The organism is Sphingomonas sp. BK036 (assembly GCF_004216825.1).
Classification (GTDB): Bacteria; Pseudomonadota; Alphaproteobacteria; order Sphingomonadales; family Sphingomonadaceae; genus Sphingomonas.
Window position 1 is genome coordinate 227,489 of sequence record NZ_SGXR01000006.1, and the last position, 57,103, is coordinate 284,591.

The following is a 57,103-nucleotide window of genomic DNA, read 5'->3' on the forward strand; positions in this document are numbered from 1 at the left end:
ATCTCGCCACTCGTCACGATCACCCGGTCGCCGAGCTTCACCTGCCCGAAGATCAGCTTGGCAAACGCGGTCGGCACGCCGACGCAGCCATGCGTCGCATATTTCCCGTCCATCAGCGCGCTGCCATGGATCGAGACGCCGTCGTTGGTCAGCCGCAGCATGTACGGCATCGGCGCGCCGTACAGGTTCGACACGTGATGCGCGTCCTTCTGCGTAATCGTGAACACGCCCAGCGGCGTCGGCTTCTCGTCCGCGCCATAGATCACCGCCGCCGTCCCGATCTCATAGCCCGCCCGAAAGATCGACAGCGTCTGCGCGACGAGGTCGACGGTGATCACGATCGGTCCCTCGGGCACGCCTTCGGTATCCCAGTAATAGGCCCCGTGGCGCAGCGGCTCGGGCACATCCAACACGCGCTTGACGACATAGCCGTCGGCAGGGGCCGCGACGTCGACCGGCGCAGGCTTCGGCGGCAGCGCGCGCACGGGTGCCGCGACCTGCGCCCTGGCAGCGCGTACCGGCGCCTCCGCGGCGCGCACCGTCACCGGCGACCCCGACAGGGCCAGTCCGCCGATCAGCACCGCACTGCTCGCCAGCACGGCAAAGGCGATCGCTCGCATCGTCATGGTCCTGCGCATCCCGCCTTCTATCCCTTATTCGTAAACGAAGCCCCGCGTCGCAGCTATACCGTGGGTTAACAGCCCGTTCCGACCCGGTTCAGGCCGAATCGCCTAAACTCTGAAACACGGTCGGACACTTATGCGTTTGTCCCAAGCGGACCGGGCGTAACTAGTAACGGAGTTCGAAAAAATGAACGGGTTTTTGAAGAAGGCAGGCTTGGGCGTTGCACTCGCGGCAACGGTGCTGACGGCGGCAGTGCCGGCGGATGCGCAGCGCTGGGGTCGCGGTTATGGCCGTGGCTATGGCGGCGGCTGGCACGGCCATCGTGGTGGCGGCAACGCGGCCGGTGCGGCGGTGCTGGGGGGTATCCTTGGCCTCGGCGTCGGCGCGGCAATCGCCAGCAGCAACAACCGCAACCGCTATTATGATCGCGGCTACTATAATGGCGGCTATTACGCCCCGCCGGCGGTGAACTATTACGCGCCGCCCGTGCGCACCTATTACCGCGAGGATTATCGTCCGCGGTGCTGGAACGAGTGGCGGGTCGATCCCTATTATGGCGATCGCGTCGCGGTACAGGTCTGCAGCTGACCCTCTGCAGAACGATAGACCGGCGTCGGGAGCAATCCCGGCGCCGCTTTTTTGTGGCGCGTCCCCGCCGGTTGCCGCTAGATGCGCGACCATGACCGACACGCCCAACACGCCCGAGACCGATACGCCGACCACCGCAGCGGGCGACACGCCCCCGGACCGCCTGTCGATCAATCACCGCAGCCCGTTCTTCAAGCAGGAGCTGCTCGAGCGCGGCATCGGCATCCGCTTCAAGGACGGCATCCGCCACGACGTCGAGGAATATTGCATCTCGGAAGGCTGGATCCGGGTCGCGCTCGGCAAGAAGGTCGATCGCAACGGCAACCCGCTGACGCTGAAGCTGGTCGGCCCGGTCGAGGCCTGGTTCGAGCGCCCCGCGGCAAGCGACGCCGACGAGGGCTGAGCCTGAAGAGTTCGGCGCTTAGCCCCCGAACTACCTGTTTCCCCGCGAAGGCGGGGACCCAGACTGGTCTCCCGCCCTCGCGGGAGACCACGCGCGCGCGGACAGCACCTGAAATACGGCGGCGGGCCGCTCGCCCAGACCCGTCACCCCAGCGAAAGCTGGGGTATCCCCGTTGGCTGGCATCGCGACTTGAACCGCGAGATCCCAGCGTTCGCTCGGATGACGGATGGGGCCGGGCGAAACCTATCCCGTCATCTTGGGCTCGACCCAGGATCCAGAGTTACTCACGCCACCGTCCGTAACTCTGGATCCTGACTTTCGTCAGGATGACGGAGCGCAGTTCAAGCCGCCACGCCCTCCAGGGCCTCGCTAGCCTCGAGCCACTTCGCCTCGCTCGCCTCGAGCTTGGCATTCACCTCGGCGCGACGCTTGCTGAGATCCCCCATCGACATCCGCGAAAACCGCGGCTCCGCGGTCGCCGGATCGACCATCGCGCGGTCGATCGCGTTGCGCTCCTTGGTGAACTTGGCGGTCTGCTCCTCGACCTCGCGCAGCGTCTTGCGCAGCGCCGCGTCGTTGCTCTTGGCCTCCGCCGCGGCCTTCTTGCCCGCCTTCTTGTCGGCCTTCGACGCCGCATCGCCCTTGCCGCCATCGCCCTTCAGGACGAACGCGATATAATCGTCGAGGCTGCCGTCGAATTCCTTCGCCGTCCCGTCGTCGACCAGCACCAGCCGGTCGGCGGTCAGCTCGAGCATGTGGCGGTCATGGCTGACCAGCACGACGGCGCCGGTATAGGCGTTGAGCGCCTGCACCAGTGCCTCGCGCGCATCGACGTCCAAATGGTTCGTCGGCTCATCGAGGATCAACAGATGCGGCGCATCGCGCGTGATCAGCGCGAGCGCCAGCCGTGCACGCTCGCCGCCGGAAAGCTTGCCGACCCGAGTCGTCGCCTTATCGCCCGAAAACCCGAACCGCCCGAGCTGCGCGCGCACGGCCGCCGGCGTCGCGCCCTTCATCAGGTGCGACATATGCTCGATCGGCGAGTCGGTCGGATCGAGTTCCTCGACCTGATACTGGGTGAAATACCCCACCTTCATCTTGCCCGACGACGCCATCTCGCCGTCCATCGGGGTCAGCTGTGCCGCCAGCAGCCGCGCGAGCGTGGTCTTGCCGTTGCCGTTGCGCCCGAGCAGCGCGACCCGGTCGTCGGGATCGAGCCGCATGTTGAGCCGCTTCAGGATCGGCACGTCGGCATAACCCACCGTCGCCATGTCGAGCGTGATCAACGGAGGGCGCAGCTCGGTCGGGTTGGGGAAACCGAACGACAGCGTCGGATCGTTGTAGCTCTCGGCAATCGGCTGCATCTTCGACAGCATCTTCTGGCGCGACTGCGCCTGCTTGGCGGTCGAGGCGCGCGCGCTGTTCTTGGCGATATATTCCTGCAGCTTCTCGCGCTGCACCGCCTGGTTGGCGCGCGCCGCCTCGATCTGCGCGAGCCGCTCGGCGCGCTGGCGCTCGAACGCGTCATAGCCGCCGGGATACAGCGTGATCTTGCCGCCCTGCAGATGCAGGATGTGATCGACGACGTTGTTGAGGAAATCGCGCTCATGGCTGACGACGACGATCGTCGCCTTGTAGCCCTTCAGGAAGTCCTCGAGCCACATCACCGCTTCGAGATCGAGATGGTTCGACGGTTCGTCGAGCAGCAGCAGGTCGGGCTGCGAGAACAGCAACGCGGCGAGCGCCACGCGCATCTTCCAGCCACCCGAGAAGCTGTCGAGCGTCCGCGCCTGCATGTCCTCGTCGAACCCGAGGCCGAGCAGGATCTGCGCGGCGCGCGCGGGCGCGGTGTAGGCGTCGATCGCGATCAGCCGCTCGTACACGTCGCCCAGCCGATCGGGATCCTCGCTCGTCTCGCTCTCGATCATCAGCGCGGCGCGCTCGAGATCGGCTTCGAGCACGGTTTCGAACGGCGTCTTCACGCCGTGCGGCGCTTCCTGTGCGAGGTAACCGATGCGCGCGCCCTTGGGCATGTCGGCCGAGCCGTCATCGGGTTCGAGCTGGCCTGCGATCACGCGCACCATCGTCGACTTGCCCGCGCCGTTGCGCCCGATCAGCCCGACGCGGCTGCCCGGCGGCAACGCGGCGGTGGCGCCATCGAGGATAACGCGTCCGCCCAGGCGCACCGTGATATTGTTCAGGTTCAGCATGGCGCTGCCGTTAGCAGATGCAGCATGGTTTTGCGAGAGTGGGGAAGGGGCCGCCGATCGAGCCGCGACCGATCAACCGAAAGCCCCCGTTCCCCCGCGAAGGCGGGGGCCCAGGATCACGAACGCCACCGTCCGAGACCCTGGCCCCCCGCCTCCGCGGGGGAACAAAAAGGGGCGGCTGCCATCACTGTCCCACACCCCGCACCCCGCACTCCGCACCACCCCGGCGAAGGCCGGGGTCCAGTTGGAAAGGTCGTCGTAACGGAGCACCGCCCACCGTCAGCACCATCCCCCAACTGGACCCCGGCCTCCGCCGGGGTGGTGGCGGTAGCAGGACGGCAAATCCCTAAAGCTCCCTCCCCTTCAGGGGAGGGTCGGGGTGGGGCACAGCCCCAGGCGAACCGTCCGCGGGCATGCCCCACCCCAGCCCTCCCCTGAAGGGGAGGGAGCGTGTCAGCTTTCGTCCGAAACGATCGCGTCACCCGCTCCGCTGCCGGGCCCCGCAGGCACGCTCGTCCCGACGTGAACCCGAACACCGGATACCAGCCGCGTCTGCGCTAACGTGGCACCCGCAACCGCCGCACCCGAACGCGGCAACCCCCGGTGCACGGTGACGCCGTGCGGCGAGTCGGCCGACTCCACGCCGGGGTCCGTGGCGTCCCGATTGCCGTAGTGCACGGCAACCCCCGCCACCGACGGCACCTCCGACGGCACCACCGTCGTCTCGGCGCTCGCTGTCGCATAGCGCTCAAAGGGGACGCCCGGCTCCACCCCCGCATAGGCCTGCCGGAACGTCAGCGCCCGCTCCAGCGCGCCCTGCCAGCGATAGAAGACATGCGCCCCGACCGTCCTGATCCGCGCGAGACTGGAGGCCCACCATGGCAGGATGCTCGTGGTATGAAACGAGGTCGCCGCCCCGACCGGCGCATACACGCTCCCGCCCAGCGCTGCCGCCGCGATCGCCCGCGCTCTTTCCCAGGCGCCCGGCTCCCGCACCCGCGCCATCGATCCGTCGCAGGTGAAGCTGAACTGGCACCCCGTCCGCCGCTCCGCGCCCTGATAGACGACGCCGCACACGCTGTTCGGGAAGGCGCGGTCGCGCACGCGGTTGAGCACGACCTGCGCAACAGCGCGCTGGCCGTCCTCCGACTGCGATCGCGCCTCGTAATAGACCGCCGCAGTCAGGCAGTCGGCCGCCCGGCTCGCATCGTCGCCCGAGCGCGCGGTGAGAAAGGGCGGGGCCACGAACGGTGCCGCGGCGGCGAGCGTCGCATCGGGTGCGGTGGCCGCGATCTTCGCCGAGATGTCGTCGGGCACATGCAACGCCATCCGCCCCAGCAACGCGCGCGCGTTGCGCTCGGGCTGGACACGCGCGATCGCCGCAGGCCGGTCGGCCGGCACGCACGACGTCGCCATCACCAAAGCGGGCAGGCTGATCAGCGCATGCGGATAAAGGCCGAAACCCGAAATCTTCATCCGCCCGCTCTAGGCGCGCGGGTTTAGGGACTGGTTAACGAGGGCGCGCCAGGAGGAGAGCCCCCCCCGTCATCCCGACGAAAGTCGGGACGTCGATCGCCATGGACGGACTGGGAAGGGTGCGCTCCCGACGCTCAGCCCGATCCCCCACCGTCCGTCATCCTGACGAAAGTCAGGATCCAGAGTAACGGGCGCCGCCTTCAATGGCTCTGGATCCTGACTTTCGTCAGGATGACGGGACGTGGGGGCTAGGTCACGCGCCCAACGTCAAATCAGTGAACGAACCGCGCCACCACGTCGCGATACGACCGCGACACCTTCACGCTCGCCCCCGAATTGAGCACCAGGAAGCACTCGCCATTCGTATGCGGCTTCACCTGCTTCACCAGGTCGAGGTTGACGATCGTCGAGCGATGCACGCGCTGGAACCGGCGCGGGTCGAGCCGCTTCTCCAGGTCCTTCATCGTCTCGCGCAGGATCAGCGTATTGTCGCCAGTATAGATGCACATGTAATCGCCCGCCGCATCGATCCGCTCGATCGTGTCGACGTCGACGCGGAAGATCTGCCCGCGATCCTTGATGTTGATGAGCTTCTCGAACCGGTTCGCGGACACCGCATCGCCGTCGGGCATGTCGGCCGCCGCATCGGGCGCCACGTCGGCGAGCACTTCGCGCAACCGATCGACCTCCTCGACGCCGCGCTTCTCGCTCAGCCGCTGGCGGACGCGCTCGATCGTGTCGGCAAGCCGCGATTCCTCGACCGGCTTCATCAGGTAATCGACCGCCTGCGCCTCGAACGCGCGCAAAGCGTGGTCCGAATAGGCGGTGACGAACACGAACAGCGGCGGCTCGACCTCCATCAAGCCCTGCACGACCGAGAAGCCGTCGAACCCCGGCATCTGGATATCGAGGAAGACGAGGTCGGGCTTGTGCGTCTTGATCGCACGAATCGCCTCGCGGCCGTTCGAGCATTTTTCGATGATCTCGACGTCTTCATGCGCCTGGAGGCGGAGCTCGAGCCCCTGGATAGCCAGCGGTTCGTCGTCGACGAGAATGGTACGGATGGTCATGCGGCCTCTCTGTTCACGTCTTCAAGCTGATACGGAATCTCGATCTCGACCGAGAAGCCGCCAGCGGGCGTGGAGCGGGTTTCGAAACGGTGGTCGGGGCCATATGCCTGAGCCAACCTGTCTCTAATATTAGCGAGCCCCACGCCTGTGGAATGGCTTGACCCGATCCGGCCCTCGATCAAGCCCGGACCGGTATCGGATACGGCGATCTGCACGCGTTCCCCGGCGAGCCGCACTTCGACATGGATATCGGCGCCCTCTTCCTGCGGCGTGACGGCATATTTGATCGCGTTCTCGACGAGCGGTTGCAGCAGCAGCGACGGCAGCCGCGCGCGTTCGGCGCGCGGATCGATGTCGAATTTGGGCCGCATCCGGTCCTCGAAGCGCATCTTCTCGATCTCGAGATACAGCTTCAGCTGGTCCACCTCCTGCGCGACGGTGACGTGCGCGGTCGGCTCGTTCGCCAGCGTATAGCGCAGGAACGACGACAACCGGCTGAGCATCGCGTTCGCCCGCTCGGTCTGTTTGAGCAGCACCAAGGTCGAGATCGAGTTCAGCGTGTTGAACAGGAAATGCGGGTTGAGCTGATAGCGCAGCATCGCCAGCTGCGCCGACGACGCCTGGTTCTCCAGATGCTCCATCTGGTCGATCTGCTGCTCGACGATCAGGTAGAAGTTGATCCCGAAATACAGCGCCGACCAGCCGAACAGCACGGTGAACGTCACATACACCGACCCCAGCAACCGCGTGAGCGTCACCCCCGGCGTCGACGTCGCGATGAACGAGAAGGTGAACGCGTCGAGCACCGCGTACAGGAACGTCGCCGCGGCCAGCGTCGCGATCGTCAGGAAGATCCCGACCAGCCGGTTCATTCGCCGATACTGCCCGTACATCGTCGAGAGCAGCAGCGTGATGCAATAGCCGACGATCGCCTCGACGATCACCGGGATCACCCCGTCGAGCGACAGCCCGTTTGAGATCGACACCACGCCGCGCAGCAGCAGATAGCCACTCCAGCCGACCGCCTGCAGGATCCAGAACGCCCGCGCCTTGTTCTCGAAGAACGGCCGCGCGGTGAAGGGCAGGCGCCGGGCCGAAGTCAGGGCAGACGCGCCCGGCGAAGTAGAGGGAGTAGCCATTATGGCCTGCGCTCTTACACGCCGGCACCAGACCACGCAAAAGCTGACGGATGCGGACGCGGCGGCGCCCCAAACGAAAAGGGCCGCCGCTCCCTTGCAGGAACGGCGGCCCGGTTCGACCGATAAGGTCTGGCGTAGCTTAGAACGTGAAGCGTGCGCCGATACGGATCGAGTAGAGCGACTGGTTCACATACACCTGGTCAGGCTGCGGCGAGAAGGTCGTGCTGCCGCCGACCGGCGAGTAGCGATACTGTGCGCAAGCCTGTCCGGCGTTGGTCGCCACTGCACCATAATTGCCACCGGCCGGATTGGCGGAGCCCGGTGCTACGCCCGTCGGTACCACGGCCTGCAAGCACTGCACGCGGACCACCGGGGTGTTGTACGGGAACACGTATTCGCGCTGCTGGCCCCAGTTCTTGTTCAGGAAGTTCGTGAAGTTCTCGATGTCCGCGAACAGCGTGACGCGCGAGCCGCCGACGAAAGTCGGAATTTCCTGCGCGACGTGAAGGTCGAGACGCGTGAACCACTTGGAGTTGAAGCCGTTGCGCGGCGCGGTCTTGCCACGATACTTGCCCAGCCCCGACGAGTCGATGAACGCGTTGACCGCATCGCGGACCGCCGCGCTGCTGTACGACACCTTCGCGTCGTCGAGCGTCGGCACGTACATCAGGTAGCGGTTGCCACCCGTGCCGGAGTTCGAGCTGACACCCGTGGTGCCGAACACCGACGCGCGGCCGCTGCCGTTATTGCCGAAGTCCTGGAACGTGTAGCTGAACGGATGACCGATGCGCGATTCGCCGAACAGCGCGAACGTGGTCTTATAGTCCCCGAAGAAGGCATGATCGTAGTTCACGCCGTACTTGAAGAAGTACTTAACCTGGTCGTTCGAGATGCCATAGGCCACGTTGTTCGGATCGACGAACGCACCGTTCGAATAGTTCGACCCTGCGGTCGACGAGGTGGCCGGCGCTGCGTCCTTGACGTCCTGATAGGTGAAGCTGCCGTTGATGCTCAGCCCCGAATCCCATGCCTTCTCAAGGCGTGCGACGGCGATGTACGCGCGGCCCTTGTTGGTGTTGGTCAGCAGGATGTCGGTGTTGGTGTTGGTGCTCGTCGCACCGCCATCGATCAGGTTCTGGTAGCGCTGGCGGCCGTCCGGGGTCAGCGAACCGGCGATCGGCACCGAACGGATGTCGGTGAAATACACCTGGTCGCGAACCTTCGAGTACAGAAGGTCGGCACCGAACACCCAATCGTCGCCGAGCGGGCCAAGGTTCGCGGTGTACTCGCCCGTCAGCGTGGCGCGCCACTGCGACGGGATCTTGAAGTTCGGGTCGAGTGCGTTGACCGTCGCGTTGGCCGGCGCGGAACCGCTGGTCAGGAACGTGTTGGCCGCGGTCGGCACCGACGTCCCGGTGACGCCGGTCAGCAGCGCCGCCCCGGTTGCCGCCTGCGTCGCAGCCGGAGTGCCGGCCGGGAAGCCGTTGAACCCGGTCAGGGTGCGGCTGACGCTGAACGAGTTGGTCAGGACGCCCGTGTTCGAGAAGCTGTTCGACACATAGACGTCGGGGGTGCCGCCGCCGAAGACGCCGCCGCCGCCGCGGATGCTGATACGCTGTGCAGGCTTCCAGTCGAAGCCGGCACGCGGCTGGAACAGGCCGAACCCGGAGATGTTCGCGCTGTTGTTGTTGATGTTGATGCGCTGGCCGTTGACGATCGCGCCGTTCGCATAGCGGCTGGCGAATGCAGCGCTGAGCGGCGGATTGTCGTCCATCGCATACAGGTCGTAGCGTGCACCGAAGCTGACGTTCAGCGTCGGCGTCACCTTCCACGAGTCCATCACGCCGAACGTGTAGCTCTGGTAGCCGAACTGCGCCGCGGCAGCATTGGGATCGAGTGCCGACAGCCCGTTATTGCCCACGATCGCGTTGCCGTATGCAAACGACCCCGCATTGCGGTTCTGCAGGTCGGCGATCGAGTCGAAATAATAGCTGCCCGCGCTGTTCTGCAGGAACGAGTTGAAGATCGAGACGCTCGAGACCTCGGTGAAGACGCGAACGTCATGGTCGTTCATGGTCAGGCGTGCCTGGACCAGGCCGCCCCATGTCTCGGTGCGCAATTCGTTGGTCTGGCGCGAGCTGTCCGGGCCGAACGACACGGTCCCGGCGTTGTTCTCGCAAGCGGTCGGCGAGACGGTCAGCCCTGCCGCCGCGACCGTGGCCGTCGGGTTGGTGCAGACGCGGAACTGCGCGAAGCCGCGGCCGAGCAACGGATCCTGGATACGCTTGTAGTTCTTGTAGAAGCCGCGAACTTCGGTCGAGAAGCTGTCCGACCATTCCGAGTTCAGCTGTGCGACGCCCGTGTGCAGGCGGTTGCCCTGGATATAGGCGTTGGACGCCAGGCCAAGCCCGGTCGGTGCCGTCGGGAAGGTGTTCTGCAGCTGGTTGATCGCGTCGTTCGCGTAGGTGTAGGTCAGCGACAGACGCTGCCGATCGGTGATGTTCGCATCGATCTTGGCGACGACGCGGTCGTCCTTGTCGCCGAGGTCACGCAGCACGCCGCCGGTGTTGTAGCCATAGACCGAGTTGGCGATGGCGCTGATCTGGTCGACCTGCGACTGGGTGATGCCCGGAATGCTGGTGCCGGCATTGTTGTCGGTCGGACCCTCGGCGATCGGACGGCCGCCGCGCAGGCGCTCGCCCGCGACCATGAAGAACAGCTTGTCCTTGATGATCGGGCCGGACAGCTCTGCGCCGTAGTTCTCGGTCTTGAAGTTGGGGACGCTGACGCGCAGGTCCTTGGTCTTCTTGCCGACGAACTCGTCGCGCGACTGCGAATAGAAGCCGGTGCCGTGGAATTCGTTGGTGCCCGACTTCAGCACGATGTTGATCGCGCCGCCCTGGAAATTGCCCTGGCGGACGTCATAGGGTGCAACCTGCGCCTGGAACTGGCCGATCGCATCGAGCGGGATCGGCGAACGGCGGCTGGGAAGGCCGTCGCTGTTCAGACCGAAATTGTCGCTGACCGACACACCGTCGACGGTGAAGCGGTTATAGCGCGCATTCTGGCCGGCGAACGAGACCGAACGGCCGCCCGAGGGACTGTCGTCGAGACGCGCGAACGGATCGCGACGCTCGAGATCGCGGATGTCGCGGTTGACCGAGGCGATGTTGGCGATCTCGCGGGCGTTGAGGACGGTCGTCGGCCCCTGCGAGATCGAGCGCGCATTGGGCAGGCTCGCGGCGGTCACGACGATCTCGTCAGCGCCGCCGGCGACATCGGCGGCCAGCTCGACGGGCAGGTCGAATGCCTGCGCGACGGTGATGTTGACGTCGGTGACCTGCTTGCTGCCATAGCCGGCTGCAGCGACGGAGACGGTGTAGGGGCCGCCTGGGCGAAGGCCGTTGACGTTGAACGTGCCCGACCCGTCGGTGGTTGCGGTCGAACGCGAACCCGTCGCCGAGCTCGTGATCTCGACCGTCGCGCCGTTGATCGGCGCGCCGTCGGCGGTCACGGTGCCGCGGATCGACGAGGTCGTCTCCTGTGCGGATGCCGCCATCGGAGCGACGAGCGCAACGACTGCCACACCCAGGAAAAGGTTGTTCCGCATCAGTAATTACCCCTTGTTGAGCCTGCGGCCCTGAATTTCGCGACTTCATGTCGTGTTAATCCGGCCCTGCACCGGGAATATTTCGGATATGTGACATTGGCGAGTCGGGAAGTGTCACAGACACACTCGGTCGTGTTGCGTTGCAAAATAGCAACGCAATTGGACCCATCTGCCGGGGCCGGGAACCAACGCCGCCATGAGGCGTGCGCTCGGCGTCAGCCCGCGGCGGCGACGATCTCCGCCCATTCGGCCTCGGTGATCACGCGGATGCCGAGCTCGGTGGCTTTCTTCAGCTTCGAGCCTGCGCCCGGTCCGGCGATGACCAGCCCGGTCTTGCTCGACACCGACGCCGCGACTCGCGCGCCCAGCGCTTCCGCCTGCGCCTTGGCCTCGTCGCGGCTGAGCGTCTCCAGGCTGCCGGTGAAGACGAGGATCTGCCCGGTCACCGGCGACTCGCGAGTCTCGTGCACGACGTCGGCGGGCTTCACCTCGCGCAACAGGTCGAACACGACCCGGCGGTTGTGCGGCTCGGCGCAGAAACCGATAAGCGCGCTCGCCACCTCGGGGCCGATCCCCGCAGTCTCGATTGCGCCCACCAGCAGCTTGTCGCGGCGGAGCACGAACTTCCGCTCGGGTTCGCCGATGACGGGTTCGATCTGCGAACGCAGGAAGACCGCGTGCCGCAGCACGCTGCCGAGTGCCTTGGCTGACACATAGCGTCGCGCAAGGTCGCGTGCGGTAATCTCGCCGACGTGGCGGATGCCGAGCGAGAACAGGAACCGGTCGAGCGGGATCGTCCGCTTGGTCTCGATCGCCGCGATGACCTTCGCCGCCCAGACTCGCCCGTCCTTCTTGCGCGCGGCGAGCTGCTCCTCGGTCAGCCGGAAGATATCGGCAGGCGATTCGATCAGCCCGTCGCGGAAGAACGCCTCGATCAGCGTCTGGCCGAGCCCGCCGATGTCGAACGCATGACGCGACGCGAAGTGGATCAGCCGCTCGACCCGCTGCGCCGGGCAGATCAGCCCGCCGGTGCAGCGATAGACGACCTCGCCCTCCTCGCGCTCTGCGGCGGACCCGCATTCGGGGCAGCTATGCGGGAAGACATACGCGTCGCGCTCCGCATCGGGCGTCAGATTCTCGACGATCTGCGGGATCACGTCGCCGGCGCGCTGCACCAGCACGCGGTCGCCCGGCCGCACGCCGAGTCGCTCGATCTCGTCGGCATTGTGCAGTGTCGCGTTGGTCACGACGACGCCGCCGACGGTGACGGGCGACAGCCGCGCGACCGGGGTCATTGCGCCGGTCCGCCCGACCTGGATGTCGATCCGCTCGAGCAGAGTCTGCGCGCGCTCGGCCGGAAACTTGTGCGCGATCGCCCAGCGCGGCGCCTTCGCGACCTGACCCAGCCGCGCCTGCCAGTCGAGCCGGTCGACCTTGTAGACCACGCCGTCGATGTCGAACGGCAGGTCGGCGCGCTCGGCTTCGATTTTTCGGTACACGTCGAGCGCCGCGGCCGTCCCCTCGACTCGCGCGAACCCGTCGGCGATCGGAAAGCCCCAGCCGCGCAGCGTGTCGACCACCTCGGCCTGCGTCTCACCCGGCACGACGCTCGCCTCGCCCCAGCCATGCGCGAGGAAGCGTAGCGTCCGGCTCGCGGTCACGCCTGCATCCTTCTGACGCAGCGATCCGGCAGCGGCGTTGCGCGGATTGGCGAACTGCCGCGCGTCCTTGCCCGTCTCCTCGGCCTCGGCGAGCAGGCGCGCGTTCAAGGCGGCGAAGTCGTCCTTCGCCATATACACCTCGCCGCGAACCTCGAAGACCGAAGGAATGCCCTCGCTCTCGTGTTCCCCCGCGAAGGCGGGGGCCCAGTCTGGGCCCCCGCCTTCGCGGGGGAACAAGGTCTGGGGAATGTCAGCAATGGTTCTCACATTGGCCGTCACGTCCTCGCCGACCTGCCCGTCACCCCGCGTCAGCGCCTGCACCAGCCGCCCCTCTTCATACCGCAGCGAACACGACAGCCCGTCGATCTTCGGCTCCGCGGTCAGCGCCACCGGCGCGTCGTCCGCCAGCTTCAGGAACCGGCGCACGCGCGCGACGAACTCCTCGACCTCCTCGTCCGCAAACGCATTGTCGAGGCTCATCATCGCCTTGGCATGCGCGACCTTCGCGAGATGCCCGGCAGGCGCCGCGCCCACCGTCCGGCTCGGCGAATCGGCGCGTACCGCCGCCGGAAACGCCGTCTCGATCGCCGCATTGCGCCGCACCAGCGCGTCATAGTCGGCATCGCTGATCTCGGGCGAGTCGTCGGTGTGATAGCGCGCGTTGTGATACGCGATCTGCGCGGCGAGCGCCTCCAGTTCGGTGGCGGCTTCGGTCTCGGTCGCGGGAAGGTCAGGCATCGCGCCGGGTTAGGGGAGGGGGCCACCTTTCGACAAGACCTCGATCAACATGGCGTGAACATTCGCGCGACTTGCGCGCTGACATTCCAGGACAATTTTTCGCAGGATCCGCCATCATGACCGACACCAATCGTCGCGACCTCTTCAAGGGCGCCGCCGTCACCGGCCTCGCCGCCGCCGCCGCACCCGCGTTCGCGCAAGGCCAGGCGCCGCTCGCCGATCCGCAGACGCGCTTCGTCTCGACGCCCTTCCCCGAACAGCGCCAGAAATGGCCCGCGCTCCAGCGCGACATGCGCCCGGTCCCCGATTGCGGCGAAGCCAGCTATCGCGGCTCGGGACGGCTCGCGGGCCGCAAGGCGCTGGTCACCGGCGGCGATTCGGGGATCGGTCGTGCGGCGGTGATCGCGTTCTCGCGCGAGGGCGCCGACGTCGCGATCAACTATTACCCGACCGAGGAACCCGACGCGCAGGATGTCGCCAAGCTGCTCCGCGCCGAGGGGCGCAAGGTCGTGCTGATCCCCGGCGACCTGACCGATGCGAAATTCTGCACCGACCTGATCGCGCGCGCCGCACGCGAGCTCGGCGGGCTCGACATCCTCGTCAACAACGCCGCCTATCAGCAGTCGAAGGCGTCGATCGCCGAGATCAGCGTCGAGCAGTTCGACCGGACGATGAAGACCAACGTCTATGCGATGTTCCACCTCTGCAAGGCGGCGATCCCGTTGATGAAGCCGGGCGCGTCGATCATCAACACGGGGTCGGTCAATTCGGTCGATCCGGGCAAGGAACTGCTCGATTACGCGACCACCAAGGGCGCGATCCTGATCTTCACCAAGGGACTCGCCAAGCAGCTCGGCAAGAAGGGCATCCGCGTCAACATGATCGCGCCGGGCCCCGTCTGGACGCCGCTCCAGGTCGCGGGCGGCCAGCTCCCGGGCAAGATGGGTGAGTTCGGCCAGGACACGCCGCTCGGCCGCGCCGGCCAGCCCGCCGAACTCGCGTCGCTGTTCGTGACGCTGGCGGAGACGGGCACGAGCTTCACCAGCGGCAGCGCGTTCGCAGCCACCGGCGGCAGCGGCGTGCTGTAACGCTGGCCCCCGCACGATCCTCCCCCGCAAGGGGGAGGTGGCACCGAAGGTGACGGAGGGGGTGGACACGGAGCAGACGTTATCTCGTCCTCCCCCTTCGTCTGGCAAGTGCCAGCCACCTCCCCCTGGCGGGGGAGGATCACAGACTGCAACGGCCCACTCCACCCCGGCGCTCACTCCACCCCGGCGAAGGCCGGGGCCCAATTGGAAAGGTCGTCGTAACGGAGCGATGCGCGTCGTTAAAACCGTCCCCCAATTGGGCCCCGGCCTCCGCCGGGGTGGTATTCCCTTAACGTTGCCGGACCGCCTCACCCCTTACCCAACCGCCGCAACCCCTCCGCATCCACCACCCGGATCCGCGCATAGTCCAGCGCGATCACCCCCTCGCGCTCCATCGCCTTCAGCGCCTTGTTGAGCGTCTGCCGCGACACCCCGATCATTGCGGCGATATCCTCCTGCCGCAGCGCGATTCCGTCTCCGCCAGCGGCGCGCGCCAGCCCGGCGAGCGTCCGCGCGACCCGCACCGGGATCGGCTGCGCCAGCGTGTTCATCATGAACGCGAGCGACGCACGCTGGTGCGCGCACGCCAGCAGCGCGATGTCCCACCACAATTCGGGCGTGGCGCCTGCCAACCGCCGGAACGCCTCGATCCCGATATGCAGCACGCGCGCCGCGCCGAATGCGACCGCATCGTGCGGCCTCGGCCCCGCGTCGAGCGTCGACAGCTCGCCGAACCACGTTCCCGGCCCCATCATCAGCACCACCAGCTCCGCGCCGACCGCGGGGTATCCGATCAGCCGGACCTGCCCGTCGAGCACCGCCCACAGCCCGTCGGGCGGATCGCCGACGCCGTACAGCCGAGTCCCCGCCGCGACCGTCCGAACGCTCGCCTGCGCCAGCAACAGCGCGCGGCGCGCGGCGGGCACCGCGCCGAACCACGCATCGGCTTCGAGCAGCCCGGTATCGATCGGTGCCATGACGCATCGTGTCGACCGATCGGGGAGATTGTCAATCCGGCGACATTGTCGCGCCGAGGGCCATGCTATTTCCAGCGCATAATAACAGGAGATGGATGATGGCGACCGCACTCAGGACCGAGCCGACCGTACGCGATCTGGTGTCGCCCGAGGAATGGGCGCTCCGAGTCGATCTCGCCGCCGCATACCGGCTCGTCGCGCATTATGGCTGGGACGACCTGATCTTCACGCATCTGTCCGCGCGCGTGCCCGGCCCCGAGCATCATTTCCTGATCAACCCCTACACGCACATGTTCGAGGAGATCACCGCGTCGTCGCTCGTCAAGATCGACGTCAACGGCGACAAGGTCATGGACACGCCCGCGCCGGTCAACCGCGCCGGCTTCGTGATCCACTCCGCGATCCACGCCGCGCGCGAGGATGCGGTCGCGGTGCTCCACCTGCATACCCCGCACGGCCAGGCGGTGTCGGCGATGGCGGAGGGGCTGCTCCCGCACACGCAGACCGCGATGATCGCCGGGCACGACGTCGCGTATCACGACTTCGAGGGTATCGCGACCGAGCTCGAGGAGCGCGAGCGGCTGGTCGAGGATCTCGGCACCAAGCACAGCATGATCCTGCGCAACCACGGCACGCTGACGGTCGGCGACTCGATCCCGCAGGCGTTCCTGCGCATGTATTTCCTCGAGCGCGCGTGCGAGGCGCAGGTGCTGATGCTGAGCGCCGGGCGCGAGAATCTCAACACCCCGAACCAGGGCGTGGCGGAGAAGGTCGAGGGCCAGTCGAGCGGTCCCGGCATGCGGATGCTGGCCGACGGCCTCGCCTGGCCGGCGCTGCTCCGCAAACTCGACCGGATCGACCCGAGCTTCCGCGACTGAGCCCGGGTTTTCGTCGGAGGACACTAACCAAGGCCACCACCCCGGCGAAGGCCGGGGCCCAGGTGGAAAGGTCGCTGTAACGCAGTACCGCGCTGACCAACTGCTGTTTTCCAATTGGGCCCCGGCCTCCGCCGGGGGGGCAGGGAGGGCACGATGAAGGCGATAGCTTTAATGGTGGTCATGCTCTGCGCCACGCCCGCCACGGCGCAGCAAACCCATATCTCGCCCAAACCCGCGCCCGCGATCGGCTACGACTGGAACGACGATTCGTCCGCCAACGACCGCGTCCAGCAGACTCTATGGCCCCGCTCGGACGCCAGCGCGGCCGGCCTCGACGACATGATCCACACCGAGCAATCCCCCCTCCACGCCGCGATCCGCGAAGACGGCGGCATCGGCAGCCGCGCGCTGCACGGCCTTCGCAAAGTCGGCGGCGACTCCATCGTCGTGCCGGTGCTCAAGATCCATCTCGGCCACCCGCGACACGAGATGCCCTGAGCGCCCGATCTCTTACTGTTCTCCCGCGAAGGCGGGAGCCCAGGCTCACACACATTACTGATTGTTACGCTGGCCCCGTGGGGAAACGGGAAGCTCGAAGGAACACAGCCGATCAGGCGCGCTCCAACAACCGCTCCGCCTGCGCGCGCGCTTCGTCGGTGATCATCGCCCCCGACAGCATCCGCGCGATCTCCTCGCGCCGCTCGTCCTCGGACAGCGCACGCACGCCGGTCCGCGTGACCGTCCCGTCGTTGCTCTTGGCGATCAGCAGGTGTTTCGCGCCGCGCGCCGCCACCTGCGGGCTGTGTGTCACCACCAACAGCTGCGTGCTCTGCGCCAGCCGCGCGAGTCGCTCGCCGATAGCACTCGCCACCGCGCCGCCGACGCCGCGGTCGATCTCGTCGAACACCATCGTCGACGCGCCGCCCTCTTCCGCCAGCGCGACCTTCAGCGCGAGGATGAAGCGCGACAGTTCGCCGCCCGATGCGATCTTGGTCAGCGCGGCGAACGGCGCGCCCGGATTGGTCGAGATCTCGAACTCGACCCGGTCCTTGCCCGCCGCCGACCAGCCCTCTTCGCCCAGCGGCGCGACCACCGTCTGAAACCGCGCCGCATCCAGCTTCAGCGGCGCCAGCTCGCCCGCCACCGCGACATCGAGTCGCTTTGCCGCCGCCAGCCGCCGCTTCGTCAGCGCATCCGCGGCCGTATCATACGCCTTGCGCGTCGACGCCACGCGCGCTTCGAGCATCGCAATCCCGCCTTCACCCGCATCGAGCCGCTCGAGCCGCGCGCGCATTTCGTCCGCCAGCGCCGCCAGATCATCCGGCTGGACGCGATGCTTGCGCGCCATCGCGCGCAGCTCGAACAGCCGCGCCTCGTCATCCTCCAGCGCGCGTGGATCATAAGCGAGCTCGGCGCGCGCATCGCGCAACTGCTCTTCGGCCACCGACGCCTCGATCACCGCACGGTCGACCGCCGCGAGCGCCTCGCCCAGCGCGACATGATCCTCCGCGATCCGCTCGAGCACGCGCGCCGCCTGGCGCAGCTTCGCCAGCCCGCCGTCCTTGCCCTCGAGAAAATCGTCGATCGCGGCCAGATCGTCCGCGATCTTCTCCGCGCGCTGCATCGATCGCCGCGTATCCGCCAGCGTTTCTTCCTCGCCCGCGACCGGCGCCAGCGCGGTCAGTTCGGCAACGGTATGCTCCAGCCACTCGCGATCGCGCGCCGCCGTCTCGATATCCGCACGTGCGGCGGCAAGCTCGGCCTCGGCCGCACGAAACCCCGCATAGGCCTTGCCCGTCGCCCCCGGCTCGGTCCGCCCGAAAATGTCGAGGAGCGCACGATGCCCGCGCGCATTGAGCAACCCGCGTTCGTCATGCTGGCCGTGGATCTCGACCAGATGCGGCGCCATCTCGCGCAGCAGCCCCGCCGACGCGGGCTGGTCATTGACGAACCCGCGACTGCCGCCGTCCGCCTTGACGATCCGCCGGACGATCAGCGGCTCGCCGCGCTCGATCTCGAGCCCGTTCTCGTCGAACAGCAGCGCGAGCGGCGATTCGGGGGCAGGGGCGTCGAACGTCGCGGTGACGACCGCCTGCGCAGCGCCATGTCGCACCAGCCCGCTGTCGCCGCGCCCGCCGAGCGCCAGCCCCAGCGCATCGAGCAGGATCGACTTGCCCGCCCCGGTCTCGCCGGTCAGCACGCCGAGCCCTTCGCCGAATCCCAGATCCAGCGCCTCGATGAGCACCACGTCGCGAATGGAAAGATCGGTCAGCATCGCGCGCGTCTTAGCCGATCCGCGCGTGAAGGTGATCCCCCATTGTTCTCATCGCCGATTTTGCGATCAGTTACCGGGGCCGGTCCGCGTCGCGCTGCCCGGACCGACCGGTGCGGGGCTCGAAATGCTGCCCGCGCCGGTGCCGCCGGTGTTGCCATTAGCCTTGGGAAGCTCGAGCGCGCCGGTGCCCGGCGTCCCCGCGGTACCCGTCGCCACCACCGGCTCGCCGGGCGCGAGCGGGGCGATCGGCTTGACCGGATGGTCGCGCATCAGCTTGTAGGCGTGATCATACCAGTCGGTCCCGGGATAGTTGCGCCCGAGCACCGCCGCGGCCTTCTCGGCTTCGATCGGCACGCCGAGCTGCAGATACGTCTCGGTCAGCCGCATCAGCGCCTCGGGCGTGTGCGTGGTCTGCTGGAACTTGTCGATCACGGTGCGGAACCGGCCATTCGCCGCGAGCCACTGGCCGCGCGTCTCGTAGAAGCGGCCGATCTCCATCTCCTTGCCCGCGAGATGGTCGTTGACCAGATCGATCTTCAGCCGCGCATCCGACGCGTAGCGCGTGTTCGGATAGCGCCGCATCAGCTCGCCGAGCGAATCGAGCGCCTGGCGCGTGATCTTCTGGTCGCGGGTCACGTCGGTGATCTGCTCGTAATAGCCGAGCGCGATCAGGTAATAGGCATAGGGCGCGTCGCGGTTGCCCGGATGGACCGCCAGGAAGCGCTGCGCCGAACTGATCGACGCGGTGTAATCCTTGGCGAGGTAATAGCTGAATGCCGACATGATCTGCGCGCGGCGCGCCCAGATCGAATAGGGATGCTGTCGCTCGACCTCGTCGAACAGCTGGGCTGCCTCCTTGTAGCGCGCCTGGTCGAGCCGCTGCTTGGCGGTCGAGTACAGCGTGCCCACGTCGCGCGCGACATAGGGGAGGTCGCCCTTGGCGGCGCGGCCACCCGCACAACCGGCTATGGGGAGCGCAAGCGCGGCGATGAGCGTGACCGCGAGGGCACGAGACTGGGTGATACGCATCGGCGTGATCCTTAGCGTAAGCGGATAGCCGCGAACAATCCTTTTCGCCGGGTCGCTCTTGCCCCTTCCCGCCAACCGGATCGCACGGCAATAGTCGCGCGTTGGCGTCACGCCATTGCTATCGAGGATCATGTCATGCCGGCCACATTGTTGCACACCCACCGCGTCGAAAAGCCATGGGGTCGCGACACGCTCTGGCCCGGCTTCGAGGATCCCGCCGCGGGCTCGCCGCCGATCGGCGAGGTCTGGTTCCAGGAGCCCGGCAACACCACGCCCGACCTGTTGATCAAATATCTGTTCACCAGCGAGAAGCTGTCGGTGCAGGTCCACCCCAATGACGAGCAGGCGCATGAGCGTGGCCTGCCGCGCGGCAAGGACGAGTGCTGGACGATCCTCGCCGCCGAGCCGACCTCGACGATCGCGGTCGGCACGAAGGCGCCGATGTCGAAGGACGACCTGCGCGCCTCGGCGATCGACGGCACGATCGAGGACAAGCTCGACTGGAAGCCCGTCCAGCCCGGCGACTTCATGTATTGCGCGTCGGACACGATCCACGCGATCGGCGGCGGGCTGACCGTGATCGAGGTCCAGCAGAATTCGGAGACCACCTACCGGCTCTACGATTACGGCAGCGACCGCGAGCTTCACCTCAAGGACGGCATCGATGTCGCCGATCCGACGCCCTACGTCCCCGTCGCGCCGCCGATCGAGATCGAGACCGGCCGCACGATCATGGTCGAGGGCCCCAAGTTCGTGCTCGAACGCTGGAAGGGCGGCGATCATGTCGTCAACCTGCCCGAGGGCACGACCGGCTGGGTGATCCCGGTCACGGGCTCGGGCCACGTCGCCGGCGTGGCGTTCAAGGCCGGCGAATGCGCGACGATGACGGGCAGCGAAACCGTCTCGACCAGCGCCGACGCCGACGTGCTGTTCGCCTATCCCCTGGCAAAGCGGATCTGAGCGGACGACGCTTCACCGTCCGTCTGCTAACTCATTGTTCTCCCGCGAAGGCGGGAGCCCAGTCTGAGTCCCCGCCTTCGCGGGGAAACATTGTTGGTGCACGAAGCTCTCACCCCGAATCGCGACCACCCCGGCGAAGGCCGGGGCCCAGTTGGGGGACGTCGCTAACTGAGTGCAGCGCTTCGTTACTCCGACCTTTCCAACTGGGCCCCGGCCTCCGCCGGGGCGGAGTCATTGGCATAGGCCCCGTTAACCCTGCCGCCCTATAACCCGCCGCTATGTTGCGCGTCCTGACCCTCTCCACCCTCTTCCCCGACGTCACCCGCCCCAATTTCGGCGTCTTCGTCGAGCGCCAGACGCTGGGCCTCGCCGCGCATCCCGACGTCGACCTCAAGCTCGTCGCCCCGATCGGGCTTCCGCCGGGCCCGCTCGGTCGCCTCCGCCATTACGCACCCCTCGCCAAACTCCCCCGGCGCGAGACCTGGAAAGGCCTCGACGTTTACCGCCCCCGCTTCACCGCCATCCCCTTTACGCAAGGCCGCGGCCACGCCGCCGCACTCGAGCGCGCGCTCGTCCCCGTCCTCGACGCGTTGCGCGAAACATTTGCGTTCGACGTGATCGACGCCTCGTTCTTCTTCCCCGACGGCCTGGCCGCGGTTGCACTCGGCAAACGCTACGGCGTCCCCGTCTCGATCAAGGCGCGGGGCGCGGATATCCACCATTGGGGCAACGCCCCCGCCACGGCCGCCTCGGTCCGCGCCGCGGGGCAGGGCGCAGACGGCATGCTCGCGGTCAGCGCGGCGATGAAGGCCGACATGGTCGCGCTAGGGCTCCCCGCCGACCGCATCCGAGTCCATCACACCGGCGTCGACCAAGCCCGCTTCCACCCGATCGACCGGGCCATCGCAAAGGCAGCACTCGGCGTCACCGGCCCGCTGGTCGTCTCGGTCGGCGCGCTGATTTCGCGCAAGCGGCACGACATCGTCATCGACGCGGTCGCAGCACTTCCCGGAGTCACGCTGCTGATCGCAGGGGAGGGGCCGGAACGCGCACCGCTCGAGGCGCAGATCGCGCGCCACGGCATCAGCGACCGGGTCCGCCTGCTAGGCGCCGTCCCGCACACGGACCTGCCCCGGCTTATCGCGGCGGCCGACGTCAGCGCGCTCGCCTCCAGTTCGGAGGGCCTCGCCAACGCCTGGGTCGAATCGCTCGCCTGCGGCACGCCGATCGTCATCACCGACGCCGGCGGCGCGCAGGAGGTGGTGACGTCGCCCGATGCCGGCCGGGTCACGATCCGCGACGGTCTGGCGTTCGCCGCCGCGATCGACGCGCTGCTCAAGGATCCCCCGACAGCGGCGGCAACCTGCGCCACCGCGGCCGCCTTCACCTGGGAAGCCAACACCGCCGCGCTCTATGCACATCTGGCGACGTTAGCCGCGAATCACCCTTCGAGCGGGTAGAGCGCCGCCACGATCCAGCGACCCTCGCCGCGCAGCACCGCCCATGCGCGCGCCGCAGCCCGGCTATCCATCGCCTCGATCCCGAACCCGCGCGCCTCGACCGCACGCTTGAACGCGAGCGGCGGCTGGCGCAGCGCCGAACCGGTCCCCAGCAACAGGAACTCGGGCGGCGGATCGAGCGCGAGCAACGCCGCCACGTCGGCCTCGCCCAGCGTCTCGAACGCGGGCGGCGCCCAGCCATCCGCGCGCTCGGGACTGATCGACAATGCGGTGTAATAGCCGTCGTCGACCTTGAACCCAGCCCGACCGATCGCCGAGATCATCGGCCCATCGGTCTTCTCGCGGTCCATCCTCATTTAGCGCTCGACCTTCGGGCCCACCCGTTCGGCACCGTCCTGCACGCCGCCCTTGCGCGGGGCCGGATCGGCACGAAGCCCCAGCGTGATCAGCAGCGACGACGACACGTAGATCGACGAATAGGTGCCCACGACGATACCCAGGATCATCGCCGCGGTGAACCCGCGCAGCACATGCCCGCCGAGCACCAGCATTGCGACCAGCGCGAGCAGGATCGTCACCGACGTCATCACCGTCCGCGGCAGCGTCTCGTTCACCGACAGGTCGATGATCTCGCGCATGTCCATCTTGCGATAGCGGCGCATATTCTCGCGGATACGGTCGTCGATCACGATCTTGTCGTTGATCGAGTAGGAGATGATCGTCAGCACCGCCGCGACGATGTTCAGGTCGAACTCGAACTGCGTCAGCGCGAAGAAGCCGAGCGTCATCAACAGATCGTGGACGATCGCGACGACGGTCGACACGCCGAACTGCCATTCGAACCGCACCACCGCGAACAGCGCGATGCCGAGGATGGCGAGGCCGACCGCGAGCAGACCCTTGCTGATCAGCTCCTCGGACACCTTGCCCGAGATCGTGTCGTATTTCGAGAAGGTTGCGCCGGGGAACTTGACCGCGAGGTCGTCCGACACCTTCTTGACGAGGCGGTTGGTCGCCCCCTCGTCGTTGCTCTGCGGGATCGGCAGGCGGATCGACAGCGTCTTGGGGTCGCTGAACGACTGGATCGACGCCTCGCCGACGCCGAGCCGGTCGACTTCGGTCCGGACCGCGTCGATCGACGGCGGGGTCGCGAACTTCTCTTCGATCAGGACGCCGCCGACAAAGTCGACGCCCATGTTGAGCCCCTTCGTCACGACGAGTCCGATCGCCAGCAACGACAGCAGCAGGGTCAGCCCGAACGCCCATTTACGGAGCGACACGAACTTCAGGTTGGTGTTGTCGGGAACGAGTTTCAGCAGGCGCATGGTAATCTCCCGCCTCAAATATTGATCGTGGTGGGGCGGTTCTTCCGCAGCCACAGCGCGACCATCATCCGCGTGAACGTGACGGCGGTGAACACCGACGTGCAGATCCCGATCAGCAGCACGACCGCAAAGCCCTTCACGGGCCCCGAGCCGAGCAGCAACATGATCACGCCGGTGATGGCATGAGTCACGTTCGCCTCGAAGATCGTCCGCGACGCTTCCTTGTAACCGAGCTCGACCGACTGGATCACGCTACGCCCGCGTCGCCGCTCTTCGCGGATACGCTCGTTGATCAGCACGTTGGCATCCACCGCGGTACCGATCGTCAGCACGAAGCCGGCGATACCAGGCAGCGTCAGCGTCGCGTTCAGCATCGCCATGACGGCGACGATGACCAGGATGTTGATGACCACCGCGAGGTTCGCATACAGGCCGAACCGGCCATAGGTGACGAACATGAACACGATCACCGCGAGCGCCGCGATGATCGAGGCGAGCACGCCGGCGCGGATCGAATCCTTGCCGAGATCAGGGCTGACGGTGCTCTCCGCGACCACCTTCAACGCGACCGGCAGCTTGCCCGAACGCAGCGAGATCGCCAGCGCGTTCGCTGACTCGACCGTGAAGTTGCCCGAGATCGATGCACGACCACCAAGGATCGGCTCATTGATGTTCGGCGCGGAGATCACCGTATTGTCGAGGATGATCGCGAACGGCTTGTTGGTGTTCTCGGTCGTCACCTTGGCGAAGCGACGCCCGCCGACCGCGTCGAACGTGATCGCCACCTGCGGCGCGTTGGTCTGCTGCTCGAACTCCTGGCGCGCATCGGCGAGCTGGTCGCCCGAGATAATCACCGAGCGCTTCACCGCGATGAACGGCACGCCCTGCGGATTGCCGGGATAGGGGAGGACCTGGCTGCCGATCGGCGCAATGCCCTTGGCAAGGTCCGTCGGGTTCGCGGTCTGGTCGACCAGCTTGAACTCGAGCTTGGCGGTCTTGCCGATCAGCTCCTTCAGCGCCTGCGGGTTCTTCAGCCCCGGCACCTGGACGACGATCCGGGTCGCGCCCTGGCGGACGATCGTCGGCTCCTTGGTGCCGAGCTCATCGATGCGACGACGGACGACTTCGGTCGCGTCCTTCATCGCGGTGTCGACGGCCTGAGTCAGCCCCGCCTCGGTCGGCTTGAGCACGAACCGGCTCGTGTCGACGACAGTGATGTCCCATTCGCGCTGGCCGCTCATCCCGGCGCCACCGCCGGTGATCGCCAGCAGACGCTCGCGCGCCGCGTCGACCTGGCTCGGATCGCGCAGCAGGAAGGTCAGCTGACCCCCGCGCGTGGAAATGTCGCCGATCTCGATTCTGGGCGTGCCGTTGCGCATCGTCCCCGCCACGCTGTCGCGCATCGCCTCGATCCGAGTCGCGGCGAGGTCGGCGGTATCCGCTTCGAGCAGCAGATAGCTGCCGCCCGCGAGATCGAGCCCGAGATTGATGTGCGGATGGGGGATGCTACCCCATTTGCTCGTGGTGCTCTCGGGGAGGAAACTCGGAATCGCCAGCAGGCAGAGCGCCGCCAGCAACCCGATGATCGACCCGACCTTCCAGCGCGGAAAATCCAACATCAGTCGTTGGCCGGCTTCGTGTTCGGGCTCGTAATGTCGGTCAGCGTCGCCTTGACGACGCGAACGCGGACGTTCGGCGCGATCTCGACCTCGACGACATTATCCTCGACCTTGGTCACCTTGCCGAGGATTCCGCCCGACGTGACGACGCTGTCGTTCTTCTTCACCGCGGCGACCGACGCCTGCAGCGCCTTCATCCGCTTTTGCTGCGGGCGGATCATCAGGAAATAGAACACGACGAACACGAGGAAGAGCGGCGCGAGGCTCAGGAACGAGGCGATCCCGCTCCCGGCTGTGGCGGCGCCGTCTGCGGCCTGGGCATAAGCTGGTGAGATGAACATGGAGTTCCGTATCTGGCTAAAGGCCATGTCTGGCTGGAGGCCATATCTGGCTGAAGGAGAGTTTCAGGCCGCACGCCGCGCGGCCGGTCGCATTGGTCCGCCCGCTATCATCGCTTGGGGTCCCGCGCAACAGATGGCCGGAGGATGAGACGGGGCGCCCGCGCGACCACCCGCATGCCAGACCCGCTCCGCAACGCCGCTCCAGGCGAGGAGTCCACAAACCGGCGGTGTTCGCACTTGCATCCCGCCGCGACCCCGCGTAGTGCGCGCCCCTCGGGTGGTCTTGCGACTGCCCGATCGGTCGGGGCGTAGCGCAGCCTGGTAGCGCATCACACTGGGGGTGTGGGGGTCGCAGGTTCGAATCCTGTCGCCCCGACCATTTTATTTCATCACATCGGGACTCGATCCCAGGCGCGGCTTATGCAGTCGCGCGAGCGTCTAGGGCGGCCGCAGCCAAGCGCTTGCGGCGATGGAAATACCGCATCACCGGCTTTTCGAGCCCGGCATAGCCGATCAGCCCGATGCCGATCCCGGCGACCATGTGCAGCGGGATCGCGACCGCGCCGGCGATGTGCAGCGTCATCGCGATCTTCGCCGTCACTGCCAGCGCCAGCGTGTGCCACAGATAGATCGAGTAGCTCGCATCGCCGAGCAACCGCAGCGCGGGCAGCTCGGCGATTCCGCCCGGCCGGCGCTCATAGGCGAGGATCGTCGCGACTGCCGACAGCGCGGGCAATCCGTAGCGCAGCGCCTTGGGCCATTCCGCGGGCAAGGCGAGCGCAAGCGCACATAGCGCCACCGTCGTCGCGATCAGCACGCCGCGAGTCGCCGCGTGGCCGAACGCCGGGCGTCGCCACAGCTGCGCCAGCCACAGTCCGCCGAGAAACTCGAGGATATGCGGGTCGGAATAGAAATACAGCGCCGCCTGGTCGCGCCCGACAAGCGGATGGATCGCCGCCAGCGCGATCAGCACCGCGGTGAGCATGCCGAGCTGCACCGCGCGCGGCAGGCACAGCGCCGCCCCGAACAGCAGGTAGAACCCCACTTCGTAATTCAGCGTCCACCCGGGCACGAGCAACGGCCATATCTGCCCATTGCTCGGCGAGACCGACGGGAGGAACGCATAGGAGGTGACGACATGCGCGACGCTCAGCCGAACCGCGGGGAACAGCCCGGCAAGCGCGCCGGCGAGCATCACCGATGTCACGATCCAGTAGATCGGCACGATCCGCTTGGCGCGGTCGGCAAGGAATCGGCCCGGCCGGCTGTCGGCATCGGTGATCGCCCACATCAGAAACCCGCTGAGCACGAAGAACAGGTCGACGCCCGCTTCCCCGACGGTGAAGGGCCGCTGCGCGCGGTCCGCTGCATGATAGGCGACGACCGCGCATGCAGCGAGACCGCGCAGATACTGAAGACCATAAAGACGCGTCATTGCAGCGCAGCATAGCCTCGGGCGGTCGCGTCATGCGTGGCCTATGCTTTGGAACGTGGCACCGTTCGGCTCGGGCGATCGAAGAACCGCGGCGATCTGCGATAGACGCGAACGCTGCACGACACGTCCCGATCCGGTCATGGGGGGCCTTGCATGTCGGTCAATGTTGCGGTGCAGTAACGAAATGGACGACGTTTTCCGCCCCGCGTGGCTTGCTGCGTCGTCCCCCCGCCGCCGCCCCGCACCCTTACTGGCGGCAGGCCAGGCGCACCCGCCCGGTCGGCCGCATCACGCGATCGCCGACGACTGAGACAGGAACAGCTATGCACATCGTCTACTACAAGGATGCCGTCGGCAATTTCGGCGACGACCTCAACGAGTTGATCTGGCCGCGCGTCTTGCCCGACGACGTCCGCTCGGCGCCCGACACCGTGCTGGTCGGCATCGGCAGCCTGTTGGACGAGGCGCGGTTCCGCGGCGTCGAGACCGTGGGCAAACGTGTGTTCGTGATGGGGTCGGGGGCCGCTTATGGCCGCTTGCCCGACGACTCTGCGCGCTGGACCTATTGCGCGGTCCGCGGCCCGCTCACCGCCAGCGTGGTCGGACAGCCGTCCGCGGCGGTCACCGACAGCGCGGCGCTGCTCGCCAGGCTGCCCGATCTCGTCCCCCGCTCGGCGCGCGCCGACGAGATCCTGTTCATGCCGCATCACCGGACGCTGGTGAACAGCAACTGGCAGGCCGCCGCCGAGCGCGCGGGCATGACCTTCGTCGATCCGCAATGGACGCCCGACCGGATCCTCGCCTGCTATGGCCGCGCCAAGCTGGTCGTGACCGAGGCGATGCACGGCGCGATCGTCGCGGACACGCTGCGCATCCCGTGGATCCCGGTGATGATCTCGCCCGAGGTCAGCATCTTCAAGTGGCGCGACTGGGCAGGCTCGCTCGATCTCGCCTACCAGCCCGTCCCGCTGCCGCCGACCACGCGGCTCGAGTCGTTCCGCTACGACCGGATCAGCCGTCTGACCCAGGCGGGCGGGCGCAGCGTCGCGCGCGTCGATTCGGCGGGCGCGGACGATGCCGCGCTGATCGCGGAGTTCCAGGACCGGTTCCGCGAAGAGCCCGCGGTGATCGACGCGGTCAAGGCGCCCGGCGCGATCAAGGCGTTGCTCAAGGTCGCGGCAACGCAGTTCGACGGACGCCGGCTGGCAACCGCGAGCCGCGCGCTCAAGGCGGCGGCGGCGGGCCAAAGCTATCTCAGTGACGACGCCATCTTCGCCGATCGTCTCGGCCGCCTCGACCACGCCGTCGCCGGGCTGATCGCGGACGTCCGCGCGGGCTAGCGTTTGGCCAGCCGGCGGACGATCCCCCCGGCCTTGGCCAATTGGATGCGCCCCTCGGGGAACAGGGCCAGCGCACCGATGAACAGCGCATAGGCCAGCACCCCGGCCAGCGCGAGCATCGGCAGGCTGGCCCAGACGAACGCATAGGCGGCCAGCGCTAGCAGGCCGCCGGCGATCGCGGCGGCGGCGGCGATCGGGACCATCAGCCGGATCGCGTCGCTCCGCGTCACCGGGCCGCTGCGCGTCACCGCCCACCACATCATCGGGATCTGCACCGCCGCGCTGGAGATCGCGGCGGACATCGCGACGCCCTTGGGGCCCCAGAAGATGCCGATGAGATAGCCCGCGATCACCGCGGCGGATCCCAGCCCGCCCCATTTCAGCTGCTCCTGCGCACGCCCCTGGCTGACGAACAGCCACGATGCGGCCTGGCGCAGCTGCAGGCTGAGCGCGGCGACGCCGAGCCACGCGAAGGTCGGCGCGGAGGCGATCCAGCGTTCGCCGAGCAGCACCAGGATCACCGGCTTGGCAAAGACGATCGCGCACAGGATGCCGGGCGTAGTCAGCGTGAGCACGCCGCCGAGCATCGCGAGATACGCCCCGCGATACTCGGCGGGATCGGCCGACAGCCGCGACAGCAACGGCACCGCGACTCGCGCGGCGGGCGCGGTCATCTGCCACAGCGGCTGGAACATCAGCTTGTACGCGCGATCATAGATGCCGAGCGGCCCCGCGCCGAACCGCGCGCCGATCAGGATATTGTCGAGATTGGTGATCAGATAGCCGAGCAGATTATACCCGGTCACCGTGCCGCCGAACCGCAACAGATGCAGCGCGTCGCGTGAGATGCCCGGTCGCGACGGCCGCCACCGCGAGAAGACACAGGCGAGGGTCAGCGTCGCCGCGCCGTTTGTCACCTGCATCGCCACCAGCGACCAATAGCCGAGCCCCCACAGCGCACCGCCGACCCCGACGATCACGCCGGCGATCAGCGCGCCGACCTCGATCATCGCGATCGCGCCGAACCGCATGCGGCGGTTGAGCAGCGCGATATGTTGCGCGGACAGGCTCGACAGCAGCAGCGCGGCGGCCATCGTCATCATCACCGGCGTCACCGCAGGCGTCGCGTAGAAGATCGCCGCGAGCGGCGCCGCCGCCACCGCGACGCCGGCAAGGCCGCAGCCGATCAGCACGTTGAGCCAGAACAGGCTCGACAATTCGACCTGGTTGATCGTCGGGCGCTGCACGGTGGCGGCCGACAAGCCGAGGTCGGTCAGCAGCAGCGCGGCCGCCACCAGCGGGCCGACCATCGCCAGCAGGCCGAAATCGGTCGGCAGCAGCAACCGCGCGAGCACGACCTGGCTGCCAAACTGGAGCACGAACTTGGTGCCCTGGCTGCCCATCGTCACCGCCGCGCCGACCGCCGACTGCCGCTTGAGCGCGGTGGCGTTGCCCTGCGGCGAGAAATCGGGCGCTTGCGGCGAGAGGCCGGGCGGCGTTACGCTATCGGTCATCAGGTCTTCGTCCCATAGCCGCCGCGCAAAGCCTTGCGCAGGATCAGCGGCAATTGGCGCGCAGCCTCCTGTGTGACGAGCAGCACGCTCGCCGGGCTCGCAAACAGATAGCCGAATGCCGCGCGCGGGCGGCGAGCCTTCGCTTCGTCGGTAAAGCCACGATAATAATAGCACCGGTCGATCGTCCGGAGATGCTGCTGGAGCAACGCCACCAGCCGTGCGTCGCCGGCGGCGCGCGCTTCCGCCAGCACGCTGCGCTGGCGACGGCGCAACGCATCGAGATCGCCGGTCGTCTGGATCTGCGTCAGCGAATCGGGCCGCACCAGATAGCGATAGAGCGGCTCGGGATGCAGCCACCACTGCGCACCCGCGCGCAGGCAGCCGACATACAGCGCGAAATCCTCCGCGAACCGCACCGTCTCGTCATAGCGCAGCCCGTGCTGCGCCAGGAACGCGCGCCGCATCACCGGTTTGAGAAACCCGTAATTGGTGCGCGGCGCGTCGGGCGAGGAGATGTTGCGCGCGATGAACTCGGTCAGGTCGATCCGGCAGGGTTCCGCAAGCGCGCCCGGCGCCAGCATCGGCATCTGCGATCCGTCGACCGCATCGACCAGCAGCAGGTTGTCCGCCACCATGTCGGCCTGCTTCGCCTCGCCCAGCGCGATCAGCGTCGCGAGGCGCGTGGGCGCGAAACTGTCGTCGGCATCGAGCAGCGCGATCCACTCGCCGCGCGCCGCGGCGATTCCCGCATTACGTGCCGCCGACGGCCCGCCGTTGCGCGGCAGTGCCAGCAGCGACACGCGGGGATCGCCGCGCGCGATTTCCGCGACGATCGCGGCCGTGGTATCGGTCGATCGGTCATCGACCACGATGATCTCCAATGTGCAGCGTTCTTGCTGCATTGCGGAAGCGATTGCCGCTTCGATATACTGCGCCGCATTATAGGCTGGGATAATGACGCTGGCCTGGATCATACGAGCTCCCTTGTTGGGGGTTTCCAGGATCGCTGCTCGAAAGGAGCAAGATGTCGAACCCCGAAATTACCGTGATCGTGCCGGCATACAACGTCGCCGGGCTCGTCCTGCCCTGTCTGGCATCCATCATGGCCCAATCGTTCGGCGCATGGCAGGCGATCGTCGTCGACGATGGCTCGACCGACGCCACCGCGGCCGAGGTCCGGACGCTCGACGACCCGCGTATTTCGCTGGTGCAGCAAAGCAATGCGGGGGTGTCGGCAGCGCGAAACCACGGCCTGGCGCTCGCGCAGGGCCGGTTCGTGATGTTCCTCGACGGCGACGACGTGCTCAACCCGACCGCGTTCGCGCGTCTTGCGGCATCGCTCGATGCGCGCGACTCGGCGGTCGCCGCGTTCGGCACGTTCCTCAAGATCCTGCCGGGCGGCGCGCCCTATCCCGATCAGAAGCCGCTCGCGCAGCACCGCTATCCCGATGGCGACGTGCTCGAACCGATGCTGCGCGGCAATTTCCTCGCCAATGGCGGGCATGTGCTGATCCGGACCGCGGTCGCACGCAAGCTCGGCGGCTTCGACACGCGGCTGCGGCTGAGCGAGGACTGGGAATTCTGGTGCCGCCTCGCCGCCGAGGGCGAGTTCGCGTTTATCGGGACCGAGCCCGAGATATTCTCGCTCCGCGTCCGGCCGGGCAGCTCGTCGGGTGGCCTGTCGGTCGACTGGGCCAATCACCAGCCCTGTCTCGACACGATCGGCAACAATGCCGCGATCCGCGCGCGGTTCAGCGCCCCGGCCTGGCGCAAGCTGGAACGCACGATGCGCGCCAGTCAGATGTGGGAGTGCGGCCGGGTCAACTTCACGATGCGCCGTTTCACGGAGGCGCGCCGGCTGATGCTCGGCGCAGTGTGGCTCGATCCGCAGCCCAAGCGCGTGGCGATGGTCGTCGCGGCGGCGGTGCAGCGCCGGACCAACCATGCGGTCGTGTCGCGCCTGCGGTTCCGCGACCAGGATGTCGACGCCGACCGGACGCTGTAGCGGATTCCGCAAGCCAAACGCCCCCGCATGATCTATGATGGAAGGATAAGCACATAAGGTCCAGCGGACATGGGGCGGCTTCGGGCTATGCCGTGCCATGATTGCGGCCATGTGAGGCGGAAAAAATAGGGGGTGGAGAGGCCGTGATGATTGGCAAGGATTCGATGGGAGCAGGCGACACGCCCATGCAGTCCCCGCCGATCGCGCAGGAGCCGCTCAACCGGACCGACGCGCGGTACGCCGATGCCGGGACCCGGTCGCCCGCCGCGCCAGCCGCGGTGCCGGTGCCGACGCCGGTGGGGGGGATCGAGGGGCGTCGCATCTCGCTGACCTCCTGGGCCGCTGCCGGGGTCGTCGGGATCGGGCTCTGGATCGTGATCATCGGGCTGATCTGATCGCGTCGCCGGGCGTCGTCCCGCCCCAGATGCACAGCAGGAACAGCAGCACCAGCATCGGCGTGAACAACAGATAGCCGCCGCCGATGATGAAGGTGGTCAGCGCCAGCACCGACAGGATCGCGGTCTCGCGCCGCCACAGCGTGCCCGCGAACATCGCGAGGAACGCGGTGATCCCGATCGCGCCGTAATCGGTGATCAGCTTGGCGATAGAATTGCCCGTGCCTTCCTTGAAATACAGATAGCGTTCGGTCGCGCCCGGCCCCCAGCCGATCAGGATCCGCGCTTCGTGGCTCAGCTCCGCGATCGGCAGGAACGGGCCGATGAAGCGCGCATAGCCGCTTGACCCCGAATAGCTCAGCTCGTTGGTGCGGCTCAGCATCGATCCGACCTGCTCGGGGAACACGATCGACCCCAGCACCAGCGCGACGACGCCCGCGATCGCAAACCCCGCGACCCGCCCGAAATTGCGCGCCGACAGGCACGCATAGAAGGGCACCGCCAGCGCCAGCGACAGCGCGCCGGTGCCCGAGAAGGACAGCATGTACGCGACCAGGTACAGCGGCAGGTACTTGACCCGCCCCAGGATGAAATAGTCGATCACGACCGCAATCACGAGCGTCTGTGAGAACATGCTCGGCTCGAGCAGGAAGAAGCCGTTGGAGCGCAGGATCGTCGATCCGTAATGCAGGATCGGGTTGAAGTTGAACTGCGGCTCGACCAGCACCGGCTTCAGCGCGGGGACGGTCACCATGAACGAAAAGATCCGGATGCCGATGAACTGCACCGCCCATTGGACGATGCCCGCCGCCGCGATGAACCGCGTATAGGCAAGGAACAGCCGGAACACCGTCGTCCGGTCGAACCGGGCGCTCGGGCCGATCAGCGTGAAGCTGTACGTGACCAGGATCGCGACGATCGAGGGCACGCTGGTGCCGAACCGCCCGTCCGGCGTCGTCAGTGCGATCAGCGTCGACAGCAAGGTGCAGGCGGCGAAGACGAAATAGAGCGCGATGCCGCGCGGCCGCAGCGTCGCGATGCCGCTGGCAAGACCCCAGCCGAGCAGCAGCGCGAACAGCGGCAGGCTGATGAACAGCGCGCTGCCGCCCGGCATCGCACCGAAGCGTTGCAGGATCAGGCAGGCGATCAGCGTGCCGTGGACGAAGATCCGGCCGTTGCGCGCGGACTGGTCCTCCGCGTCCATCACCGCGTCGTCGCGCAGCGTCTCGTGCCGCGAAAGCGAGGCGGCGCTCACGCGATCACCCCGCGCGCGCGCCACGTCGCACTCGCCTCGTCGCGTGCGAAGGGCATCGCGCGGCGCGGTGCCTTGCCGCGGGGCGGAACGTGCGTAACGCTTCGCGAAGGCCACCATAGAGTGGACCGGTAGAGGATTGATCGCCGCCGCCGTCGCCCGGCCGGCCGGCGTCTCGTCTCATTCCGGCCGGGCAGGAGTGCCGCCTTATGGTCCGGACTGCCGTTATGATTGCACTTGCTGCCAGCGCATTGGCCGCGACGCCCGCGCATGCCAATCCGTTGATGTACGTCTACAAGGGCGCCGGCTGCGACGGCAAGGATCGCCTGCCGCGCTATCAGGGCGTGATGGGGCGCAAGCTCGATGGCGTGTCCGATTTCCTGTCCGCCGAGAGCTGGGCGCAGCTGCACAGCGGCGCGCAATGGGCGATGACCTGCTGGCAGAACCAGCCCGTCCGCCTCGCGCTCGGCGTCCCGCTCGTCGTCAAGGGCGGTACGCTCAGCTCGGCGGCGGCGGGCGAATATGACGCGGAGTTCCGCAAGATCGGCGAGCTGCTGGTCGCCAAGGGGCGCGCCAACACGGTCATCCGGCTCGGCTGGGAATTCAACGGCAACTGGTATGCCTGGTCGGCCGAGAAGGATCCGGTGTCGTTCGTCGGCGCGTTCCGTCACGTCGTCGGCGTGCTGCGCGCGGTGCCCGGCCAGCATTTCCGGATCGTGTGGAACCCGTCGCTCGGCACCGGCGCGAACCCGCCCGAGTCGCTGTGGCCGGGGGACGACGTCGTCGATCTGGTCGGCATCGATATCTACAACCAGAGCTGGCGCCCGCAGGACAGCGATCCCGCCACGCGCTGGCAGGGCTATCTCACCGCCAATTACGGGCTCAACTGGGTCGCCCGGTTCGCCTTGACTCACCACAAGCCGATCGTGGTCCCCGAATGGGGCACCGGCACGCGACCCGACGGGCATGGGTATGGCGACGACCCGTTGTTCATTCACAACATGGCCGCGTGGATGCGCGCGCACCGTGTCGCCTATGAAAGCTATTGGGACTTCACCGCGTCCGATTATGATTCGACGATGTCCGCGGGCAAGTTCCCGCTGGCGCTGGCGGCCTACAAGGCGGAGTTCGCACAATGACCGGCCAGCCGACTCAGGCATAATAGGCCCCGTAGTCGGCGTGATCGCGATCGACATCGCCGTGGCCGAAGACCGCCAGCTGGCGCATGTCGACCCGGGTCGCGATCACGCCGAGCGGCTCGATATCGAGCGCGCGCATCCGCTTGAGCGTCGCCGCCGCGCTCTGGCTTGGCGTGTCGTTCCACCGTAGCGCCATCAGCACCTCGTCGACCTGGCGCAGCAGCAGCCGCGCATCGGTCACCGCGAGCGCGGGGGCGGCATCGAAGATCACCAGGTCGAAGCGCTTTTCCGCCTCGGCCAGCAACGCGCCGATATTGCTCGCGGCGAACAGGTCCTGCCGGTTCTCGGTCGTGTCGCCCGCGGGCAGCACGTACATCCCGCTGACCGGATCGTGGATCAGCGCCTCGTCCAGCGTCGCGGTGCGGCGCAGCACCTGCACCATCCCCGCATGCGGCGGCAGCCCCATCACGCGCGAGACCGAGGCGCGACGCAGATCGGCATCGACGAGCAACGTCCGGCTGCCCGCCATCGCCGACGTCCGCGCGAGCGAGATGGCGAGCGTCGTCTTGCCTTCGCTCGGGCGTGCCGAGGTGATCCCGACGCTCGTCATCCCGCTGCGGCCCTTGCGCACCAGCGCCAGCCGCACCGCACGCAGCTGTTCGGCGTAGAGCGACAGCGGGCGTTCCACCGGGAAGTCGATCGGCGAGATGCCTTCCTCGCCGGGCCGCGCGATCGACGCGATCTCGGGGATGTTGGCGATATGCGGCAGCCCGAGCTTGCGCTCGATATCCGCCGACGAGCTCAGCTTGCGATCGAACGCCTCGGCGATCCACACCGCCGCGCCTGCGACGATCGTCGCCAGCACCAGCCCGATCATCAGGATCAGCGGCTTGTTGGGCGAGGTCGGCCGCTGCGGCAGCGCCGCGGGCGAGAAGATGCGCGCATCCTCGTCCGCCACCAGCGCCTGGCTGCTGATCAGGTTCTTGCGCTCGAGCAGCGCCTGGTAGGTCGCGCGCAGGCCGTCCGCCTTGCGCTGGAGCTGCGACAGCTGGACCGATGCGGTGTTGTCGCTGGCCAGCGTCCCCGTCGTCCGCGCGACGATCCCCGCCGCATTGGCGACCTGGTCGCGCGCGATCTGCGCGTTGGCGTTCAGATTGGCGAGCTGCCGGCTCGTTTCCGCGCCGATCGCGCGGTCGAGCGCCTCGACCTGGTCCTTGGTGCGGATCAGGTCGGGGTGATCGGGCTGATAGCGGCCCTGCAGATCGGCATAGGTGGTCGCCAGCAACGCGCGCTGGTTGCGCAGCTGCTGGATCACCGGCGATTGCAGCACCGCGCCGACGCCGCCGGTATCGCCCTTGCGGGTCTGGCCGCGCGCGGTGCTCAGCTTGGCCTGCGCATCGGCGAGCGCCGCCTGCGCTGCGGCCTGTTGCTGCTTGTACAGCGACAATTCCTGCTGCGTGAAGGTCGCGCCCTGGCTGTCGAACAGGTCGTGCTGCGTGCGATAGCGTGCGACCTCGGTGTCCGCGGCCTCGAGCTGGACGCGCAGATTGTCGAGTTCGGTACCGAGCCCGCGGCCGACCTGCTCGACCGCGGCACGGCGCGATTTTTCCTTCACCGCCAGATACTGGTGGCCGATCTGGTCGGCGACCGCCTTGGCGAGCATCGGGTCGGGTGCGGTATAGGCGATCGAGACGACGCTCGATTCACCCGGCCGGAGGATCTTGGTCCCGCCGATCACGAGCCCCGTCGCGGCGGCCTCGCGGTCGGCACCGGGCAGCTTGGAGATGCTCGCGGCGAAGACCGGATTGGCGACCAGGTTGAGCGCGCGCACGGTGCCCAGCGCGACCGCGGACGATCGCATGATCTCGACCTCGGTCGCCACTGCGGTCTCGGCGGTGGACAGGCCGGGCAGGACCTCCTTGTCCTTCTCCGACACGTTCAGCTCGCGCGAGTTGACGACCATCCCCGCCGAGGCGGTGTACAGCTTGGTCCGCGTGAACCCATAAGCGAGCACCAGCGCCAGGATGATGGCGAACACGCCGATCGCCAGCCACTTGCGATGCCGCACGGTCGCAAACGCATGGCGGATGCTGTCCATCGGATCGCCGATCGTCGCAGCGAATCGCCCTTTCGATCGGGGTTCGGCAGTCTGGCTGGAGCGGAAGTCGTCCATGGCGTTCACCTTGTCAGCGTCAGGCCGATCGTCGCGCGGTTGTCCTTGAACGCGCGGTAACGATCAGTGCCGTTGGAGGATTGGTCGAGCCGCTCGAACCCGAATTTGAGCCCGGCATAGCGGCTGATACGATAGGTCGCGCTGGCCTTGGCGCTGATGCGGCCATCGGTGCGGTCCAGATTGTTGAAGCGGCTGTCCTGGTAGCCGAGCGACGCGGACAGGATGAGCTGCCGCAGCCATTCGTGATCGACCTGGATGCTGCCCTGGGTCGACAGATAGCCGCCCGATCCGGGGATGCCGGAATCGAGCACCGACCGGTTGCCCCGGATCGTCACGGTCGTCAGCTGCGTCGGGAAGAACTGCACCGTCGCGTTGAAGCCCAGGCCGCCCAGGTCGTTGTAGAAGGGCAGGCGGAAGCGCTGCTGGATATAGCCGATGCCGATGCTGCCGCGGATCAGCGCCGCGGGCTCGAAACTGACGCCGGCGAGCAGTTCGAACCCGTTCGAATCGCGCTTGGGCGTCTCGATCGACCCGGTCCGGAAGCGCCGGATATTGTAGCTCGCGCTGGTGAACCACGCGATCGACGGCGTCTGCGCATAGGAGGCGCGGACGCCGACGCGGTAGCTCATATTGTCGCTCGGCTGGTAATCCGCGATCGACCCGTCGGCGAGCTGGCCGTCGCGAAAATCGAACCGCGCCACGCGCGCCGTGGTCGACAGCCGCAGCTTGTTGAAATCATGCGCGAGCAGCACCGCGCCCGATTGCTGCGTGTAATAGATCGGCTTGATCGTCTGCGAGAATATGTCCTGCGACAGCCGCGACTGGTGGATCCCCTCGGCGCGGATCGCGGTCGTCAGCGTGGTCACCTGGTTGATGTCGAACACCCCGCGGCCCGTCACCGAATAGTCGGCGATATTTTCGGTGCTGCGGTTCAGATACCGGTCGATCTTGCCCTTCGCGTCGAGGGTCAGGCTGTTGCGCGCCCATTGCGATTGCAGCGCCAGCTGCGGCTGGATCCGCAACAGGCTGTCCGCGACGCGGTCGTCCTGCGTCCCGAAGATGTTGTCGTCATGGATGCCCGTCACCTCGACCGACGGCGCCAGCCGGAACCCGCCGAGCGGGATGCCCGGCGCGACATAGCCCGGCTGCACGCGCTCGAGCACGGCGGTATGCCGCGTTTCGATCTGTGGCTTTTCCTCGGGCAACAGCGGCGTCTCCTGCGCATGGAGCAACTGCGGGCACAGCATCGCACTGCCCAGCACGCCGGTGCGGGCGGCATGACGAAGCCAACAGGGTGTACGGCGAGACACGGGAACTAGAAGTTTCGCTCTCGGATCCGCACGGTGTCACCGGGCTGCACGATCACGTCGGCGGTCAGCGGTTCGCGCGCTTCGGCCGCCTGTCCGGTATGGCGGATCATCACGCTCTTCTGGTTCGCGCGATAGGTGAAGCCGCCCGCGGTCGCGACCGCGCCGAGCACCGTCATCCCCGACTGATAGGGAAACTGCCCCGCCTTGTTCACTTCGCCCAGCACATAGATCGGCCGCGACGCGACCAGGTCGACCACCAGATGCGCGTTCTTGAAATAGCGTGCCTGCAACGTCTGCGTCAGCGCCGCGGAGAACTCGCCCAGAGTCTGCCCCTGCGCCTTGATCATGCCGACCAGCGGAAACGAGATGTCGCCCTCGCTGTTGACGGCATATTCGCCGGTCACGCCGGGCTCGTTATACACGTTGATCCGCAGCCGGTCGTCGGGCGCCAGCCGGTAGACATAGGGCGCGGCGGGCGCCGCCCCCGCCGGGGTCTGCGCGATATCGGCGGAGCAGCCCGTCAGCCACAGGGCCGCCGCGCACGCTGTCGTGCACGCCATCGCGATACGCTTGGTCATAGCGCTTCTCCACCACGTCCGTGACCACGCCCGGGCCCGCGAACGGTATCAATCTCGGTATCGATCATAGCTCTTCTTTTTCCGATCTGGAGCGCCCTGCGCTTCAGGAAGCCTGCACCCCAGGCGATGTGCATCGTCGCCAGCGCCGGGGCGGCCATCAGCGCGGTCAGCGATCGGTCCTTGAGCGCGAAAAGGCTCGATGCCGCCAGCAGCGCGAGCGCATAGAGCAGCGGGATGACGAACAGCACGGGCAGGACGATCCCGCCGATCAGGCCGAAGCCGATCGCCAGCGTGATCGCCGGGGGCAGCATCTGGCGCAGGCGCAGTCGCTCGCCATGCTTGTGGCTGGTCCGCGCACGCCCGGAGCCATAGCGGAAATATTGCCGCGCAAGGCCACGTAGCGTGCCCCGCGGATAATAGATCACCGGGATCGTCGCATCGAGCCAGATCCGCCCGCCCAGCGCACGAAGCCGTGCGTCGAGCTCGGCATCCTCGTTCGCCTCGAAGCTGGTGTCATACCCGCCCGCGCGCTCGAACAGCGCACGCCGGAACGCGGCGTGATGGCCGTGGTCGACCCAGGCCGACGCGTTGCCCATTCGATGCGCCGATCCGCCCGTGCCGATCCGGCTGTTCTGCGCGATCGCGACAGCGCGCTGGAAGCCGCTATCGCCCCTGGTCGTCAGCCGCACCACGACCGAATCCGCGCCGCTGTCCGCCAGCGAGGCGAGCAGCCGGGTGACATAGTCGGGCGGGTAGGACGCATGCGCATCGACGCGGACGATGACGGCGAAGCGGCGGTCTGCCGCGGCCACCGCACGGTTGACGCCCGCCGCCTGGATCCGCTCGGGATTGTCGATCAGGCGTACACGTGGCGCGCGGGCAGCGACCGCGATGACCGCCTCGCGCGTGCCGTCGCGGCTGCCGCCGTCGGCGACCAGTATCTCGCCGACCACCGAGGGCGGTTCGCGCAACAGCGTGTCGAGCAACGCCTCGATATGCGCGATCTCGTTCAGCGTGGGGATGATGACGCTCGCGGTCATGCCGCACCTCCGTCCGGGCGCAGCGCCTCGACGAAGCGCGTCGCGGACCGTTGCAGATCGGTCTCGCGCAGGCGCGCATCGGCATGCCGCCGATAGTTGGCGAGCCCCGCGGGCGCGATCGCGCGTGCCATCGCGTCGGCGAGATCGGCCTGCGCGAAATCGATCCGGTTGGCGGGCGGCAGATACGCGCGGAACACGTCGATCTGCGACGCGAGCACGGGGATGCCATAGGTCATCGCCTCGAGCATGACCAACGGCACGCCCTCCCAGCGCGACGGCATCAGCAGCAGGTCCGCCGCCGCCAGCGTCGCGTGCGGTGTGTCGGTCCATGCCGAGCAGCGAATGTCGACCCGCCCGGCAAGATCGCGTCGCAGCGCCTCGAAATCGGCCTCGCCCTCGCCGGACCCGACGATCACGAAGGTCCAGCCCTCGAGCTTCGCCGCGCTCTGCCGGATCGCGGCCGCCAGCGTGTCGAGCCCCTTCTGGCGTATGTCGAGCCGGCCGAGGAACAGGGCCACGCGCGCGTCGGGATCTACCCCGAGCGCTTGCCTAGCCTGCGCGCGCGCGGGCTGCGGCGGCGGCGCGACGATGTTGTCCGCGACCACGACCGGCGCGGTGCCGCCCGCGGCACGGACCTGCTCGACGACCGCGCTGCTCGGCACGATGAAGCGATCGGGGCGGCGATACAGGCGGCGGCGGACCCAGTCGCCGGGGACCGCGCGACGGCCCAGTTCCGCCATGCGGTGCGCCATCGGCACATAGCTGACGACGAAGCTGTCGCGCGGCGCGGCGAGCAGCGGAACGACGCAATTCTCGATCCGCCCCTGCAGCAGCAGCGTCGCGGTCGGCCGAAGATCGACAAAGACCTTGCGTACTGCCTGCGCATAGCTTCGGCGAAAGCCCCCGAGATACGGCTCGGCGCGCTGCTTGGTGAAACCCCACGGCATCACCGCAAACCGGTCCGAGACATAAGGCCGCAGCCGCTCGGCCAGCTTCGCGTTGGCGGTCGGATGCCGCACGACGATCCGGTCGAAGTCGCGGCTTTCGAGCAGCGTCGGCAGGAACCGCAGGAACATCGCCTCGTGCCCGCCAAAGTCGGGGCTGTCCTGCAAAATGAGGAGCGACCGGCTCATGCCGCGCGATCCGCGAGCGCTGCCTCGTAGACGGTGCGGGTCATCGCGCCGATCTGGGTCCAGTCGAGCGTGTCCGTCGCCGATGCGGGGCGCGGCCGCTGCCCGATCGAGTCGACGATCGCACCCGCCAGCGCCGCGACATCCGCGGCGGGCACCAGCGCGCCGCTGTCCTCGCGCGTCCCGATCATCGTCCGGAACGCGCCGAGATCGCTCGCGATCAGCCAGCGATCGAGATCGGCGACGAGATGCAGGACGCCGCTCGCGTCGATCGACCGGTAGGGGAAGACGAACGCATCGGCGCTGCGCAGCAGCCCCGCCATCGCGTCCTCGGACAGCCGCCCCTCGCGCAGCGTGAACGCGTCGCCAAGACCCAGCGCCTGCGCGCGCGCGAGGATCGGCTCGACGTCGATCTGCGCCTCGCCGGCGACGATCACCTCCAGGCGATCGCGGATCTGCGGATCGATCAGGCCGAGCGCCTCGACCAGCAGGTCGACGCCCTTATACGCCTGCAACCGGCCGAACAGCACGATGCGCCAGCGGCCGGGCTGCGCGCGCGCTTCCGGCTCGGCGGTGCGCAACGGCAGCACGCCGTGCGGCACGACATGGATCCGGTCCTCGGGCAGGCCGCGCGCCAGCAGCGCGTCGCGACCCTGCTCGGTATGCACGATCAGCCGGTCGAACGCCGCGAGAATGGCGGTATAGCCGCTACGTTGCGCCGCGCTGACCGGGCGGCCGTTGAACGGCTCGATATCATGGACGGTCAGCACGACCGGTCGGCTCTTCCGGATCCGGCGGACCGCGCGCACGTCGAGCATCGGCAGTGCCGCCCATTGGAAATGGACGACGTCGAACCGCGCGGCTTCGCGCGTCAGGCGGCGAAGCCCCGCAATATGTTCGAGCCCCTTGAGCGCACGCCACGCCGATCCCACGCGCCGCCGCGGTCCGTCGGTCAGCGGATAGAAAAAGGGCAGGGTGCGGCTTCCGGCGAGGAGATCCTCCTCGTTCGGGCGCAGCGCCCGCGTCGCCCAGGCGGGCCGCAGACCATTGGCGTGCAGCCCGTCCGACAGCGCCGCGTCATAGGGCGCGGTAAACAGCGACGGGTCGACCAGCAGCACCGATTGCCCCGTGGCGCCGGCGTTCTCGCAGGCGGCGGCGCGCAAGACGGTACTCAGAACGACCCCTTGCTGGCAAAGACTGCCGGCACGGTACGAACCATGATCCAGATATCGCCACCCACCCAGCGGGTCCGGCTATAGATCGTGTCCATCGCCACGCGACGGCGATAGCTGATGTCGTTCCGGCCGCTGACCTGCCACAGCCCGGTGATCCCCGGACGCAGGTTGCAGTAGAATTCCATGTAGCGGCCGTACCGCTCGACTTCGGCGGGCACGATCGGCCGCGGACCGACCAGGCTCATCTGACCCCAGACGACGTTGAGCAGCTGTGGCAGCTCGTCGAGGCTCGACTTGCGCAGGAAGCGGCCGAGCGGCGTGATCCGGGGATCGTTGCGCAGCTTCTGGTCGAGCGCCCATTCAGCGCGCGCCGCCGGGTTCTCGGCCAGATGCCGCCGCAGCCGCGCCTCGGAATCGCGCACCATCGTCCGCAGCTTCAGGCACGGAAACATCCGTCCGCCACGGCCGATACGCCGGTGCATGAACAGCGGAGAGCCACCGTCCTGCAGTGAAATTGCGATACAAAGCAGTACGATAACCGGCAAAAACACGAGAAAAGCACTGCCGGCGAAAATGATGTCGACCAGTCGCGACAAATTGCCATCGACCTTCCGCATAACACTGAAGTTATCGGTCGACTTGCTCGAGGCATTGGATCCCGAATGCACTCTAACGCGAGTGCGTACATCGCCATAGAATGTCATGGCCGCACCTCATTAACTGATGTTTATTGTCGCAGTGCAATATTGCAGAGGTGCCCCGGCTTGGCCAGCGGACTCGGCCCCCCGTTATCCCGCCGATCGCTCTGTCTACCGCATTGCAGCATGAATTTCGCAGCGCCTTTGGACGCCGTGCGTTGTGGCTGAACGCAGCCTGTATCTGCCGGGAAACGGGCGTAATTTGCGTGCCAGGGACGCACCGCTCACGAAATAGGCAGTACTCGACGCAGCCGCCTTCAGCCGCGATCGAACGCTAATTACCTGGAACTATTGTAAAATGCGAACGGCGCGCACGCGGGCACGCCAACCCGTCCTACCGCCCGCGTCACGGTCGGTGGAGATCGCCCGGTGGTATTTGCCATCCGCCGATGATTCGCGGCGAGATCGCACCGCCCCCGCGAGTCGTCGCCCCGCGGCCGACCGCCCAGGATCGCACCCAACGGCGCGACCCCGGGCGCGTCGTCAGGCCGTCTCGCTCACCGTCGCCGCATGACCCACCGCGATCGCGCTCAGATTGACGATCCCGCGCGCGGTCACGCTCGGCACCAGCATCTGCAACGGCTTGGCGAGCCCGAGCAGCATCGGCCCGAGCGGCGCGGATTCGGTCGACGCCGACAACAGCGACACCGCGATGTTCGCCGCGTCGATGTTCGGCATCACCAGCAGGTTCGCCGAGCCCGTCAACGGACTGTCGTCCACCAGCCGCCGCCGCAGCGCCTCCGACAGCGCGGCATCGCCGTGCATCTCGCCGTCGAACTCGAACTCCGGCGCCATCTCCTTCAGCAACGCATGCCCCGCGCGCATCTTCTGCGCAGAGGGCGACCGCGACGCGCCAAAGCTCGAATGCGACAGCAACGCCGCCTTCGGCTCGATCGCGAACGCGCGCACCGCGTCGGCCGCGAGCATCGTCATCTCGGCGATCTGCTCCGCGGTCGGATCGACCGTGACGTGCGTATCGCAGAAGAACAGGCTGCCGGTGCGCAGGATCACCGCGGACATCGCGTACAGCCGCGACACGCCCGGCATCCGCGGGATCAGCGGCATGACATAGGTCATCTGCGTCCACCAGTCGCCGATGCCACCACACAAGGCTGCATCGACGCGACCCTCGCGCAGCAGCATCGCCGCGGCGACGCTCGGCCGGGTCCTGAGCGCGCGCTCGGCGCTGTCGGGCGGCGTGCCGCGGCGGCCGACGAGCGCGCTGTAGCTCGCGAGCAGCGGCTCGAACACCTCGCGGTCGGTCGCCGGATCGAGCACCTCGACATCGCTGCCGATCGTCATCCGCAGCCCGCTCGCCTCGATCCGCTGGCCGATCACGTCGCGGCGCCCGATCAGCACCGGCCGGCCAAGGCCTTCGTCGATCACCGTCTGCACCGCGCGCAGCGTCCGGTCGTCTTCGCCCTCGCCGTAAGCGATCGAGCGCCCCGCCTGCTTGGCGCGCGCGAAGATCGGCCGCATCAGCTGGCCCGAGCGGTACACGAACACCTCGAGATCGCGCAGATACGCGTCGAAATCCTCGATCGGCCGAGTCGCCACGCCCGAATCCATCGCCGCCTTCGCCACCGCGGGCGCGACGTGCAGGATCAGTCGCGGATCGAACGGCTTCGGGATGATGTAGGTCGGCCCGAACACCGGCGTCGCGCCGCCATAGGCGCTGACGACCACGTCCGACGCGGTCGCGCGCGCCAAGGCTGCGATCGCGTCGACCGCGGCGACCTTCATCGCCTCGTTGATCTCGGTCGCGCCGACGTCGAGCGCACCGCGGAAGATGAACGGGAAGCACAGCACGTTGTTGACCTGGTTCGGAAAATCCGAACGGCCCGTCGCGATGATCGCGTCGGGGCGGGTCGCCGCGACCAGCGCCGGCTGGATCTCGGGCTCGGGGTTCGCCAGCGCCAGGATCAGCGGATCGGGTGCGAGCAGGTGCAGCCATTCCTGCTTGAGTACACGCGGTGCCGACAGCCCGAGGAAGATGTCCGCCCCCTCCAGCACGTCCGGCAGCGTCCGCGCATTGGTCGTGCGGGCATAACGCGCCATGTTCGGCGGCATCACGTCGCCGCGATCGGCATGCACCACGCCCTTGATATCGGTCAGCGTGACGTTCTCGGGGTTGAGCCCCATCGATACCAGCAGGTCGACCGTCGCCAGCGCCGCCGCGCCGGCGCCCGACGTCACCAGCTTCATCTGGTCGAGCTGCTTGCCGCGCAGTTCGAGCACGTTGCGGACTGCGGCCGCGCACACGATCGCGGTGCCGTGCTGGTCGTCATGGAACACCGGGATGTTCATGACCTCGCGCAGCTTCGCCTCGATCTCGAAGCATTCGGGCGCCTTGATGTCCTCCAGGTTGATCCCGCCGAACGTCGGCTCGAGCACGCGAACCGCCTCGATGAACGCCTGCGGGTCGAGCTGGTCGATCTCGATGTCGAAACAGTCGATCCCGGCGAATTTCTTGAAGAGCACCGCCTTGCCCTCCATCACCGGCTTCGACGCGAGCGCCCCGATCGCACCGAGCCCCAGCACCGCGGTGCCGTTGGTGATGACCGCGACGAGGTTGCCGCGCGCGGTATAGTCGCGCGCCTTGTCCGGATCCGCGGCGATCTCCTCGCACGCGGCGGCAACGCCTGGCGAGTAAGCGAGCGCCAGATCGCGCTGCGTCGCCATCCGCTTGGTCGCCTCGACCGAGAGCTTACCGGGTTTCGGATAGCGGTGATAATCGAGCGCGGCCTTGCGGAAATCGTCTTCCATGGTCTTCCTAACCTGTCGGCCGCGGCGGCGACCGGGTGGGCGCGGGCAAAGCGCGCGGCGAATGTTCAACGATCGCATAGCCTCACGCACACCGATCCGCCAACCCCGCGCGGACGTAGCGTCGGGCGAGCGAAGGATATCGCCGCCCAACCGTTCCACCACCCCGGCGAAGGCCGGGGCCCAACCGTTCCCTCCACCCCGGCGAAGGCCGGGGCCCAACCGTTCCCTCCACCCCGGCGAAGGCCGGGGCCCAATTGGAACGTCGGACATGACGACGCGCTACCCTCCGTCAGCACCGTCCCCCAATTGGGCCCCGGCCTCTGCCGGGGTGGGGGGAGGGCATGGGCCGCGCGGATCTATCCAAGGTCGCAAACCCAACGATCCTCCCCCGCCAGGGGGAGGTGGCACCGAAGGTGACGGAGGGGGAGGAAAGGTAAACCTCGGTTCCGTGTCCTCCCCCTCCGTCCGGCAAGGGCCGGCCACCTCCCCCCTGGCGGGGGAGGATCGAACTCCCCGTTCTCCCGCGAGAGCGGGAGCCCAAGAATCCCCAGCGCTACCCTCCATAACCCTGGACCCCCGCCTGCACCGGGGAACACCCCCAAAAACCCCTGTCCTACAACGAACCAATCTGGTTCGCTTCCACCCGCAAAACCGGGAGCCGAACCATGATCATCGACCACCTCATCGACGCCGTCATCGACCGCGAGGGCGGCTACACCAACCACCCCGCAGACCGCGGCGGCCCCACCCGCTACGGCATCACGCAAGCCGTAGCCCGCACCAACGGCTACACCGGCGACATGCGCGTCTTCTCCCGCGAGAGCGCGGAAAGCATCTACCGCCGCCTCTACTGGACCCGCCCAGCGTTCGACCAGATCGCCACCCGCGCGCCCAAAATCGCCGAGGAACTCTTCGATACCGGCATCAACATGGGGCCTGCCGTCGCCGCCACCTTCCTCCAGCGCGCACTCAACGCGCTCAACCGCGGCGCCACCGACTATCCCGACATGGCCCTCGACGGTTGCATCGGCCCCGCCACACTCACCGCACTCGACGCCTTCCTAGCCCGCCGCAAACCCGGCGGCGAAACCGTCCTCCTGAAGGCGATCGAGGCGCTGCAAGGCGAGCGCTACGTCGCGCTCGCCGAGACCCGCCCCGCCAACGAGGCCTTCCTCTACGGCTGGCTCGCCAACCGCACCTGACGTGCCCGCGCAAGCGCTCCCAGCGTCTGCACTTCCTATACTTCACTTTTGCCGGAGACCCCCAATGGCCCAGCAACCCCTTGATCCAGCACCAGATCCCTGGATCACCCGCGCGCGCCCAACCTTCCTCTACGTCATGTACATCCTGCTGCTCGGCGCGATCCCGGCAGGCCTGATCGCCGCGGTCCGCCCGTCCACAGCGCAGGCGATCGCGGCGGGCATGGCCGCCTATCTCGACGCGATCCCCGAACCACTCTACGCGCTCTTCGGCACAGGCTATCTCGGTTACACGGTCGCGCGCGAATGGGGAAAGGGGCGCTAGTCGTCGCCGCCCTCCGTCATCCTGACGAAAGTCAGGATCCAGAGCCAAGACCGGTATCGCATGTAACCCTGGATCCTGACTTTCGTCAGATGACGGCGTGGGGTTCAACCCGCGACCCGTACGCCAGCGGTGGACAGGTCGCGGCCGCCCCGTTGCACCCCCGAAACCGCACCCTACATCGCTGGCATGAGCAACGACCCCCACGCCATGCCGACCTGGCACGGCACCACCATCCTCTCGGTCCGCCGCGGCGGCAAGGTCGTCGTGATCGGCGATGGCCAGGTCTCGATGGGCCAGACCGTCATGAAACCCAATGCGCGGAAAGTCCGCCGGCTCGGCGACGGCAGCGTGATCGGCGGGTTCGCCGGCGCCACCGCAGACGCCTTCACGCTGTTCGAACGCCTCGAACGCAAGCTCGAAGCGCATCAGGGCCAGCTGCTGCGCGCCGCAGTCGAGCTCGCCAAGGACTGGCGGACCGACAAGTTCCTGCGCAACCTCGAAGCGATGATGATCGTCGCGGACAAGGACGTGACGCTGATCCTCACCGGCAATGGCGACGTGCTCGAACCCGAGAACGGCGTCGCCGCGATCGGCTCGGGCGGCAACTACGCGCTCGCCGCCGCCCGCGCGCTCGTCGAATACGAGACCGACGCGGAAGTCCTGTGCCGCAAGGCGATGCAAATCGCCTCCGAACTCTGCGTCTACACCAACGACCGCCTCACGGTGGAAACGATGGACTCGACTTCGTAACTTCTTCTCCCCCTCCCGCAAGCGGGAGGGGGCAGGGGGTGGGCGCCCGCCCACCTCCGGCGCTACCGTTCGAGGGAAGCGCGAGCCCACCCCCAGCCCCTCCCGCCTGCGGGAGGGGAGAAGGTAAAAAAATGAACGACCAGCTCACCCCCAAGGCCGCCCTCTCTCCGAAACAGATCGTCGCCGCACTCGACGCCCACATCATCGGCCAGGCCGCCGCCAAGCGCGCGGTCGCGGTCGCGATGCGCAACCGCTGGCGCCGCCAGCAGCTGAGCGAAGACCTCCGCGACGAGGTCACGCCCAAGAACATCCTGATGATCGGGCCGACCGGCTGCGGCAAGACCGAGATCAGCCGCCGTCTGGCGAAGCTCGCCGACGCGCCGTTCGTGAAGGTCGAGGCGACCAAGTTCACCGAGGTCGGCTATGTCGGCCGCGACGTCGAACAGATCGCGCGCGACCTCGTCGAGGAAGCCATCCGCCTCGAAAAGGAACGCCGCCGCGTCGCCGTGAAGGACAAGGCCGAGGAGGCGGCGATGGGCCGCCTGCTCGACGCGCTGGTCGGCAAGGATTCGAGCACGGCTACTCGCGAAAGCTTCAAGCAGCGCTTTCTCGACGGACATCTGAACAGCGCCGAGGTCGAGATCGAGGTCGAGCAGGCGCCGACCACGCCGTTCGAGATCCCGGGCGGCGCGCCGCAGATGATCAATCTCGGCGAGATGATGAAGTCGTTCGGCGGCGGCCAGCAATTGAAGCGGCGCAAGCTTACCGTTCATGCGGCATGGGACAAGCTCGTCGAGGAAGAGGCGGACAAGCGTCTCGACCAGGACGAGGTCAGCCGCGCGGCGCTCGCCGATGCGGAGGCCAACGGCATCGTCTTCCTCGACGAGATCGACAAGATCGCGGTCGCCGACGGCCGGGGCGGTTCGATCAGCCGCGAGGGCGTCCAGCGCGACCTGCTGCCGCTGATCGAGGGCACGACCGTCGCCACCAAATACGGGCCGATGAAGACCGACCACATCCTCTTCATCGCAAGCGGCGCGTTCCACGTCGCCAAGCCGAGCGACCTGCTCCCCGAATTGCAGGGCCGCCTGCCGATCCGCGTCGAGCTGAAGGGCCTGACGGAAGCCGATTTCGTCGCGATCCTGTCGGACACCAAGGCGTCGCTGCCGCTCCAGTACAAGGCGCTGATCGCGACCGAAGGCGTCGGCATCGAGTTCACCGAAGACGGCATCGCCGCGATCGCGCGCATCGCCGCCGAGGTGAATGCCGAGATCGAGAATATCGGCGCACGCCGCCTGCAGACGGTGATGGAAAAGCTGCTGGAGGAGGTAAGCTACAACGCCGAGGATCGCGGCGGCTCGAACCTGGTCATCGACGGCCCGTACGTCGACAGCCAGCTCAAGGAGATCGCCCGCAACACCGACCTCAGCCGCTTCGTGCTCTGATCCAATAACCCCGTTCGTGCTGAGCGAAGTCGAAGCACCTGGGTCTCGTGCCCCTCGACTACGCTCAGGGCGAACGGCGTGGGGATGTAAGGATAAGCCAATGGACGTGACCGAAGCCATAGCCGCGCGCCGCTCCGTCCGAGGCTTTCTCGACACCCCCGTCGACCCGACCCAGCTCCACGACCTCGCCGTAAAAGCGTCCCGCGCCGCAACCGGCGGCAACCTCCAGCCCTGGCACATCGCGATCGTCCAAGGCGAGCCGATGACCCGCCTCAAGGCAACCATGGCCGAAAAGCTAGCCACCGGCGCCACCGAGCAGCCCGCCTACGACATCTACCCGAAAGACCTGACCGCCCCCTACCGCGACCGCCGCTTCGCAGTCGGCGAAGCGATGTACGCAGAACTCGGCATCCCCCGCGAAGACAAGTCAGCCCGCCGAGACTGGTTCGCCCGCAACTTCGCCTTCTTCGGCGCCCCCGCGGCCTATTTCTGCACCGTCGATAAGCGAATGGGCCCACCGCAATGGTCCGATCTCGGCATGTACCTGCAAAACCTGATGCTGCTTGCGGTCGAAGCCGGCCTCGCCACCTGCCCGCAGGAATGCTGGGCAATGTACCCGGACACGCTCGGCGCGTTCCTCGAAATCCCCGAAGACCGCATGCTCTTCTGCGGCATGGCGATCGGCTACGAGGACAAGGACGCGCCGGTGAACCGCCTCCGCACGGAGCGCGCGGACACGAGCGAGTGGCTCACCACGATCGGCTGAGGCAAAGAGCGGTCATCAACCCAACCCCGTCATCCTGACGAAAGTCAGGATCCAGAGCCGGATATGATGCCCTCGATACCCTGAATCCTGACTTTCGTCAGGATGACGGTCAGAGCACCACCGTCTTAGGCCTGGCGCCCTTGATCCCCGCAAGGATCATCGCCTCCCACACCGCAGGGTCACCCGCTGCGGCCATCGCCCGGTCGGGTTCGCGCAGCGTGCGCAGCACCGCGAGCGCGTCGGGAAGATAGTCGGCCCAGGCGGAATCGATCAGCTGCGACGCGGATTCGGCGTCGCCGCCCGCATTCGCGCTGATCCGCTGGCCGGCCAGCACGCGCGCGATGCGCTCGGCGACCGGGGTAGTGGAAACGTCCATCAGCATTCTCCTCGCGGGCTGGTCTTACACCAAACCCGCGAGGCGATCGAATGCTTAGCGCGCCGAGCTTGGACCCGCGCCGCGACCCGGACCACGGCCGCCACCGCCGGCCGGACGGCCACCGCCGCCCTGACCACCGGGACGACCACCGCCCTGCGGACGACCGCCGCCGCCACCCTGGCCGCCACGGCTCGCACCCGCATAGTTGCGCCCGGTGCTGCCGCCGGTAGCGCGCGGCGCATGCGTCGCACGCGGACGCGCCGGATCGCGCGGACGATCGATCCGGACCTCGGGGTCCGCCCCCATCGTCTTGACGCGAGTCTGCTTGATCTGGTTCGACAGGTTGACGAAATCGTCCGGCAGCGCGCGGACCGTCACCTTCTGGCGCGTGATCCGCTCGATGTCGCGCAGATACGCCTTCTCGTCATCCGCGCAGAACGCGACGGCGATGCCGCTGGCGCCCGCCCGTGCGGTACGGCCGATGCGGTGGACATATTGCTCGGCGACGTTGGGCAGCTCGAAGTTGATGACGTGGCTGACGCCCGACACGTCGATGCCGCGCGCGGCGATGTCGGTCGCGATCAGGACCTTGACCTTGCCCTGCTTGAACTCGCCCAGCGCCCGCTCGCGCTGGCCCTGGCTCTTGTTGCCGTGGATCGCGTTCGAGGCGATGCCGTTGCCCGCGAGCAGCTTCACGACGCGGTCGGCGCCATGCTTGGTGCGCGTGAAGACGAGCGCGCGGTCGATCGCCGGATCGCCCAGCGTGATCGTCAGCAGCGCCTGCTTTTCCGACTGGTTGCAGAAGGTGACATACTGGTCGACGCGCTCGGCGGTCGTCGCGGCGGGCTTCACCGACACGGTCTTCGGATCGAGCAGGAACTGCGAGGCGAGATCGCGGATCGCAACCGGCATCGTCGCCGAGAAGAACAAAGTCTGGCGCTTCTTCGGCAGCATGCGCACGATCTTCTTCAGCGCATGGATGAAGCCGAGATCCATCATCTGGTCGGCCTCATCGAGCACGAGGATCTCGATCATCGACAGGTTGCAGAAGCCCTGCTCGATCAGGTCGATCAGACGGCCCGGCGTGGCGACGAGGATGTCGACGCCGCGGCTCAGGTCCTGGCGGTTCTTGTTGATGCTGGTGCCGCCGAACACGGTGGTCACCGACATCTTGCTGAACTGGCCATAGGCGCGCGCGCTGTCGGCGATCTGGCTGGCGAGTTCGCGGGTCGGCGCGAGCACCAGCATGCGGCAATGCGTCGGCAGGACGCGCTTCTGGTTTTCGGTCAGGCGCTGGATCGAGGGGAGCACGAACGCGGCGGTCTTGCCGGTGCCGGTCTGCGCGATGCCGAGGAGATCGCCGCCCTCGAGCAGGATCGGGATCGACTGTGCCTGGATCGGCGTCGGCTCGGTATAGCCCTTGGCTTCGAGCGCACGGACGAGCGGCTCGGCAAGGCCGAGGTTTGCAAATGACATGGATGGTCTCTCAATAGATGCCGGGCTCGCGAATCCACGAAGCGGACGCACGAGGGGCGGTGGTGTTTTGACACCCCGCGTGAAAAGGGAAGCCCGTTGGAAACGACCGAGGCGGAGCTAAGACCGTAAAGGTCCAATCACGCTGCATTACGCCTCGATGCCGGCCATTTGGCGTATCATGCCCCAAAAGTCAACCTCCGGCCCTATTCGGCACCGGTGTCGGGCTCGGCGGGCGGGATCAGGTGCGGATCTGGCCGAGGTGCAGATACCGCTCGTTGAACTCGGCTGCGTCGCGCAGCCGGGGCCAGTCGGTCACGCTCAGCTGGCGCTTCTTGCGCGTGATCAGCCCGTCGGTCTCGAGCGACTTCAGCACGCGGTTGACGTGGACCGGCGTCAACCCGAGCGCATCGCCAAGCTGTTCCTGCGTCATCGGCAATTCATACGCCATCACGTCGCCGAGCATCGACGTCTTGAACCGTACGGAAAATTCGCAGAGCAGATGCGCCAGCCGGCTGCGCGCGTTGCGCCGCCCGACGTTGAGCAGCCATTCGCGGTGGATCGACGATTCGACAAGCGCATCGATCCACAAGGCCTGGCCGGCGGCGGGGCATGCCTCGATGAACTGGCGGAGCGCGGCGATCGGCACCTCCGCCAGCGTCAGCCGGGTCAGTGCCTGGATGTCGTGATCGGATTCCTCGAGAAACAGGTTCTGCAGGTCGATGAATTCACCGGGCAACAGGATCGACACGATCTCGCGCTCGCCATTGGGCGTCAGCTTCTGCCGGTAGGCCAGTCCGTCGAGAATGAACGCGCACCGGGTCGGGCGCTGGCCTTCGCGCAGCATATAGGTCGACGCATCGATCGTCCTGACCTTGAACGGTAGCGCGGCGATCTTGGCGCGATCGTCCGCGCTCATCGCCGTCCGCGTTTCGAACTTACGAACAACTTGTTCCGTCACGGTGGAAATGTCCACGTGCACTCTCCGCATCCAGGGCAGGAGCACCCGTTTCTCGTCGTCTCCCTCACTGGGATAGCGCGTCGGGGGAAAGCGCACCTTATCCCAGGATTGGGCAGGTCAACAAAACCCATGTTATTATATTACGCCGGAACGCGAGCGGGCCGATGCGCCGCTCGTGTCCTCAAGCGCATGGTCGGCACGTTCAGACTGGCGGTAAACCGGTATCCGCGCCGGGCTCGGTTATCGTCACGTCGACCGCCAGCAGTACGCTTCCCTGGTCGTCGCGCACCGCGACGCGGAAGCACGCGCCATGGCGTACGATCTCCGGATGGTCGCTCAGGTAATCACCCGCGAATATGACCGCTTGGACGCGCGCATTTTCGTCGTCGGGCAGATCCGTGCCGTCTTCGTCGGGCGCGTGTTTATGGTTGTCGATGTCGAAGAAGTATCTGGGCATGCTCGACTTCCTCAACCGTTACGCAAGCCTATTCCTAACAGGCCGGCCGCCGCTCCGCTCTTACCAAAATCAGGTTTGATCAGCGCTCCATGCTCGACTTGAACCGCGCCCCGGGCGTAGGGTGCGGGCAAACACGAGAGGATCCGCCGCATGAAACTGGCCAGCCTGAAGCACCCCGATGCCACCCGCGGACGAGACGGCACGCTCGTCGTCGTCTCGAACGATCTCGCCTGGTATGCCGATGCAAGTCACATCGCGCCGACCCTGCAGGCCGCGCTCGACGATTGGGATCGACTCTCGATCGATCTGAAGAATCTGTCGACCGATCTCGAGCATGAGATGATCCCGATGCGTCGCTTTCACGAGCATGACGCCGAGTCGCCATTGCCGCGCGCCTATCAATGGGCCGACGGCTCGGCGTATGTGAACCACGTCGCGCTGGTGCGACAGGCGCGCGCCGCGGAGATGCCCGACAGCTTCTGGTACGATCCGCTCATGTATCAGGGCGGCTCGGACGGGTTCCTGGGGCCGCGCGATCCGATCCCGCTCGGCGACGAGGCCTGGGGCTGCGACATGGAGGGCGAGGTCGTCGTCGTCACCGGCGACGTGCCGATGGGCGCGTCGCGGGACGAGGCACTGGCGGCGATCCTGCTCGTCGGCCTCACCAACGACGTCTCGTTGCGCAACCTGATTCCCGGCGAACTCGGCAAGGGCTTCGGCTTCTTCCAGTCCAAGCCGGCGAGCGCGTTCTCGCCCGTCTTCGTCACGCCCGACTCGCTTGGCGACTGGTGGCAGGGTGGCAAGCTGCACCGCAAGCTGATGGTCGACCTCAACGGTGTCCCGCTCGGTCGCGCCGAAGCCGGCGAGGACATGACGTTCGACTTCGGCACGCTGGTCGCGCACGCCGCCAAGACGCGCAAGCTCGGCGCGGGGACGATCGTCGGGTCGGGCACCGTCTCCAACCGTGGCCCCGATGGCGGCCCCGGCAAGTCGATCGCTGAGGGCGGCGTCGGTTATTCCTGCCTCGCCGAAGTCCGCACGATCGAGACGATCATCGGCGGCAAGCCCGTCACGCCATTCCTCAAAAAGGGCGACGTCGTCCGCATCTGGGCAGAGGACGACAAGCGTCATCCGATCTTCGGCGTGATCGAACAGACCGTCGAATAGGCGGAACGCCACGCCGTATTTCTACGCGAAGGTGGGGACCCAGTCTGGGCTCTCCCCTTCGCGGGAGACCAAGGCGGCGGAGAGGGATTGATGCAAGTGCCTCGCTTCACCCGAAAAAATCCACGCGCGAGCCACGTGCCAGAAAATCCCCTCGCAATCGCGATTGAAATTTAATAACACGCTTCGGTAAGAGTGTTCCGCGGTCACAGCGGCCTCATGGAGATGGAATGACGATGGCAAGCGAGCATCCGCGCGCCAATTTGCAGCCGCTCACGCTGCATATCCCGGAGCCCAAGTTCCGCCCCGGCGACGCGGTGGACTTCGCCGAAGTCGACGTGCCGCCCGCGGGCGAGGCACGCCGCCCCGACACCGCGGACAAGGCGTCGGACTTCACCGATCTCGCCTACACGCTGGTCCGCGTCCTCGACGACGACGGCAATGCGGTCGGCCCCTGGGATCCCAAGCTCTCGCCCGACGTGCTGCGCCGGATGCTGCGCAGCATGGCGCTGCTCCGCGCGTTCGACGAGCGCATGTTCCGCGCGCAGCGGCAGGGCAAGACCAGCTTCTACATGAAGGCGCTGGGCGAGGAGGCGGTCGCGGTCGCGGCGGCCTATGCGCTCGATTACGAGGACATGTGCTTCCCCTCCTACCGCCAGCAGGGGCTGCTGATCGCGCGGGGCTGGAGCCTCGTCGACATGATGAACCAGATCTATTCGAACACGGCCGATAGGCTCGGCGGCAAGCAGTTGCCGATCATGTATTCGGTCAAGGAAGCCGGGTTCTTCTCGATCTCGGGCAACCTCACCACGCAATATCCGCAAGCCGTGGGCTGGGCGATGGCGTCGGCGGCCAAGGGCGACACGCGGATCGCGGCGACCTGGTGCGGCGAAGGCTCGACCGCGGAGGGCGATTTCCACTCGGCTTGCACCTTTGCGGCGGTCTACCGCGCACCGGTGATCTTCAACGTGGTCAACAACCAGTGGGCGATCTCCAGCTTCTCCGGGTTCGCCGGCGCCGAGGCGACGACGTTCGCCGCGCGCGCGGTCGGCTACGGCATTGCCGGGCTTCGCGTCGACGGCAACGACGCGCTCGCGGTGTACGCCGCGACGCTATGGGCCGCCGAGCGCGCGCGGACCAACCAGGGGCCGACGCTGATCGAGCATTTCACCTACCGCGCGGAAGGCCATTCGACCTCGGACGATCCCGGCCAGTATCGCAGCGAGGGCGAGCCCAATGCATGGCCGCTCGGCGATCCGATCAAGCGCTTGAAGGATCACCTGATCGCGATCGGCGAATGGGACGATGAACGCCACGCCGCGCAGGACAAGGAGCTCGCCGAGCAGGTGAAGGCCGCGCAGAAGGAAGCCGAGAAGAACGGCATCCTCGGCCACGGCCTGCACCAGCCGCTCGAATCGCTGTTCGACGGCGTGTTCGAGGAGCTGCCCTGGCATCTGAAGGAGCAGCGTCAGCAGATGCTCGATGAGGAATCCGCGTCCGGCCGCCCCTGGGATCGCAAGGCATGAGCGACATGATCGAAACACCCGTCTCTGACGCACCGGATGCCGGCGGCGAAACCACCCGCATGAACATGATCCAAGCGATCAACTCCGCCATGGACATCATGATGGAGCGCGATCCCGACGTGATTGTGATGGGCGAGGATGTCGGCTATTTCGGCGGCGTGTTCCGCGCGACCGCCGGGCTCCAGGCGAAACACGGCAAGACGCGCGTGTTCGACACGCCGATCACCGAATGCGGGATCATCGGCGTCGCGGTCGGCATGGGCGCCTACGGCCTGCGTCCGGTCCCCGAGATCCAGTTCGCCGATTACATCTACCCCGCGCTCGACCAGCTCGTCTCCGAAGCCGCGCGGCTGCGCTATCGCTCGGCGGGCGAGTTCACCTCGCCGATCACGGTGCGCTCGCCGTTCGGCGGCGGCATCTTCGGCGGGCAGACGCACAGCCAGAGCCCCGAGGGTCTGTTCACGCACATGTCGGGCATCAAGACGGTCATTCCGTCGACGCCCTACGACGCCAAGGGTCTGCTGATCGCAGCGATCGAGGACAACGACCCGACGCTCTTCTTCGAGCCCAAGCGCATCTATAACGGCCCGTTCGACGGCTATTGGGATCGCCCGTCGCAGAACTGGTCGAAGCATCCGGCTGGCGAAGTGCCGACCGGGTACTACAAGATCGAGCTCGGCAAGGCCAAGATCGTCCGCGAGGGGCAGGCACTCACGATCCTCGCCTATGGCACCATGGTGCACGTCTGCACCGCGGTCGTCGCCGAGGCGGGAATCGACGCGGAGATCGTCGACCTGCGCACGCTCGTGCCGCTCGACATCGAGACGATCGAGGCGTCGGTGAAGAAGACCGGCCGCTGCATGATCGTCCACGAGGCGACGCGCACCAGCGGGTTCGGCGCGGAGCTGTCGGCGATCGTCCAGGAACGCTGTTTCTACCATCTCGAGGCGCCGATCGAGCGCGTGACCGGGTTCGACACGCCGTACCCGCACAGCCTCGAATGGGCCTATTTCCCAGGGCCGGTTCGCATCGGCGAAGCCCTCAAGAAGATCATGAAGGACGCATAATGGTGCCTTCACCCACCCCCGTTCGCTTCGAGCGCAGTCGAGAAGCCTCCGGTACCCATCACGCAAGTTTCTCGACTTCGCTCGAAACGAACGGAATTTTCTAATGGCCCGCTTCACCTTCAAGCTGCCCGACATCGGCGAAGGCATCTCCGAGGCCGAGATCGTCGCTTGGC

Annotated in this window: 49 protein-coding genes, 1 tRNA gene and 1 pseudogene (2 of these 51 cut by a window edge); 21 read left to right on the forward strand and 30 right to left on the reverse strand. The window is 67.2% G+C overall.

The genetic code is table 11. The features are described 5' to 3' along the window. On the reverse strand, window positions 1-638 hold the 5' portion of the coding sequence (locus EV283_RS14285; RefSeq protein WP_242615985.1) for a L,D-transpeptidase family protein. The gene continues 34 nt to the left of window position 1, outside the view; 638 of the gene's 672 nt are visible here — the first part of the coding sequence; its start codon is at window positions 636-638; its stop codon lies beyond the left edge, outside the window. A gap of 172 nt (window positions 639-810) precedes the next feature. Here EV283_RS14285 and EV283_RS14290 point away from each other — a divergent pair, with 172 nt between their 5' ends. Both EV283_RS14290 and EV283_RS14295 read left to right on the forward strand, forming a co-directional pair. Beyond that, window positions 811-1,212: a hypothetical protein gene (locus tag EV283_RS14290; protein ID WP_130326466.1), complete on the forward strand. Its 402-nt coding sequence runs from the start codon at window positions 811-813 to the stop codon at window positions 1,210-1,212. A gap of 91 nt (window positions 1,213-1,303) precedes the next feature. Further along, window positions 1,304-1,615, forward strand: a complete 312-nt coding sequence (locus EV283_RS14295) for a DUF3297 family protein (protein ID WP_056416404.1) — start codon at window positions 1,304-1,306, stop codon at window positions 1,613-1,615. A gap of 341 nt (window positions 1,616-1,956) precedes the next feature. On the opposite strand, the gene EV283_RS14300 is transcribed toward EV283_RS14295, so the two are convergent. From EV283_RS14300 to ligA, 6 genes are all read right to left on the reverse strand, one after another. Further along, window positions 1,957-3,825: an ABC-F family ATP-binding cassette domain-containing protein gene (locus EV283_RS14300; RefSeq protein WP_055873815.1), complete on the reverse strand. Its 1,869-nt coding sequence runs from the start codon at window positions 3,823-3,825 to the stop codon at window positions 1,957-1,959. Between the two features lie 453 nt (window positions 3,826-4,278). Next, entirely contained in the window at window positions 4,279-5,301 is a 1,023-nt protein-coding gene (locus EV283_RS14305) for a cell wall hydrolase (RefSeq protein WP_130326468.1), read from the reverse strand. Between the two features lie 272 nt (window positions 5,302-5,573). Then, window positions 5,574-6,371 (reverse strand): LytTR family DNA-binding domain-containing protein, encoded by a 798-nt coding sequence (locus EV283_RS14310; protein WP_031393111.1) that lies wholly within the window; start codon window positions 6,369-6,371, stop codon window positions 5,574-5,576. Continuing rightward, a complete protein-coding gene (locus EV283_RS14315) occupies window positions 6,368-7,510 on the reverse strand; it encodes a histidine kinase (protein ID WP_082445265.1) in 1,143 nt (380 codons plus the stop codon). Before EV283_RS14315 ends, EV283_RS14310 begins: the two co-directional genes overlap by 4 nt. Window positions 7,511-7,649: 139 nt before the next feature. Continuing rightward, window positions 7,650-11,120: a TonB-dependent receptor gene (locus EV283_RS14320; protein ID WP_130326470.1), complete on the reverse strand. Its 3,471-nt coding sequence runs from the start codon at window positions 11,118-11,120 to the stop codon at window positions 7,650-7,652. Between the two features lie 215 nt (window positions 11,121-11,335). Then, window positions 11,336-13,519 (reverse strand): NAD-dependent DNA ligase LigA, encoded by a 2,184-nt coding sequence (gene ligA, locus EV283_RS14325; protein WP_130326472.1) that lies wholly within the window; start codon window positions 13,517-13,519, stop codon window positions 11,336-11,338. Between the two features lie 116 nt (window positions 13,520-13,635). Between ligA and EV283_RS14330 the strand changes: the two genes are divergently transcribed. Continuing rightward, window positions 13,636-14,607, forward strand: a complete 972-nt coding sequence (locus EV283_RS14330) for an SDR family oxidoreductase (RefSeq protein WP_130326474.1) — start codon at window positions 13,636-13,638, stop codon at window positions 14,605-14,607. A 308-nt stretch (window positions 14,608-14,915) separates the two neighbouring features. On the opposite strand, the gene EV283_RS14335 is transcribed toward EV283_RS14330, so the two are convergent. Beyond that, window positions 14,916-15,584: a Crp/Fnr family transcriptional regulator gene (locus tag EV283_RS14335; protein ID WP_130326476.1), complete on the reverse strand. Its 669-nt coding sequence runs from the start codon at window positions 15,582-15,584 to the stop codon at window positions 14,916-14,918. 98 nt (window positions 15,585-15,682) lie between these two features. Here EV283_RS14335 and EV283_RS14340 point away from each other — a divergent pair, with 98 nt between their 5' ends. Further along, a complete protein-coding gene (locus EV283_RS14340) occupies window positions 15,683-16,462 on the forward strand; it encodes a class II aldolase/adducin family protein (RefSeq protein ID WP_130326959.1) in 780 nt (259 codons plus the stop codon). Between the two features lie 153 nt (window positions 16,463-16,615). Beyond that, on the forward strand, window positions 16,616-16,960 hold the full coding sequence (locus EV283_RS14345) for a hypothetical protein (protein WP_130326478.1): 345 nt from the start codon (window positions 16,616-16,618) through the stop codon (window positions 16,958-16,960). Between the two features lie 112 nt (window positions 16,961-17,072). Here the strand turns inward: EV283_RS14345 and recN are convergent, their stop codons facing one another. Next, complete coding sequence (recN, locus tag EV283_RS14350) at window positions 17,073-18,737, reverse strand: DNA repair protein RecN (protein ID WP_130326480.1); 1,665 nt, start codon at window positions 18,735-18,737, stop codon at window positions 17,073-17,075. A 66-nt stretch (window positions 18,738-18,803) separates the two neighbouring features. Next, window positions 18,804-19,766 carry an outer membrane protein assembly factor BamD gene (locus EV283_RS14355; RefSeq protein WP_130326482.1) on the reverse strand — a complete coding sequence of 321 codons (963 nt, stop codon included), beginning with the start codon at window positions 19,764-19,766 and terminating at the stop codon, window positions 18,804-18,806. Between the two features lie 135 nt (window positions 19,767-19,901). On the opposite strand from EV283_RS14355, the gene EV283_RS14360 reads away from it, so the two are divergent. Both EV283_RS14360 and EV283_RS14365 read left to right on the forward strand, forming a co-directional pair. Beyond that, entirely contained in the window at window positions 19,902-20,726 is an 825-nt protein-coding gene (locus tag EV283_RS14360; RefSeq protein WP_130326484.1) for a class I mannose-6-phosphate isomerase, read from the forward strand. Between the two features lie 278 nt (window positions 20,727-21,004). Further along, window positions 21,005-22,186, forward strand: a complete 1,182-nt coding sequence (locus EV283_RS14365; protein ID WP_130326486.1) for a glycosyltransferase — start codon at window positions 21,005-21,007, stop codon at window positions 22,184-22,186. Here EV283_RS14365 and EV283_RS14370 read toward each other — a convergent pair. Genes EV283_RS14370 through yajC form a run of 4 tightly spaced genes read right to left on the reverse strand, consistent with a single transcriptional unit; the run spans window position 22,168 to window position 25,471 of the window. Next, entirely contained in the window at window positions 22,168-22,542 is a 375-nt protein-coding gene (locus tag EV283_RS14370) for an MTH938/NDUFAF3 family protein (protein WP_130326488.1), read from the reverse strand. The two genes, EV283_RS14365 and EV283_RS14370, sit on opposite strands and share 19 nt — an antisense overlap. Then, window positions 22,543-23,511, reverse strand: a complete 969-nt coding sequence (gene secF, locus EV283_RS14375) for a protein translocase subunit SecF (RefSeq protein WP_056416436.1) — start codon at window positions 23,509-23,511, stop codon at window positions 22,543-22,545. Between the two features lie 14 nt (window positions 23,512-23,525). Further along, complete coding sequence (gene secD, locus EV283_RS14380; RefSeq protein WP_130326490.1) at window positions 23,526-25,130, reverse strand: protein translocase subunit SecD; 1,605 nt, start codon at window positions 25,128-25,130, stop codon at window positions 23,526-23,528. Beyond that, complete coding sequence (gene yajC, locus EV283_RS14385) at window positions 25,130-25,471, reverse strand: preprotein translocase subunit YajC (protein ID WP_130326492.1); 342 nt, start codon at window positions 25,469-25,471, stop codon at window positions 25,130-25,132. Before yajC ends, secD begins: the two co-directional genes overlap by 1 nt. Before the next feature lie 302 nt (window positions 25,472-25,773). On the opposite strand from yajC, the gene EV283_RS14390 reads away from it, so the two are divergent. After that, a tRNA-Pro gene (locus tag EV283_RS14390) sits at window positions 25,774-25,850 on the forward strand. Window positions 25,851-25,889: 39 nt separating this feature from the next. Here EV283_RS14390 and EV283_RS14395 read toward each other — a convergent pair. Then, the gene (locus tag EV283_RS14395; RefSeq protein WP_130326494.1) at window positions 25,890-26,906 is read right to left on the reverse strand and encodes an acyltransferase; all 1,017 of its coding nucleotides are present in this window, start codon (window positions 26,904-26,906) and stop codon (window positions 25,890-25,892) included. A 323-nt stretch (window positions 26,907-27,229) separates the two neighbouring features. Here EV283_RS14395 and EV283_RS14400 point away from each other — a divergent pair, with 323 nt between their 5' ends. Beyond that, complete coding sequence (locus EV283_RS14400) at window positions 27,230-28,246, forward strand: polysaccharide pyruvyl transferase family protein (RefSeq protein ID WP_165391793.1); 1,017 nt, start codon at window positions 27,230-27,232, stop codon at window positions 28,244-28,246. On the opposite strand, the gene EV283_RS14405 is transcribed toward EV283_RS14400, so the two are convergent. Together EV283_RS14405 and EV283_RS14410 are read right to left on the reverse strand one after the other, a co-directional pair. Then, complete coding sequence (locus EV283_RS14405) at window positions 28,243-29,760, reverse strand: lipopolysaccharide biosynthesis protein (protein WP_130326498.1); 1,518 nt, start codon at window positions 29,758-29,760, stop codon at window positions 28,243-28,245. The genes EV283_RS14400 and EV283_RS14405 overlap by 4 nt on opposite strands. After that, on the reverse strand, window positions 29,760-30,734 hold the full coding sequence (locus tag EV283_RS14410; protein ID WP_130326500.1) for a glycosyltransferase family 2 protein: 975 nt from the start codon (window positions 30,732-30,734) through the stop codon (window positions 29,760-29,762). Before EV283_RS14410 ends, EV283_RS14405 begins: the two co-directional genes overlap by 1 nt. A gap of 50 nt (window positions 30,735-30,784) precedes the next feature. Between EV283_RS14410 and EV283_RS14415 the strand changes: the two genes are divergently transcribed. Further along, on the forward strand, window positions 30,785-31,765 hold the full coding sequence (locus tag EV283_RS14415; RefSeq protein WP_130326502.1) for a glycosyltransferase family A protein: 981 nt from the start codon (window positions 30,785-30,787) through the stop codon (window positions 31,763-31,765). Between the two features lie 146 nt (window positions 31,766-31,911). Then, the gene (locus tag EV283_RS14420) at window positions 31,912-32,160 is read left to right on the forward strand and encodes a hypothetical protein (protein WP_130326504.1); all 249 of its coding nucleotides are present in this window, start codon (window positions 31,912-31,914) and stop codon (window positions 32,158-32,160) included. Here the strand turns inward: EV283_RS14420 and EV283_RS14425 are convergent. Further along, complete coding sequence (locus EV283_RS14425) at window positions 32,144-33,415, reverse strand: hypothetical protein (protein WP_242615986.1); 1,272 nt, start codon at window positions 33,413-33,415, stop codon at window positions 32,144-32,146. The two genes, EV283_RS14420 and EV283_RS14425, sit on opposite strands and share 17 nt — an antisense overlap. A gap of 224 nt (window positions 33,416-33,639) precedes the next feature. Here EV283_RS14425 and EV283_RS14430 point away from each other — a divergent pair, with 224 nt between their 5' ends. Continuing rightward, the gene (locus tag EV283_RS14430) at window positions 33,640-34,551 is read left to right on the forward strand and encodes a glycosyl hydrolase (protein ID WP_234422775.1); all 912 of its coding nucleotides are present in this window, start codon (window positions 33,640-33,642) and stop codon (window positions 34,549-34,551) included. 13 nt (window positions 34,552-34,564) lie between these two features. Here EV283_RS14430 and EV283_RS14435 read toward each other — a convergent pair whose 3' ends face one another. From EV283_RS14435 to EV283_RS14470, 8 genes are all read right to left on the reverse strand, one after another. After that, entirely contained in the window at window positions 34,565-36,724 is a 2,160-nt protein-coding gene (locus EV283_RS14435) for a polysaccharide biosynthesis tyrosine autokinase (RefSeq protein WP_130326506.1), read from the reverse strand. Window positions 36,725-36,729: 5 nt separating this feature from the next. Next, window positions 36,730-38,034 (reverse strand): outer membrane beta-barrel protein, encoded by a 1,305-nt coding sequence (locus tag EV283_RS14440; protein WP_130326508.1) that lies wholly within the window; start codon window positions 38,032-38,034, stop codon window positions 36,730-36,732. A gap of 5 nt (window positions 38,035-38,039) precedes the next feature. Continuing rightward, entirely contained in the window at window positions 38,040-38,612 is a 573-nt protein-coding gene (locus tag EV283_RS14445; RefSeq protein WP_242615987.1) for a polysaccharide biosynthesis/export family protein, read from the reverse strand. Further along, a complete protein-coding gene (locus EV283_RS14450; protein WP_130326510.1) occupies window positions 38,609-39,652 on the reverse strand; it encodes a glycosyltransferase family 2 protein in 1,044 nt (347 codons plus the stop codon). Before EV283_RS14450 ends, EV283_RS14445 begins: the two co-directional genes overlap by 4 nt. After that, entirely contained in the window at window positions 39,649-40,785 is a 1,137-nt protein-coding gene (locus tag EV283_RS14455) for a glycosyltransferase (RefSeq protein WP_130326512.1), read from the reverse strand. Before EV283_RS14455 ends, EV283_RS14450 begins: the two co-directional genes overlap by 4 nt. Then, window positions 40,782-41,945: a glycosyltransferase gene (locus EV283_RS14460; protein ID WP_130326514.1), complete on the reverse strand. Its 1,164-nt coding sequence runs from the start codon at window positions 41,943-41,945 to the stop codon at window positions 40,782-40,784. Before EV283_RS14460 ends, EV283_RS14455 begins: the two co-directional genes overlap by 4 nt. A gap of 8 nt (window positions 41,946-41,953) precedes the next feature. Further along, entirely contained in the window at window positions 41,954-42,574 is a 621-nt protein-coding gene (locus EV283_RS14465; protein WP_056416477.1) for a sugar transferase, read from the reverse strand. 564 nt (window positions 42,575-43,138) lie between these two features. Continuing rightward, on the reverse strand, window positions 43,139-45,421 hold the full coding sequence (locus EV283_RS14470; RefSeq protein WP_130326516.1) for an NADP-dependent malic enzyme: 2,283 nt from the start codon (window positions 45,419-45,421) through the stop codon (window positions 43,139-43,141). Window positions 45,422-46,086: 665 nt separating this feature from the next. Between EV283_RS14470 and EV283_RS14475 the strand changes: the two genes are divergently transcribed. The 5 genes and pseudogenes from EV283_RS14475 to EV283_RS14495 all read left to right on the forward strand — a co-directional run bounded on the left by EV283_RS14475 (window position 46,087) and on the right by EV283_RS14495 (window position 49,906). Next, window positions 46,087-46,623 (forward strand): glycosyl hydrolase 108 family protein, encoded by a 537-nt coding sequence (locus EV283_RS14475; RefSeq protein WP_130326518.1) that lies wholly within the window; start codon window positions 46,087-46,089, stop codon window positions 46,621-46,623. 88 nt (window positions 46,624-46,711) lie between these two features. Beyond that, window positions 46,712-46,945 (forward strand): annotated as a pseudogene (locus EV283_RS14480) (3TM-type holin); the annotation flags it as partial. 207 nt (window positions 46,946-47,152) lie between these two features. Next, a complete protein-coding gene (hslV, locus tag EV283_RS14485) occupies window positions 47,153-47,695 on the forward strand; it encodes an ATP-dependent protease subunit HslV (protein WP_130326965.1) in 543 nt (180 codons plus the stop codon). 131 nt (window positions 47,696-47,826) lie between these two features. Beyond that, window positions 47,827-49,140 carry an ATP-dependent protease ATPase subunit HslU gene (gene hslU, locus EV283_RS14490; protein WP_130326522.1) on the forward strand — a complete coding sequence of 438 codons (1,314 nt, stop codon included), beginning with the start codon at window positions 47,827-47,829 and terminating at the stop codon, window positions 49,138-49,140. 100 nt (window positions 49,141-49,240) lie between these two features. Next, on the forward strand, window positions 49,241-49,906 hold the full coding sequence (locus EV283_RS14495) for a nitroreductase (RefSeq protein WP_130326524.1): 666 nt from the start codon (window positions 49,241-49,243) through the stop codon (window positions 49,904-49,906). A gap of 109 nt (window positions 49,907-50,015) precedes the next feature. Here EV283_RS14495 and EV283_RS14500 read toward each other — a convergent pair whose 3' ends face one another. The 4 genes from EV283_RS14500 to EV283_RS14515 all read right to left on the reverse strand — a co-directional run bounded on the left by EV283_RS14500 (window position 50,016) and on the right by EV283_RS14515 (window position 53,173). Then, complete coding sequence (locus tag EV283_RS14500) at window positions 50,016-50,282, reverse strand: hypothetical protein (RefSeq protein ID WP_130326526.1); 267 nt, start codon at window positions 50,280-50,282, stop codon at window positions 50,016-50,018. 54 nt (window positions 50,283-50,336) lie between these two features. Then, window positions 50,337-51,758 carry a DEAD/DEAH box helicase gene (locus EV283_RS14505; RefSeq protein WP_130326528.1) on the reverse strand — a complete coding sequence of 474 codons (1,422 nt, stop codon included), beginning with the start codon at window positions 51,756-51,758 and terminating at the stop codon, window positions 50,337-50,339. A gap of 238 nt (window positions 51,759-51,996) precedes the next feature. Then, complete coding sequence (locus EV283_RS14510) at window positions 51,997-52,674, reverse strand: Crp/Fnr family transcriptional regulator (protein ID WP_235516894.1); 678 nt, start codon at window positions 52,672-52,674, stop codon at window positions 51,997-51,999. Window positions 52,675-52,918: 244 nt separating this feature from the next. Next, a complete protein-coding gene (locus EV283_RS14515; RefSeq protein ID WP_130326530.1) occupies window positions 52,919-53,173 on the reverse strand; it encodes a hypothetical protein in 255 nt (84 codons plus the stop codon). Between the two features lie 150 nt (window positions 53,174-53,323). Here EV283_RS14515 and EV283_RS14520 point away from each other — a divergent pair, with 150 nt between their 5' ends. The 4 genes from EV283_RS14520 to EV283_RS14535 all read left to right on the forward strand — a co-directional run. Then, entirely contained in the window at window positions 53,324-54,340 is a 1,017-nt protein-coding gene (locus tag EV283_RS14520; protein ID WP_130326532.1) for a fumarylacetoacetate hydrolase family protein, read from the forward strand. A gap of 233 nt (window positions 54,341-54,573) precedes the next feature. Further along, window positions 54,574-55,863 (forward strand): thiamine pyrophosphate-dependent enzyme, encoded by a 1,290-nt coding sequence (locus EV283_RS14525; RefSeq protein ID WP_130326967.1) that lies wholly within the window; start codon window positions 54,574-54,576, stop codon window positions 55,861-55,863. 59 nt (window positions 55,864-55,922) lie between these two features. Beyond that, complete coding sequence (locus EV283_RS14530; protein ID WP_107958150.1) at window positions 55,923-56,930, forward strand: alpha-ketoacid dehydrogenase subunit beta; 1,008 nt, start codon at window positions 55,923-55,925, stop codon at window positions 56,928-56,930. Between the two features lie 103 nt (window positions 56,931-57,033). After that, window positions 57,034-57,103 carry the start of a dihydrolipoamide acetyltransferase family protein gene (locus tag EV283_RS14535; RefSeq protein WP_130326534.1) on the forward strand. 1,253 nt of this gene lie beyond the right edge of the window, so only the first 70 of its 1,323 coding nucleotides appear in the window; the start codon lies at window positions 57,034-57,036; its stop codon lies beyond the right edge, outside the window.

What these genes read in the sequence shown, in the direction of transcription:
- EV283_RS14305 (WP_130326468.1), bottom strand. Translation starts at nt 5,301, where the DNA reads ATGAAGATTTCGGGTTTCGGCCTTTATCCGCATGCGCTGATCAGCCTG.
- EV283_RS14525 (WP_130326967.1), top strand. Translation starts at nt 54,574, where the DNA reads ATGGCAAGCGAGCATCCGCGCGCCAATTTGCAGCCGCTCACGCTGCAT.
- EV283_RS14450 (WP_130326510.1), bottom strand. Translation starts at nt 39,652, where the DNA reads ATGACCGCGAGCGTCATCATCCCCACGCTGAACGAGATCGCGCATATC.
- EV283_RS14355 (WP_130326482.1), bottom strand. Translation starts at nt 19,766, where the DNA reads ATGCGTATCACCCAGTCTCGTGCCCTCGCGGTCACGCTCATCGCCGCG.
- secD (WP_130326490.1), bottom strand. Translation starts at nt 25,130, where the DNA reads ATGTTGGATTTTCCGCGCTGGAAGGTCGGGTCGATCATCGGGTTGCTG.
- EV283_RS14435 (WP_130326506.1), bottom strand. Translation starts at nt 36,724, where the DNA reads ATGGACGACTTCCGCTCCAGCCAGACTGCCGAACCCCGATCGAAAGGG.
- EV283_RS14495 (WP_130326524.1), top strand. Translation starts at nt 49,241, where the DNA reads ATGGACGTGACCGAAGCCATAGCCGCGCGCCGCTCCGTCCGAGGCTTT.
- EV283_RS14475 (WP_130326518.1), top strand. Translation starts at nt 46,087, where the DNA reads ATGATCATCGACCACCTCATCGACGCCGTCATCGACCGCGAGGGCGGC.
- EV283_RS14310 (WP_031393111.1), bottom strand. Translation starts at nt 6,371, where the DNA reads ATGACCATCCGTACCATTCTCGTCGACGACGAACCGCTGGCTATCCAG.
- EV283_RS14515 (WP_130326530.1), bottom strand. Translation starts at nt 53,173, where the DNA reads ATGCCCAGATACTTCTTCGACATCGACAACCATAAACACGCGCCCGAC.
- EV283_RS14290 (WP_130326466.1), top strand. Translation starts at nt 811, where the DNA reads ATGAACGGGTTTTTGAAGAAGGCAGGCTTGGGCGTTGCACTCGCGGCA.
- EV283_RS14365 (WP_130326486.1), top strand. Translation starts at nt 21,005, where the DNA reads ATGTTGCGCGTCCTGACCCTCTCCACCCTCTTCCCCGACGTCACCCGC.
- EV283_RS14445 (WP_242615987.1), bottom strand. Translation starts at nt 38,612, where the DNA reads ATGACCAAGCGTATCGCGATGGCGTGCACGACAGCGTGCGCGGCGGCC.
- EV283_RS14430 (WP_234422775.1), top strand. Translation starts at nt 33,640, where the DNA reads ATGATTGCACTTGCTGCCAGCGCATTGGCCGCGACGCCCGCGCATGCC.
- hslU (WP_130326522.1), top strand. Translation starts at nt 47,827, where the DNA reads ATGAACGACCAGCTCACCCCCAAGGCCGCCCTCTCTCCGAAACAGATC.
- EV283_RS14500 (WP_130326526.1), bottom strand. Translation starts at nt 50,282, where the DNA reads ATGGACGTTTCCACTACCCCGGTCGCCGAGCGCATCGCGCGCGTGCTG.
- secF (WP_056416436.1), bottom strand. Translation starts at nt 23,511, where the DNA reads ATGCGCCTGCTGAAACTCGTTCCCGACAACACCAACCTGAAGTTCGTG.
- EV283_RS14465 (WP_056416477.1), bottom strand. Translation starts at nt 42,574, where the DNA reads ATGCGGAAGGTCGATGGCAATTTGTCGCGACTGGTCGACATCATTTTC.
- EV283_RS14520 (WP_130326532.1), top strand. Translation starts at nt 53,324, where the DNA reads ATGAAACTGGCCAGCCTGAAGCACCCCGATGCCACCCGCGGACGAGAC.
- EV283_RS14340 (WP_130326959.1), top strand. Translation starts at nt 15,683, where the DNA reads ATGGCGACCGCACTCAGGACCGAGCCGACCGTACGCGATCTGGTGTCG.
- EV283_RS14345 (WP_130326478.1), top strand. Translation starts at nt 16,616, where the DNA reads ATGAAGGCGATAGCTTTAATGGTGGTCATGCTCTGCGCCACGCCCGCC.
- EV283_RS14330 (WP_130326474.1), top strand. Translation starts at nt 13,636, where the DNA reads ATGACCGACACCAATCGTCGCGACCTCTTCAAGGGCGCCGCCGTCACC.
- EV283_RS14410 (WP_130326500.1), bottom strand. Translation starts at nt 30,734, where the DNA reads ATGATCCAGGCCAGCGTCATTATCCCAGCCTATAATGCGGCGCAGTAT.
- ligA (WP_130326472.1), bottom strand. Translation starts at nt 13,519, where the DNA reads ATGCCTGACCTTCCCGCGACCGAGACCGAAGCCGCCACCGAACTGGAG.
- recN (WP_130326480.1), bottom strand. Translation starts at nt 18,737, where the DNA reads ATGCTGACCGATCTTTCCATTCGCGACGTGGTGCTCATCGAGGCGCTG.
- EV283_RS14335 (WP_130326476.1), bottom strand. Translation starts at nt 15,584, where the DNA reads ATGGCACCGATCGATACCGGGCTGCTCGAAGCCGATGCGTGGTTCGGC.
- EV283_RS14315 (WP_082445265.1), bottom strand. Translation starts at nt 7,510, where the DNA reads ATGGCTACTCCCTCTACTTCGCCGGGCGCGTCTGCCCTGACTTCGGCC.
- EV283_RS14505 (WP_130326528.1), bottom strand. Translation starts at nt 51,758, where the DNA reads ATGTCATTTGCAAACCTCGGCCTTGCCGAGCCGCTCGTCCGTGCGCTC.
- EV283_RS14400 (WP_165391793.1), top strand. Translation starts at nt 27,230, where the DNA reads ATGCACATCGTCTACTACAAGGATGCCGTCGGCAATTTCGGCGACGAC.
- EV283_RS14360 (WP_130326484.1), top strand. Translation starts at nt 19,902, where the DNA reads ATGCCGGCCACATTGTTGCACACCCACCGCGTCGAAAAGCCATGGGGT.
- EV283_RS14510 (WP_235516894.1), bottom strand. Translation starts at nt 52,674, where the DNA reads ATGAGCGCGGACGATCGCGCCAAGATCGCCGCGCTACCGTTCAAGGTC.
- EV283_RS14395 (WP_130326494.1), bottom strand. Translation starts at nt 26,906, where the DNA reads ATGACGCGTCTTTATGGTCTTCAGTATCTGCGCGGTCTCGCTGCATGC.
- EV283_RS14470 (WP_130326516.1), bottom strand. Translation starts at nt 45,421, where the DNA reads ATGGAAGACGATTTCCGCAAGGCCGCGCTCGATTATCACCGCTATCCG.
- EV283_RS14370 (WP_130326488.1), bottom strand. Translation starts at nt 22,542, where the DNA reads ATGAGGATGGACCGCGAGAAGACCGATGGGCCGATGATCTCGGCGATC.
- EV283_RS14455 (WP_130326512.1), bottom strand. Translation starts at nt 40,785, where the DNA reads ATGAGCCGGTCGCTCCTCATTTTGCAGGACAGCCCCGACTTTGGCGGG.
- hslV (WP_130326965.1), top strand. Translation starts at nt 47,153, where the DNA reads ATGCCGACCTGGCACGGCACCACCATCCTCTCGGTCCGCCGCGGCGGC.
- EV283_RS14415 (WP_130326502.1), top strand. Translation starts at nt 30,785, where the DNA reads ATGTCGAACCCCGAAATTACCGTGATCGTGCCGGCATACAACGTCGCC.
- EV283_RS14420 (WP_130326504.1), top strand. Translation starts at nt 31,912, where the DNA reads ATGATTGGCAAGGATTCGATGGGAGCAGGCGACACGCCCATGCAGTCC.
- EV283_RS14300 (WP_055873815.1), bottom strand. Translation starts at nt 3,825, where the DNA reads ATGCTGAACCTGAACAATATCACGGTGCGCCTGGGCGGACGCGTTATC.
- EV283_RS14320 (WP_130326470.1), bottom strand. Translation starts at nt 11,120, where the DNA reads ATGCGGAACAACCTTTTCCTGGGTGTGGCAGTCGTTGCGCTCGTCGCT.
- EV283_RS14295 (WP_056416404.1), top strand. Translation starts at nt 1,304, where the DNA reads ATGACCGACACGCCCAACACGCCCGAGACCGATACGCCGACCACCGCA.
- EV283_RS14405 (WP_130326498.1), bottom strand. Translation starts at nt 29,760, where the DNA reads ATGACCGATAGCGTAACGCCGCCCGGCCTCTCGCCGCAAGCGCCCGAT.
- yajC (WP_130326492.1), bottom strand. Translation starts at nt 25,471, where the DNA reads ATGTTCATCTCACCAGCTTATGCCCAGGCCGCAGACGGCGCCGCCACA.
- EV283_RS14530 (WP_107958150.1), top strand. Translation starts at nt 55,923, where the DNA reads ATGAACATGATCCAAGCGATCAACTCCGCCATGGACATCATGATGGAG.